This window comes from Streptococcus sp. ELY_137, from assembly GCF_058314515.1.
In genome coordinates, this window is record NZ_JBZFUL010000002.1 from 57,672 (window position 1) to 115,342 (window position 57,671).

Consider the following 57,671-nt stretch of genomic DNA (forward strand, 5'->3'; position numbering starts at 1 on the left):
GTCTAACACTAGCCCCCTCACCGAGTTGGAAGGCGTAGGCATTAGCAGGGTCGGCCGCAGGAGAAGCGAAGAAAATATTTACCAGTCCTTTTTGATATTTAACATCGGCTTCTAAGGTGTATTCAGAATAAGGTACCTGCTCCGCTGTCATAAAGGCATCGTTGGCGCTAGAATTACTATCCAATAATTCCTTATCATCAATCACCCATTGACCTGAAATAGCTTTAAGATTGTTGAGGTTTGTTTTGAAGTTATCTTCAAAAACGGAAATAGTAAAGGATTTAGTCAGACTCGGATTTTCTTTCGCCGTCGCTGTAACCGTTGCTGTTCCAGCCTTAATCGCTCTGGCAGTTAATTTAGAACCGTCTTGTGCGATGTTAAGTACTTCTGGATGATCCACTGTCCAAGTAACTTCCTGCCGAGCAGTTCCCGGTGCCAGCAGAGCGTTAAATGTAGTCGCTTGACCGACATTTAACCGTGTTTCTGCTTGACCAATACCTGATAATTTAAAAGGAGCATCTGTTTGAACTTTATCATTCCAGATGGATTTGAGCGGGTAAAAGGCAATATCAGCTTTGGTATCGCCGCCTTCTGCAAAGACACTGGCACCTAAGCTATTAGGAGATGGGAAAATTTGATTAGCCCCAGTGACTGTATCTCCCTTGGTAAAAACTTCAACACTTGCTCGATCAACAAAAATATGTAGGGAAATACTACCATCTGCATTGGTTGTGACTGTTTGTTTATTGATATCAGCAAACTTATCATTGATAATAACACCAGATTTTGTCCGATCAATAGAAAGTTCCTGAGTGGTCAAGTCATAAATGACAACAGTCTCTTCATCCTGCGATTGACGAAGTTTAAAGCCAAGTTTTGTAGTCGCAGCGCTAGGCCTAAAGGTCGATACAATTTCATAAGTATCCGACTGCACATTTTTGAGCAGATCGTTTTGGGATGTTACTGCAACATCCTTGTAGATAATCGCCTTGTCCGTATCACGCAGGCTTTCATAAGCTTCAATTGGTGTTTGCGTCAGGTAGTAGGTTCCGTTTTCCTTTGTCAGTCCAAGTTGAAGGTTTAGATTATAGGTACCATTGAAATCCTGGTCTACAGTTTTAGCGATTAGATTGCAGTAATCCCAAGTATTCATCCAGTTTAGCTCAGTCAGTTTGGGAATCGTTGGGTGGTCATCAGTTCCAAAGTCCTGAACATAATAAGTCATAGCAGCATAGGAATCTTTCCCAAAATTCATGATGCCATCGGAATTTTTATAGGCTTCATCAGCGACAAAAGTCCATTTACCGTCAACAGGCTTGAAATCACCAACTTTATAATAACGGCCACCGCGGGATAATACCCATTTTACAGTTCCGTCATCTGTTTGGATAGGGTAGAGATCAGGACACTCAGTGTGGAGATCAGGATAAGTAGACTCAACTGTCCAATCTCTTAAGTTATCTGAAGAGTAGATGCGAAGCGGACCGCCAGCTAGTACCATAAACCATTTGTTGTTCCAATGGAAGACTTTGGGATCGCGGAAGTCTTTCGTTTGCAGCGGATCATTGGACCAATCAGCAGCGACTTGATCAACCTTAGTCCAAGTTCGTCCTTCATCAGAACTATAAGCTAATTTGATACGTTGGCCATTACCATCAGCTGTTACTAAGGCAACTAATCCTCCTTGTCCCTCCTTAAAGAATCCAGAGGTATTGTGTTCGTCAACAACGATACAGCCAGAAAACATGGTTCCATTGGCATCAGGATAGAGAGCCATCGGTTGTTCTTCCCAATGAATTAGGTCAGTGCTGGTTGCATGAGCCCAATGCATCGGTCCCCAAACTTGATCATCATAAAACTGGTAGAAAAGGTGGTATTTCCCCTTATAGTAAACCAAACCGTTCGGATCGTTACCCCAACCGTCCTTGACAGAGTAGTGGTACTGATCTCGAAAGAGTTCATTGTAATAAACTTCCTTAGCTTGACGCCGGTGAACATTGATACGGTAGGTTAAGGTTGCCTGATTGCCAGCCTTATCAGTAACAGTACTTGTCACAGTCAAATAATTGGCCCCCACAGCGACAGGGATATCATCGCTGACTTGATACTCTTTACCTGAGCTATCTGTAATCGTGATTTGAGACTTATCGCTCTTAGGGCTAATGGCTAATTTGACAGTTGCAGCAGCGTTATCAACATATTGGATATGAATCGGTGCATTGGGTAAAAATTGTCCTTTAGCTTCTACCTGACCCTTGTCTGAGGTCACGCTAATATCGTTAATCTCAGGTGTGAAGCTCTCAGAAATAGGACTGTAGTAAGTGTTTTGGAAGATCATCTCGCCATTCCAGTTAAGCAGACCCAAGTAACCCTCTTTGATAACAGTATTTTGACCCTTGTCCTCTTTTTGAATGGTATAATCGCCAGTAGAAGCGACTAGATGGCCATTAATATAGCAGGAAATCCAATTGTTAATAGACACAACTGTTAAATGGTAAGTAGCATCTGCAGTAGGTTCGATAGAGCGCTCGTCGATTAATTGCTGATCTTGCCCCTTGTCCCAACGCCAGAACTTACTCTTTTTATTGCCGCCGTCGATATTTAAGGCATAACTATTTTGAACGTTGTTAGGATCCACACTCCTAAAGATTAAGGTTGCAGCCCCTTGGTCTTTTAAAAACCTAACATCTGTTGAGTAGACAAAGTCACTGGCTTTAACATCGGATAAATACCAGCTGTCTCCTTGACCAAGCGCATTGCTATAGAGCCCTTCGTCGCGCTCTTCCCAAGTACCATTAGCTGCTGTGAAATTGGTCAAATTTGTATGATAGCCAGTATCTTGAATGGCAGGAGTAGATGCTGGTTTTTCTACGGCAGCTTCAGCAGCTGGGTTTGTCACTTGGCTTGTCGACGGTTTGCTATTACCTTTTGTATCTTCTGCTGTCGCCTTGTCACCTTCTTGCTGACCATTGACAGATGCCTCAGAGTGAGCGAAAGAAGAGGCTGCTTGTGGAGCTTCAACAACAGTTTGTGAATCAGCAGGAGTGACTGTTTCTTCTGTTGTCGGTTGTTCCAAGTTTGCGCCATCCTTTATGGATTCATTAGACACTAGATTTACAGCACTATCCCCTGATACTACCTCATCAGCTAAAACTGGGGTGCAGAGAGCTAGACCACCTATAATGGTTACTAAAGCACAGCCGTAAACCCATTGTTTACCACGCTTATGCATGTACCAATGCTGGGGTTTTGTCTCTTGCGAATAGACTTTCTTCATAACACATCACCTCATTTTTAAATTTTACAAACAAATTATATTTTTAATGTAAGCGCTTTACAACTCACGCTAGTCATCTCTTGCAATGACAAATGTCATGTAAAAATAGGCAGAAACCTTCCACTATATCTTTTCTGCTTTTCAGAAAATATTAGAAGGAATTATCATTATCTGGTCAGTGGATCTTGATTGCATTATTCACTGAGAAAACAAAAATCCAAGAATTTATCGAGTACTGAAGATAAATCTGTTCAGAAGCTATGTTTTCCTTATTGCATGCAGGAGCAGTCCCAAGCCAATTAGCTACAAGGATTCAGTTTCTCTAGTATAAAAAGGCCCCTTTCTGTTCCTGATAAAAATCTAGGGCCAGACTTACTTCCCTTTATTATTCGCCATAGACTGACGACAGTGCCAGGAAGAAAAAAAGGATCGCAGTTGATCTACTGATAACAACAAAAGCTTTATTTTTTCTGGAATCTGCCTTGCTCAGGGATCAGGCATCATAGGGTGGATTTAAAAAATTAGGGAAGGTAATTCAAATGCTTGAAAACGTTTTCTGTAGTGCTATAATAAACCTGTAGGCGCAGGTGGTACTTACGCAGGTCCTCTTGGTTCTTAGTCGTTGAGTGCAGGCTTAATTTCCTTAAACAGGTCTTTTTGTCTCTCAATCTCGTTTGTTATCAAGAGCGAGCGCTTAGACAAGAAGTCTCTGCCGTGTCTTAAATATAAGGAGGAATAATTATGGCTTATAAGACGACTTATCCTTACACGAATGAGGTGCTGAACTCTTTTGATAATGCAACTGATGCAGATTTAGAACAAGCTCTAGCCAATGGGCATGCGCTTTACAAGGAATGGCGGGCAAAAGCTGATTTGCAAGAACGCAAGGAACAGCTGCACAAAGTGGCTGAGTTATTGCGTCGCGATCGTGACAAATATGCTGAAGTCATGACAAAAGATATGGGAAAGCTTTTTACTGAGGCGCAAGGAGAAGTAGAGCTCTGCGCAGAAATCGCTGATTATTTTGCAGATAAAGCTGAAGCTTTCTTACAGCCTAAGCCTCTTGAAAAGATCAATGGCGAAGGCTACTATATTAAGCAAGCCACGGGTGTCTTGTTGGCAGTAGAACCTTGGAATTTTCCTTTCTATCAGGTGATGAGGGTGTTTGCTCCTAATTTTATGGTAGGAAACCCCATGATCCTTAAGCATGCTTCTATTTGCCCAGCCTCTGCTCAAGCCTTTGAAGATTTAGTAGCTGAAGCGGGTGCACCAGCAGGTTCTTTTAAGAATCTGTTCCTAAGTTATGATCAGGTCTCCAAAGCTATTGCTGATCCACGTATTGTCGGCGTCTGTCTGACAGGTTCTGAACGTGGCGGTGCTTCTATTGCAGGTGAAGCGGGAGCAAATTTGAAGAAATCTTCAATGGAGCTAGGTGGCAATGATGCCTTTATCATTCTGGAAGATGCTGATTTTGATCTTCTGAAAGAAACCATTTTCTTTGCTCGTCTCTACAATGCAGGACAAGTCTGCACCTCATCCAAACGGTTTATTGTTGTTGGGGATCATTATGACAAATTTGTGGATATGGTAGTTGAAGCCTTCAAATCTGCCAAATGGGGCGATCCAATGGATCCAGAGACTACTCTGGCACCTTTGTCTTCTGCTGGAGCTAAAGAAGAGGTACTCGGTCAGATAAAATTAGCCGTTGACAGTGGGGCAACTGTCGTTTACGGTAATGAAGAGATTGATCATCCTGGATACTTTGTCCAGCCAACTGTGTTAACTGATATTACCAAGGACAACCCTATTTATAATCAGGAAATCTTTGGACCTGTCGCTTCTATTTACAAGGTTGATTCAGAGGAAGAAGCTATAGCGTTGGCTAATGATTCTAGCTACGGTCTAGGTGGCACTGTCTTTAGTAAAAATCTTGACCATGCCAAAGCCGTTGCTGCTCAAATTGAGACTGGCATGAGCTTTATCAATTCTGGTTGGACCTCCCATCCAGAGCTGCCATTCGGTGGTATTAAGAATTCTGGCTATGGTCGTGAACTCAGTGAGCTTGGTTTTGATGCCTTTGTTAATGAACATCTGGTCTTTGTGCCAAACAACTAATGAATTGGATTTGAGGCCAAGGGTTGAAAAATAAGTGTTAACTGGGATGGATTTATAATCACCCGTTGCCAATAAATAGGCCGAGTATCTAGACAGCGCCTTGGCCTTCAATTTAAAAAGAAGCTGAGTTTAAATTCAGCTTCTTTTCGGTTTCATAAAAAGATAAGGAAGTGTCAAGGAATAACTGTAATGATGCTATCTCTAGCGGCTTAATCACTAGGAGGAGCAGCAAATAAGCTAGGCAAGAGGATATACTTTGCTTGGTTTCTCCTAGCAATTTGCCAGGTAGGGGCCATAATTGTTCAAATGCAAAAATCGCTTCTAGTTTTTGTTATAATAAACCTATGAATGAACTGATAAAACATAAACTGGAACTGTTGCCAGCTAGTCCTGGCTGCTACATCCACAAGGACAAAAATGGTACTATCATCTATGTGGGAAAGGCTAAGAATCTGAAAAATCGGGTGCGATCTTATTTTCATGGCAGTCACGATACGAAGACGGAGATGCTGGTCTCAGAAATCGCCGATTTTGAGTATATCGTCACGGGATCCAATACCGAAGCCCTTCTCCTAGAAATCAATCTGATTCAGGAGAATATGCCCAAGTATAATATTCGGCTCAAGGATGACAAATCCTACCCTTATATTAAGATTACTAACGAGGTTTATCCTCGCCTCATGATTACCCGTCAGGTTCACCGCAAAGATGGGATTTATTTTGGTCCTTACCCCGATTCAGGAGCAGCAACCGAGATTAAGCGTCTGCTGGATCGTATTTTCCCTTTTAAAAAATGTACCAATCCAGCTAATAAGGTTTGTTTTTACTATCATTTAGGACAATGCAATGCCCACACTGTTTGCCACACTGATCAGGCTTACTGGGACGGTCTCAAAGAGGATGTCAAAAATTTCCTCAACGGCAAGGATAATAAGATTGTCGATCAAATCCGCGATAAAATGCTCAAAGCTTCAGAGCTGATGGAGTTTGAGCGAGCTGCCGAGTACCGTGATCTTTTGGAAGCTATCAGTACCCTGCGTACCAAGCAGCGAATCATGAACCAAGATATGATTGATCGCGATATCTTTGGCTATTATGTCGACAAGGGTTGGATGTGTGTACAGGTCTTTTTCGTCCGTCAGGGCAAGCTCATTCAGCGGGATGTCAATATGTTTCCCTACTACAATGAGCCTGAAGAGGATTTTCTCACCTATGTCGGTCAATTCTATCGTGAGAGCAAGCACTTTCTACCTAAAGAAGTTTTTATTCCGCAGGATATTGATGCTGAGCTTGTCAAGGCGGTCGTAGGAACCAAGGTTATTAAACCACAGCGTGGCGAGAAGAAGCAGTTAGTCAACCTAGCGACCAAGAATGCCAGAGTCAGTCTGCAGCAAAAGTTTGACCTTTTGGAAAAAGATATTAGAAAGACCAAGGGAGCTATTGAAAATCTTGGAGAATTGCTCAATATCCCAGCCCCTCGCCGTATTGAGGCCTTTGATAATTCCAATATTCAAGGAACTAGTCCAGTTGCTGCTATGGTCGTCTTCGTTGACGGTAAACCCAATAAGAAAGACTATCGTAAGTTTAAAATCAAGACGGTTGTTGGCCCAGATGACTATGCCAGTATGCGTGAGGTTATTTATCGGCGCTACAGTCGGGTCATGCGAGATGGTTTGACACCACCTGATTTAATCGTGATCGATGGTGGACAAGGTCAGGTCAATATTGCAAAAGAGGTCATCCAAGACCGTCTAGGCTTAGACATTCCTATTGCAGGTCTTCAAAAGAATGATAAACACCAGACCCATGAGTTGCTCTTCGGTGAGCCTCTGGAAGTTGTTGATTTGCCACGGAACTCCGAGGAATTCTTTCTCCTTCAGCGCGTACAAGAAGAGGTCCACCGCTTTGCTATCACCTTTCATCGTCAGGTTCGCAGCAAAAATAGCTTCAGCTCCAAATTGGACGGCATTTCTGGCCTTGGACCGAAACGCAAGCAGCTCCTGCTCAAACATTACAAGAGCCTGACTAAGATTCAAGAAGCTGATATTGAGGATATAATCAATTGTGGTGTCCCGCGCAAGGTTGCAGAGGCAGTTAAAGCAGCGCTAAGTAAGGAAGTTGTTGAGAAAAAAAATGAAACCGAGTAGACAGCCTCGGTTTTTAGCGTAGCTAAAAATTGCCTGCCTTCCCTATTTATGATACTCTAAGTCTACTGAAACGATAGAAAGGGATTCTTATGGTAAAAGAATACGATTATATTGTCCTCGGCGGCGGTTCTGGTGGAATCGCCTCAGCAAACCGCGCAGCCATTCGCGGCGCTAAGGTTCTCTTAATCGAAGCTGCGGAAACTGGCGGAACCTGTGTCAACCGCGGCTGTGTACCCAAAAAAGTCATGTGGTACGGGGCGCAGGTAGCTGAGAGTATCCACAAATATGCTGGTGAGTATGGCTTTACTGTTGGAAATGTTGACTTTGACTTCATGACCCTTAAAAATAATCGAGAAGCCTATATCGACCGGATTCACGGCTCTTATGAGCGCGGCTTTGCCGCCAATGGTGTTGAGGTTCTCAATGCCTATGCTACCTTTATCGATGCCCACACGCTGGAAGCTAATGGTGAAACCTATACAGCACCACATGTCCTTATTGCAACTGGCGGTCATGCCCTTATTCCTGAAATTCCAGGGGCTGAGTATGGTATTACTTCCGATGGCTTTTTTGAGTTGGATGAAGTACCTAAGCGCGTGGCTATTGTGGGAGCTGGCTATATCGGTGTTGAGATTGCTGGTCTCCTTCATACCCTAGGCAGTGATGCCCATCTTTTTGTTCGCAAGGATCGGCCGCTTCGCAATTGGGACAACTACCTGACCGATGCCCTCATGGAAGAGATGACAAAAGACGGTCCAACCCTGCATAAATACTGTATACCAAAGGCAGTAGTGAAAAATGAAGATGGCTCTTTAACGCTCAGCTTTGAAAATGGTGAGGAACATACGACTGACGTCATTATTTGGGCTATTGGCCGCGTTGCAAACACTAAGGGCTACGGCCTTGAAAATACAGGCGTGGTTCTCAATGATAAAGGATTTATCCAAGCTGATGAGTATGAAAACACCAATGTTTCAGGTGTCTATGCCATCGGTGATGTCAATGGTAAGATCGAGCTAACGCCGGTTGCTATCAAGGCTGGCCGCCAACTGTCGGAGCGCCTTTTCAATGGTCAAAAGGTAGCTAAGATGGACTACACTAATGTCCCAACAGTGGTCTTTAGTCATCCAGCTATGGGCAAGGTCGGCTTGACGGAAGAACAAGCCATTAAGCAGTATGGGAAAGATCAAATCAAAGTCTATACCTCATCCTTTACTTCTATGTATACAGCCTTGGCTGACAATCGCCAAGTGGCTCGCATGAAATTAGTTGTTCAAGGTGAAGATGAAAAGGTTGTCGGCCTCCACGGTATCGGCTACGGTGTTGACGAAATGATTCAAGGCTTCGCGGTTGCGATCAAGATGGGAGCTACCAAAGCTGATCTTGATAGTACAGTTGCCATCCACCCGACAGGTGCGGAAGAATTTGTGACCATGCGGTAAAGCTAAGAAATCTGCACTAAATAGCCCAAAGATAAAAGACGAAAAATCCCAGATCAATTCATGATTTGGGATTTTAGCTAGTTCTTTTAATCCAAAAGATAACGGCGGACTTCTGAAATAAAATAGAGAGAGCCTGTCACGACAAAAAGATTACCTGAATCCTTGGCTCTATCCAGCCATTCGCGAAAATCAGCAACCTTTGAGTAGATTTCAGGATAGTCTGCTAAGTCAGCTGCCTCTGGGAAAGCAAAAGTAGTGACACTGAGCTCCAGACCCTCCAGCAGCGCTAACATTTCAGAAAGATTTTTTCGCTTCAAGCCTGCAAAAAGCAGCTGTTTAGAGTAGCTTGAAAAATCTGTTTTTAAAAGGTCAATCAGGGCAGCAATTCCTTGAGGATTATGGGCTCCGTCCAGCAGAATGTTAGGTTTGATTAGTTCGCCGCGACCGGGCCAGAAAGCAGAACGTAAACCAGTCCTGATTGCATCCTCATCGATCTTAGGGAAATTTTTTTGAAGAAGGAGACTGGCCTCAATGGCCAAGGCTGCATTATTTTGCTGGTGAGACCCGAGAAGACTCAGGCTTAAATGTTGCAAACTGCCCAACGGACCTTTGAAATCAAAGCCATTGCTGGTATCTTCAATCCGAAAGTCCCGACCAGCTTGATGGAAGGGAGCTTGTAACTGCTTGGCTTCATTTTCAAAAACGATTTGAGCTTGCTGAGGGACTGGTCCAAGAATTATCGGCCGTCCAGATTTGATGGCTCCTGCCTTATGCCAGGCGATGTCTTCCAGACGATTGCCCAAAGTATCCAAATGATCATAGCCAATAGAAGTGCAGATGGTTGCTAAAGGGGTGATGATATTAGTTGAATCAAAACGCCCGCCGACACCGGCTTCGAGGATGGCCATATCAACTGGCTGTATACGCTCAAAATACAGAAAAGCAAGAACAGTGACTAATTCAAATTCTGTCAAAGTTCCCAGTTCTGTCTCAGCAAGTTTCTCTAACCAGGGGCGGACTAAATCAAAAGTTTTTACTAGATCCTGGTCGCCGATAGGCTGACCGTCAACAGCTATTCTTTCATTAAAGCGAGTGATAAAGGGCGAGGTAAAGGTTCCCGTCTTGTAGCCTGCCTGGCTAAAGACAGCTTGGAGCAGGGCAGTAGTTGAGCCTTTGCCATTAGTTCCGACAATATGAAGACTGGGAAAGCCTGTTTGGGGCCTTCCCAGCTTATCTAATATCCAACTTAATCGCCTGATATCAGGCCGGCGTCCATTAGCTTTGTGGCTGTGGATAGCCTGTAAGGTTTCTTGATAGGTTAGCATTGGTGTTATTGTTGAGGTGTTTGGCCAGCATCTCCGCCAGCTTGCCCTTGGTCAGCCGTGTTACCAGCGTCTCCACCAGTTTGCCCTTGGTCAGTCTGACCTCCTTGGTCGCTTGCAGATTCTGCCGTGCCTCCGTTTTGATCCTGTCCTTGACTTTGATCCCCTGTTTGCTGGCCATCTTGTGTTTGGCCGCTGTTAGCACCACTGGAACTTGCTTGACTATTACTATCCTCTTTTTCTTTAATAACCGTTGTTGTAGAAGTGTCAGATGATTTATCGCTATTTGAACTATTGCGGGAAATGGCAAAATAACCCAGTGCCCCCGAAATAGTTACCAGCCCTGCTGCAATGGCCACTATTTTTTGCAGTGCTGAGAAACCTTTCTTGGCACCTCGGGTAATTTTCTTAGTAGCTCTCGCCTTAGGGATAGATTTTTTGGCTTCTCGACGGATTGGAGTGTGGCTAAGTTCTGTATTTTCTTTCTTGCTGCGTTGTGAACGTGAATATTGAGACATGGCGAATTTTCTCCTTAAAAAGTTTTCTAGCTACTAGTTTACCAAAATCTGGAGAAAATTTCTTATATAAAGTAGTACATGCTTTCCTCTTTCTGTCTGAGCCTCGAATCGGTTTTCTGCCTGTCTCTTGCTTACTAAATTATGCTATAATAATGCTAATTGACTATTAAAGGAACGACTATGATTTATTTTGATAATTCAGCAACAACCCTGCCCTATCCCGAAGTTCTTCGCAGTTATCAAGAGGTGGCCACTAAGATTTTCGGTAATCCTTCCAGCCTTCATGGCCTTGGTGAGCAAGCGACCCGCTTGCTTGAGGCTTCTCGCAAGCAGATTGCTCAACTATTAGGCAAGTCAGCTGAGGAAATTTTTTTCACCTCTGGCGGGACTGAGAGCGATAACTGGGCGCTCAAAGGATTGGCTTTTGAAAAAGCCCCTTATGGTAAGCATATTATTGTTTCAGATATCGAGCACCCTGCTGTCAAGGAGTCGGCTAAGTGGTTGTCTACCCAGGGATTTGAGGTTTCTTATGCCTCTGTTGATAGCCGGGGCTTTGTAGATGTAGAACAGTTGGCTGGCCTCCTGCGACCGGATACCATCTTGGTCTCAGTCATGGCCGTTAATAACGAAATCGGATCGATTCAACCTATCCACGCTATTTCAGACATTTTAGCTGATCGGCCGACCGTCTCTTTCCATGTGGATGCTGTTCAGGCTATTGGAAAGATACCAATTGCCAGCTATCTGACTGACCGAGTTGACTTTGCTTCCTTTTCAGGACACAAGTTTCATGCCGTCCGTGGTGTCGGCTTTCTCTATAAGAAGATTGGCAAGCGTATCAATCCTCTTTTGACGGGCGGCGGTCAAGAAAAAGACCTACGATCAACTACTGAAAACTTAGCTGGCATTGCAGCTATGGCTAAGGCCTTGCGACTGACTTTAGATAAAGAGGCGGAGGCGCTTTCTCGTCTTGCCAAAATGAAGAAGATCATCTATGATGAATTAACAAATTATGACGATATTACTGTTTTCTCGGATATCAGTGATGATTTTGTGCCCAATATTTTAACCTTTGGTATCAAGGGGGTAAGGGGAGAAGTAGTGGTGCATGCTTTTGAAGAGCGTCAAATTTATATCTCCACGACCAGCGCTTGTTCCTCTAAGGCTGGTAAACCTGCTGGTACACTGATTTCGATGGGAGTACCAAGCAAGGAAGCTCAGACAGCCGTTCGAGTCAGTCTAGATGATGATAATGATATGAGTCAGGTCGAGCAATTCCTAACCATTTTCAAACAGGTTTATGCAAAGACAAAAAAGGTCCGTTAAGGATTAGTAAGAAGAAAGGGTGTCCGGCAGTTGATCGTCGGACTTTTGAAAGATTATATGCAGTATTCTGAAATTATGATTCGCTACGGTGAGCTTTCGACTAAAGGGAAAAATCGCATGCGTTTCATCAATAAACTCAAGCGCAATATTGAGGATGTCCTTGCTATCTATCCTGATGTCAAGGTAACAGCTGACCGCGACCGTGGTCACGTTTTCCTCAATGGGACTGACTACTATCCCGTTGCAGAAAGTCTCAGGCAAATTTTTGGGATCCAGGCTTTTTCGCCAGTTTATAAGTTAGAAAAGGATATGCCAACCCTGCGGAAGGCTGTTCAAGATATTATGACTGACCTCTACCATGAGGGCCTGACCTTCAAGGTTGCCAGCAAACGCAGTGATCACAAGTTTGCCTTGGACAGTCGTGAGCTCAATCAAGATCTTGGTGGAGCTGTCTTTGATGTCCTCCCTGCTATCGAGGCCCAGATGAAAAAGCCTGATATTACCCTCAAGGTAGAAATCCGTGATGAAGCGGCTTATATCTCTCACGAAGAAATCAAGGGAGCTGGGGGTCTGCCAGTTGGCACAGCTGGTAAGGGAATGCTCATGCTCTCAGGTGGTATTGATTCACCTGTAGCGGGTTATTTGTCTCTCAAGCGAGGAGTAGATATTGAAGCGGTCCATTTTGCCAGTCCTCCTTACACCAGTCCGGGCGCCCTTAAAAAAGCTCATGATTTGACACGTAAACTGACAAAGTTCGGCGGTAATATCCAGTTTATTGAAGTTCCCTTTACGGAAATTCAGGAAGAAATTAAGGAAAAAGCACCCGAAGCTTACCTCATGACCCTAACACGTCGCTTTATGATGCGAATTACCGATCGGATTCGTGAGCAACGCCATGGTTTGGTCATCATAAATGGCGAAAGTCTCGGACAGGTTGCCAGTCAAACCTTAGAGTCAATGCAGGCTATTAATGCGGTGACGACAACTCCTGTTATCCGTCCAGTGGTTACTATGGATAAGCTGGAAATTATTGACATTGCTCAGCAAATCGATACCTTTGAGATTTCTATACAGCCTTTTGAAGATTGCTGCACCATTTTTGCACCTGACCGCCCTAAAACTAATCCTAAAATCAAAAATGTTGAGCAATACGAGGCTCGCTTGGACATTGAGGGCCTCACTGAGCGTGCTGTTAAAGGCATTACGGTTTCTGAGATTACCCCAGAAGAGGAAAATGATGCTGTCGACGAACTGATCGAGGATCTGCTGTGACAAAACCAGTACAGAATAAGGTAAAGCGTCTATCTGAAGTTTCTCTTGCGTCCGATTCCAAATATCTTCAAATAGTTAAGGAGCTCTATGAATCTGCCTTCCCAGAGTGGGAACGTCTGCCACTTTCTTGGCTGATAAACTGCCTTATGGGCGGATATGCTGACTTTACAGCTTATTTTGACGGGGGTAACTTTTGCGGCTTTACTTACAGTCTGAAGTCGGACAAGGTCTATTATCTCTTATTCTTAGCTGTTCCGAAAGACCTGCGCTCAAAAGGTTATGGCAGTACTATCCTTAAGGCAGTAGCCCAAAAGGCTGGAGACTGCCCCTGTATCCTAGTGATTGAGCCTTTGGATACGAGCGCAGGCAATTACTCTCAGCGCCTGCGCCGCCTCGCCTTTTATCAAGCCAACGACTACCACTTGATCCCTTATTATTATTACGAAGACAGCCAGCAGTATCAAGTTATGGCTAGCCGTTCCAATGTGCTCATTGAAGATTTTGTTGAGCTAGCTAAGCAGATTGAAGCAGCTAGGATTAAGGTCAGAGTGGAAACTATTGATCATTAAAAAAGATAACCAACCTTTCTTAGGCATGGCTACAAGCACTGTCATTGGGAAGGTTGGTTGTTTTTATCAGTCCTTCAAAAATCATATTAACGACCTCTTTTTATGGAAGCGTAATCATGATATAATGATGGGCAAGAAGGAGGACCAAAATGAAAAAGAATTCAATCCCGAAGGCCAGCCTAATCTGTCTGACCCTGATTTTAGCCATTTTAGCTTTTGGAGCTCTTCACGATGTTATCAAGATGCAGGGGAAGTCCAAGGCCTCCTCTGTTCAAACTGCTCGTGTGGTTGCTAATGGTGATATTTTGATCCATGATATTCTCTATATGAGTGCCCGGCAGACAGATGGCTCTTATGATTTTGCCCCTTACTTTCAGTATGTCAAAGACTGGATCTCCGATGCGGATCTAGCACTAGGAGACTACGAGGGAACAATTAGCGCTGACCACCCCTTAGCTGGCTATCCCCTATTTAATGCTCCAAAAAGTATAGCTGATACTATGAAAGAAACAGGCTATGACGTTGTCGATTTAGCACACAATCATATCTTAGATTCTAATTTGGATGGCGCACTTGAAACAGCTCGAACCTTCAATGATTTAGGAATAGATACTATCGGCATTTATCAGAAAAATCGTCGCAAAGAGCCCTTTCTTATAAAAAAGGTTAATGGGATTAAAATAGCTATTTTGGGCTATTCTTACGGTTATAATGGCATGGAAGCCAATGTCAGCAAAAGTGATTATCAAAAGCACTTATCTGATCTTGACAAAAAGCAAATCAAGTCGGAACTAAAGGAAGCGGAGAAAGAGGCAGATGTCACTATTGTAATGCCGCAGATGGGAGTGGAGTATCAGCGGACTCCGACCGATGAACAAAGGAGTCTATATCATAAGATGGTTGAGTGGGGAGCAGATGTGATTTTCGGAGGACATCCCCATGTGGCAGAGCCATCAGAAGTGGTAACAAAAGATCATCAAAAAAAATTTATTATTTATTCCATGGGAAACTTTATTTCTAACCAATGTCAAGAAACGGTAGATGATATTTGGACTGAGCGAGGCCTATTGATGGATGTCACGTTCGAGAAAAAGGATAAGACGACCACGATTAAAACAGTCAAGGCCCATCCAACCATGGTTTGGCGGCAGGACACTGGTCAGACTGTCGATGAAGGCTACCAAAAGTATGCTTACAAAACTCTAGTTTTGGAAGATTTTATTAAAGGTGGGAAGTACCGAAAAGACCTTGATGATAGCATGAAAGAAAAGGTTGATGTAGCTTATCAAGAGATGAATGAACTCGTTGATTTGCATTGGAAGTGAGCTAATCACCTAAATGAGATGTTAGCAAAAACTTATTCGGGTGAAAGCTTCAAACATAAAAAATACTTTAATCTTGAAAAATCATTTCTGATGTGCTAAACTAAGAACGTTGACTATATGCACATCCTGTGCAACCGCTCGATCACTGTTTTCAAGTAGTTTCGTACTCACGGTGTTAGGCGAGTCTTCACATGAGGGAATTTCCTTCACAACAAAATCTTATAGGAGGTGCATAATGAGCACATACGCAATCATCAAAACTGGTGGAAAACAAGTTAAAGTTGAAGTCGGTCAAGCAATTTACGTTGAAAAACTTGACGCTGAAACAGGAGCAGAAGTAACTTTCAATCAAGTCGTTCTTGTTGGTGGTGATTCTACTAAGGTCGGTAGCCCACTTGTTGATGGCGCTACAGTTGTGGGTACCGTTGAAAAACAAGGTAAGCAAAAGAAAGTTGTTACCTTCAAGTACAAACCTAAAAAAGGTAGCCACCGCAAACAAGGTCACCGTCAACCTTATACTAAAGTTGTCATTAACGCTATCAACGCTTAAATGTTTTGCCTATCATGATTAAAGCAACTTTTACAAGAGACGCTGATGGCTGGTCAGAAATGAAAATTTCAGGTCATGCTGGCAGTGGTGAGTATGGCTTTGATGTGATCTGTGCTTCGGTTTCTATGCTGACGCTCAACTTTGTTAATTCAGTTGAAGAGCTGACCGGTATGGAACTAGAATTGGAATTAGCAGATAGCGGAGGCTTCTTGCGTGTGATTAAGCCGCAGGAGATGACTCCTAATCAAGATCAGGTTTGGCAGACACTCTTCGCTTCGGTTGTTATCGGCTTAGAAAATCTGGCTGAAAATTCTTCCGAATATGTGGCCAAACCCGCAATTCAATAAGTTTTCAACGAAAGGATATTATTATGCTTAAACTTAATCTTTCTAACTTGCAATACTTCGCCCACAAAAAGGGTGGAGGTTCTACATCAAACGGACGTGACTCAGAAAGCAAGCGCCTTGGTGCGAAAGCTGCTGATGGTCAAACGGTAACAGGTGGTTCAATTCTTTACCGTCAACGCGGAACTCATATCTACCCTGGTGCCAATGTAGGCCGTGGTGGAGACGATACTCTCTTTGCTAAAGTTGAAGGTGTTGTTCGTTTCGAACGCAAAGGACGCGATAAGAGACAAGTATCTGTTTACCCAATCGCAAAATAATTAATTTATTTACTCAAGACAGGCTCAATTGGGCCTGTCTTTTCTTTGTAATTTTTTACTGATACTAATACTAAAAAAGTTTTAATGACTTTGTAATAACAAGCGGAGCAGTAACTGCCCTCGAAAAACGATCTAATAGTCGCTTAAGCGGTCATAATGAAAGTAAAATAGTAGGGAAATCATTTAATGATTTATAGTAATATGGTGTTAAAAAAGAAAGCGATAACAAAAATTAATTTTTCAGAAAATTATCCTATTTTTTTGAAAAAATAAAACTAAAGCTATTATATCAATAAAAAATTTCTCATAAAAATTATAAATAACTAGAAATAATTTGTAAAAAATGTTAAAATAACTTGACGCTTGAAATTTTTTAATCTTTAAAAATTTTAGGTGCGCGATTTATTTTCAAATTAGGAGGACTCCATACATGGAGAAGAATGTACATTACAAGATGCATAAGGTTAAAAAGAGATGGGTAACTGTCTCTGTAGCCTCTGCCACAATGCTAGTCTCAGCTTTAGGTGCTTCAAGTGTCAGCGCCGATGAGACAACTGAAGAAACAGCTAATCAGGCTGTTGTTGCTAGCGATCAGGTTAATGCTGCGCAAGATGCTCAAGCCCAAGACCTGCCTGCTACAGCAACATCTGAACAGCCTCAAGCTGTTGCTGCCGATGAGGCCGCTGCTAATCAAGCGGAACAAGCAAATGAAGCTGAAACTCCTGCCAGTGCTGAAACGGTTCAATGGGATGTCGCAGCCAATGCGAATCCTGAGGTATCAGCTGATGCCCTTGCTGAATCAAAAGCAGTAGCGGCCCAAGAACAAGCTAATGCAGTTCCTGAAGCCTTAACTTCTTTGTCTAATGTTAAACAGGTGGACGGCAAATATTATTATTACGATGAAGATGGCAATGTTAAAAAGAACTTTGCTGTTAGCGTCGGTGACACTATCCTTTATTTTGATGAAAATGGTGCTTACAAAGATACATCGAAAAGCACTGCTGGAAATACCTCTGAACTCAATCGTGCGGAAACTGCTTTTACTAGCAACAACCGTGCCTACAGTACAGCAGCTGAAAACTTTGAAGCTATTGATAACTACCTGACAGCTGATTCTTGGTACCGTCCAAAATCAATCCTCAAAAATGGTCAAACTTGGACAGAATCAACTAAGGACGATTTTCGCCCGCTCTTGATGGCATGGTGGCCTGACACAGAAACTAAACGCAACTATGTCAACTACATGAACAATGTTCTGGGAATTGATAAGGCTTATTCAAATACTGCAAGTCAGGCACAGTTAGCAAGTGCAGCTGAGCTTATACAAGTGCGTATTGAACAAAAAATTACTTCAGAACAAAATACTAAGTGGCTTCGTGAAGCTATTTCTGCCTTTGTCAAGACTCAATCTCAGTGGAATGGCGAAAGTGAAAAGCCTTACGATGATCACTTGCAAAATGGTGCTCTTCGTTTTGATAATGAAAGCACTTTAACACCAGATACCCAGTCGAGCTACCGTCTGCTTAATCGCACACCAAGTTCGCAAACTGGTCAGTTAAGTTCTAAATATAAATACAATCCTAATGACCCACTCGGTGGCTATGAGTACCTCCTTGCTAATGATGTGGATAACTCAAACCCAGTTGTACAGGCAGAGCAGCTTAACTGGCTTCATTATCTGCTTAATTTTGGTAGCATCTATGCGAACGATCCAGATGCCAACTTTGATTCCATCCGTGTTGACGCAGTAGATAACGTTGACGCAGACTTATTGCAAATTTCTAGCGATTACCTTAAATCAGCTTATAAGATTCACCAAAATAATAAGAATGCCAACGATCACGTCTCTATCGTAGAAGCATGGAGTGATAACGATACACCATATCTTCATGATGAGGGCGACAACCTCATGAATATGGATAATAAGTTCCGCTTGTCAATGCTTTGGTCATTGGCTAAACCAACTAATATCCGTTCAGGTTTGAATCCATTGATCCACAACAGTGTTGTTGATCGTGAACTTGATGAACGCGAAGTTGAAGAAATTCCAAGCTACAGCTTTGCTCGTGCCCACGATAGTGAAGTACAGGACTTGATTCGCGATATCATCAAAGCTGAAATTAATCCAGATTCATTCGGATACTCATTTACGCAAGAAGAAATTGATAAAGCCTTCAAGATCTACAACGAAGACTTGAAGAAAACTGATAAGAAATATACGCATTACAATGTGCCTCTTTCTTACACCTTGCTCCTAACAAACAAGGGCTCAATCCCTCGTGTATACTATGGAGATATGTTTACTGATGATGGCCAATACATGGCTAACAAAACGGTGAACTACAATGCGATTGAATCCCTCCTGAAAGCACGTATGAAGTACGTTTCAGGTGGACAACGCATGCAAAACTACAACATTGGAAGTGGTGAAATCCTTACCTCTGTACGTTTTGGTAAAGGTGCTTTGAAAGCAACAGACAAGGGAGATGCTACAACCCGTACCTCTGGTGTTGGTGTTGTTATGGGGAACCAACCTGGATTTAAGTTGAATAAAGGTCAAGTTGTTGCCCTTAATATGGGAGCTGCCCATGCTAACCAAGAGTACCGTGCTCTCATGGTTTCAACTAAGGACGGCGTTGCGACATATGCTACCGATGCTGATGCTGCTAAAGCTGGCTTGACTCGCCGTACAGATGAGAATGGCTACTTGTACTTCCTAGAAGACGATCTTGTTGGTGTTGCTAACCCTCAAGTCTCTGGCTTCCTTCAAGTCTGGGTGCCAGTCGGAGCACCAGCTAACCAGGATATCCGTGTAGCAGCTACTGAAACAGCAAACACTGATGGTAAATCACTTCACCAAGATGCTGCTATGGATTCACGCGTTATGTTTGAAGGTTTCTCAAACTTCCAAGCTTTTGCAACTAAGGAAGAAGAGTACACTAACGTTGTCATCGCTAACAATGTTGACAAATTCGTATCATGGGGTATTACTGACTTTGAAATGGCTCCTCAGTATGTGTCATCTACAGACGGTCAGTTCCTTGATTCGGTTATCCAAAATGGTTATGCCTTCACTGATCGCTATGATCTTGGTATGTCAAAAGCCAATAAGTATGGTACAGCAGAACACCTAGTTAAAGCCATCAAGGCGCTGCATGCTAAGGGCCTCAAGGTAATGGCAGACTGGGTTCCAGACCAACTGTACACCTTCCCTAAACAGGAAGTCGTTTCTGTAACACGTACAGATAAATTTGGTCGTCCAACTGCCGGTAGCTCTATTAAGAATACACTCTATGTTACTGATACCAAAGGTAGCGGAGATGATTACCAAGCTAAATACGGTGGTGCTTTCTTGGATGAATTGCAAGCCAAATATCCTGAAATCTTTGAGAGAAAACAAATCTCAACAGGTGAGGCAATCGACCCATCAACTAAAATTACGCAATGGTCTGCTAAATACCTTAACGGAAGCAATATCCTTGGACGCGGTTCAGACTATGTTCTCAGTGATCAAGTTACCGACCGTTACTTCAATGTAGACAAAGATAAGCTCTTCTTGCCGAATGCTCTCCTTGGGAAATCAGTTGCTGCTGGTATCCGTTACGATGGTAAAGGTTATATCTATAACTCAAGTACAACTGGTGAGCAAGTCAAAGGCAGCTTTATCAACGAAGGCGGTAACCTCTATTACTTCGGTAAAGATGGTTATATGGTCTATGGTGCGCAAAACATCAACGGCGGTAACTATTTCTTCCTTGAAAATGGTGTTGCCCTGCGTAACAGTACTTACACTGATGCTGAAGGAAATACATATTATTTCGGCAATGATGGTAAACGCTATGAAAATGGCTACCAACAATTCGGTAATGGATGGCGTTACTTTAAGAATGGCGTGATGGCTATCGGATTGACAACTGTTGATGGCAACATTCAGTACTTTGAGAAGGATGGTATGCAAGTCAAGGGGCAAATCATCGTTGCTCGCGATGGTAAAGTTCGCTATTTCGATGAACATAGTGGTAATGCCCTGATGAATACTTTCATTTCAGATAAGTCAGGCCACTGGTACTATCTTGGCAAAGATGGTGCTGCTGTAACAGGTGCTCAAACTATTGGTAAACAACACCTCTATTTTGAAGCTAATGGTCAGCAAGTTAAAGGTGATTTTGTCACTGGTAATGATGGCAAACTCCGCTTCTATGATGCTGACAGCGGAGATATGTGGGTCAATACTTTTGTCGCAGATAAATCAGGTCACTGGTATTATCTTGGAAGTGATGGTACAGCTGTAACAGGTACTCATACTATTAATGGTCAGCATCTCTATTTCAAGGAAAATGGCCAACAAGTTAAGGGTGGCTTTGCAACTGATAAGAACGGTAAAACTCACTATTATGATGCTAACAGCGGCGAAGCATGGACAAATCGATTTGCTTCTGACAATGCTGGTAACTGGTACTACCTTGGAAGTGATGGTGCTGCTGTAACAGGTGCACAAACGATCAATGGTCAACGTCTCTATTTCAAAGAAAATGGTCAACAAGTTAAAGGTGACGTAGCCAGAGGCCGTGATGGTCATTATCGTTTCTACGATGCTGACTCTGGTGAACAAGTGTATAATCGTACTGTTAGAGCCGCAAATGGTCGCTGGTACTATGTTGATTACAGAGGTATTGCTTACCGCCTTTAATCGTCACTGTGCAGACTTGTACAAAAACTTATAATAGTTTTTATACAGACAAAAAAGTCCTTCCTATTTAGGGAAAGGACTTTTTTTAAGTAGTTAGGCTACTGTGCTTATCAATAATCAGTTATACAATTAGTTAGCCGGTTACTTCATGAGCAATACCTTCGCTGTCAAAATCGTAGTATTTACCATTGATTTCAACATGGGTACGGTCATGCCAAGCATCACCTGTTTCAGGGTCAAAGTAGCGCAGGCCTTGATCTGTATTAACCATTTCGCCCTTGACTTGTTCATGAGTATTAGGTCTAAAGAAGAGGGTTTGCCCATTGACAGTTACAAGTCCAGAAGCAGCAGAGCCATCTTCAGTAAGGTAGTACCAAACTCTTTGTGGGACACCATAGATTGGAGCAGCGGACGTCTTTCTATAGTGGGTGTAGCCAACAAAACGGTTGGTCCACATCTCACCAGTATCTTGATCGAAGTAGTAGAGTTTGCCATCGGTAGTTACGACTTCGCCTTTTGCCTGACGACCAGATGAATCAAAGTAAAGCTTTTGCCCATTAACAGTTTTCCAACCCTTGGCAAGAGCTCCGTTTTCATCTACATAATACCAGTTGTTGCTGCCGGGGGTGTAGAAGGTTTTTGGTGTAAACTCGACACGTGAAATAACTCCGGTATTAAGATCGGTCATCACGGGTTTTCCATTGGTATCCTCAGCCATTCCTTTTATTTGACTACCGTATTCATTGAAATAATAGTTTTTCCCTTCAATAGTCTGATAACCGGTAACAGCTACCCCATCTTCTCCAAGATAAAGCCAAGCATCAAAATCTGACGTAATATGTCTAAGATACCAATGCTTAGTCAAAAGAGCACCACTATAACGGTCAAAGTAATAAGTTTTATTTCCTTCAGTGATTGAGGATGTGACTTTTTGACCATTTCGGTAATAATAAGTTTGCCCTGTGTTTCGATCTTTAACCCAGCCGTCTTGTGTCTGGTTGGCTGTTGCACGACCAGCTTCCGTCACAATAACGTGACTGTCTTGAATCGTCGTAGTCGCCTGTGCTGAATCAGCGGCAGCCTTATTATCTTGATCGCTGTTAGTCTCTGTTTGTTCTTTATCGGCAGAAATATCACTAGCACCTTTGCTATTAGTAGCAGAAGTGTTTTCTTCTGACAAATGACCTTCTGGTAACTCTACTGTTGGGAAGTCCTTTGGTACCTGAGTTACGACTGGTGTTTCAGTGTTTTCAGTAGTCGCTGATTTTTCGGCTGGCGCAGCTTGTGCATCTTGAGAATGGTTAACAGGAACCAACTCCTGTTCTTTGGCTTGTTCTGTCGATGGTGCTTCTGGAGTTGATTCACTTGTCTGTACAGCAGTATTAACCGATTCTTCTGTCTGAGATTGAGCAGTATCAGCTTTAGTTGCAATAGCATCTGAAGCTGCTTGTGGAATAACTTGAGCTGATTCATCTGCCTGAACCTGTCCACTTTGAGCTAATAGGGCGATTGAAGCAGCTGTAACAGTACCAGCAATGGTAACCCAATGTTTCTTAACTTTATGTAATTTATAAGTTGTCTTTCGTTGCATAATTAAACCTCCTTATACAGTAATATTGTAAGACGCCAATATTGTACCATATCAAATAAAGCTTGATGCCATAGACTTTGAAACGATTACAACTTGTAATCTGGTTGATAAAAAGCTAACTTTTCTGCAAGAATGTTCATTATCAAGAAAACTAATTGAACTTTAATAATACTATGTGAAAACGCCACTAAAAGTTCATTGAAAATTTAAGGACAAAAGAGTAGAATAGAGCTAAGTGGTTATAGCAGATAGGTTACGTAATTCCGGTGATAGATAGGAGGACTTAATGACAGAATCAGCTCGAAAATTAGCTGTTATGCCACAAGATACTCGTGTAATGGCATTCTTTCTGGGATCGGTAGGAGGCTGTTTGGATGTCTTTTCGCATATGGAATTTGGTACTCTAATTGCAACGCAGACGGGTAACATTATTTTGCTGATTGCAAATTGGGGTCAGGGGAGGCCTGAAAAGACAATTGCGAGTATCCTTTCTCTAACTTTCTTCACACTTGGCTTCTTGCTAGGTATCTTGCTTAAAGAACATGCCAAAAATGCTTATTGGCGCAGTTTTGGCGTTCTCCCTCTGCTGTTTAGCAGTCTTCTATACCCCCTCTTTCCTGTTGATAAATTGGTGTGGATTTCCTTATTGGCAGCAAGTACAGGGATAATGATTTTGACCTTTAGAGGAACGAAAATTGAGCATCATGCTTATGTAATTATGATGACATCTGGGAATTACCATAAAATGATTGCTGCTTGGTTTGATTTTTTGCGGAATAAGGGAGAACAAGAAATAATTAGGCGCCAAGCGATTAATTATAGTATCGTGGTAGGAAGCTTTGTTGGCGGTGCTGTCATAACAGGTTTACTGACACATATATTTCATATCTACGCTATTTGGTGTGTTACTGTCGTACTCTTGGCTATTGTTGTAGTTTATACAACTTTGGTTAAGGCTTACCAATTGGAGAAGGATAATATCTAGCCTGCAGTAAGATGATTTTCTCATATGCAACAGATCGGAGGGGACCCTAGGTTCCCTCTTTTTTGCTTGCTCTAGGAATCAATTTTCTAAACGAGAAAAGTAGCATGGAAGAAAAACTATATTGTAAACTTCTCAATGCCGACAAACACTAGATAGCCATTGCGCCCCCTCAACTGCACTAGCAATATTTGGAAGCAAGATCAGCTGTTAAGACGGTCTAAGCCATAGAAGCAGCGACAGCTAGGTTAGTTAAAATTGTTCCAATAGGGACGCTTGCTGCCTAGCTTACAGACGCTAGTTCCTTGTTTAGGAAAGTGTCTAATATTTTTGAAAGAAGCATTGAACAGGGACAGAACTCGCTTTTATATTTTTAGGTTCGTGAAAAAACAGTCCGCTGGACAGAACTCGCTTTTATATTTTTAGGCTCGTGAAAAAACAGTCCACTGGACTGTTTTTTTCTGCTATAATAAAGGGAGTGATATTAGAAGGAAGATATTATGAATATTCAACAATTGCGCTATGTTGTTGCTATTGCCAACAGTGGAACATTTCGTGAAGCTGCCTCTAAACTTTTCGTTAGTCAGCCCAGTCTATCCGTGGCTGTTAAAGATTTGGAATCTGAGTTAGGCTTTCAGATTTTTACACGAACGACAACTGGAGCTGTTCTTACTAGCCGAGGGCTGTCCTTTTACGAACGAGCCCTTGATGTTGTTCGCAGTTTTGATTCATTTGAAAAACAATACACGAAACCTGATAATAGTAATCCGCAATTCTCTATTGCTAGTCAACACTATGATTTTTTGCCACCTCTAATCACTACGTTTTCTGAACGGTACCCAGATTATAAGGATTTTCGAATTTTTGAGTCTACTACCGTGCAGATCTTGGATGAGGTGGCTCAGGGACACAGTGATATTGGCATCATTTACATGAATCGTCAAAACAGCAAAGGCATTCAGCAAAAAATGGATAAGCTAGGTTTGGAGTTAGTCGATTTAATTCCATTTCAGACTCATATTTATCTGCGTAAGAATCATCCTTTGGCTAAGAAAGAGCGATTGACAATGACAGATTTGGTAGATTTGCCGACAGTGCGCTTTACCCAAGAGAAGGATGAATATCCTTATTACTCTGAAAATTTTATTGATACAACAGAGAGCTCCCTGATGTTTAACGTAACTGACCGCGCTACCCTAAATGGTATACTTGAGCGAACAGATGCGTATGCGACTGGATCAGGCTTTCTCGACAGCCGCAGTGTTAATGGCATTACTGTGATACCGCTGGAAGACGATTTAGATAATAAAATGGTCTACGTCAAGCGTGTTGATAAGGTCTTATCAGCTTGTGCCCTCAAATTTATTAATGTTATGTTTGAGTATTTTGAAACCTTTAAACCCTAAGGAGTCTCTAGTGTTGAAACGAAGGATTTTGGTTCCCTTAAGTATGATTAGCTTAATCATTTTCGATCAGGTGAGTAAATGGTGGATTGTTGGTCATCTCAGTCAAGGAGAGAGGCACCCTTTTTTATCGCCTATTTTTAGTTTGGTCTATGTCCGCAATTATGGGGCAGCTTTTTCTATTTTGCAGAATCAGCAGTGGCTTTTTGCTTTGATTACGATTCTTGTTATCGGTGGGGCAGGTTATTATTTGTACCGTCATTTTTATGATTCTCTTTGGCTGGTATCCGCCTTGGTTTTCATTATTGCTGGCGGTCTTGCTAATTTTATTGATCGCTTGCGTTTAGGCTATGTTGTTGATATGATTCATTTAGATTTTATTGATTTTGCTGTTTTTAATCTAGCGGATTCCTGCCTCAGCCTAGGCGTGTTCTTGCTAATGATTGCAGTTTGGAAGGAAGAAAAAGATGGAAGTGATCGTTAAAGAAGCGGAGGGCTTGCGTCTGGATAAGGCACTGGCAGAAATGACAGCTTTATCGCGAAGCCAAGCCAGTGAGGTGATTAAAAACGGCTTTGTTACTGTTAATGGTTGCCCACAAAAGGCCAAATATGCCGTCAAACGAGGTGACATCATCAGCTATGAAGAACCACAGGCAGTTGAGCTTACTTATGAGGCTGAGGAACTGCCACTTGATATTGTTTATGAAGATAACGATGTCGCTGTTGTCAATAAGCCGCAAGGTATGGTTGTTCATCCATCTGTCGGTCACACCTCTGGGACTTTAGTCAATGCTCTTCTCTACCACATCAAAGATTTATCCACTATTAATGGCGTGGTGAGACCTGGCATTGTTCATCGTATTGATAAAGATACGTCAGGCTTGCTGATGATTGCTAAAAACGATCAGGCTCATCAGGCTTTGGCAGATGAACTCAAGGATAAGAAGTCTTTGAGAAAGTATCTGGCTATTGTCCATGGCAATCTGCCTAATGATCGCGGAGTGATCGAGGCTCCTATTGGACGTTCAGACAAGGATCGTAAGAAGCAGGCTGTGACAGCCAAGGGAAAGCCAGCTGTGACGCATTTCCAAGTTATGGAGCGTTTTGGTGACTACAGCTTGGTCGAATTGCGCCTAGAGACTGGGCGAACACACCAGATACGGGTTCACATGGCCTACATTGGTCATCCTGTAGCTGGTGATCCTCTCTATGCTCCCCGTAAAACGCTTAAGGGGGAGGGACAGTTCTTGCATGCTGAGACAATCGGTTTTACCCATCCGACGACAGGGGAGCTTCTTAAGTTTTCTATTCAACCCCCGCAGCTTTTCCAAGAGACCTTAGAAGCCTTGCAGCAGGGGCGTTTGCGATAGGGCGTGTTACCTAATATCTATTACAGGAGTGACAATGGACCAAAAATCTATGGTGCCTTTGCCATCCCTCAGGTGTAGAGGACAAACCGTCACTTTCAAAAGTTTAGTTTTACCAATTTAACTTCAAAAACTAGGCGCTAATTAGACAGTAAAAGACTTACGGTTAATTCTTGCCTTAGCTGATAGTTTTTGCTATAATGAGCCCAATGAATAAAATCCTTTAAAACTGTCCAGAGAGGCAGGTAAGGAGACATGCTCAGAAAAAATGATAGGGTAGGCTATACCTATATCTCTTATTTTGTGTCATCTCCTTGCAAGGGCAGGGAGATTTTTTGTTCAAAAAATATATACAAGGAAGGATTTCTTATGAAAACAAAAGAAGTCGTTGATGACGTCACCATGAAACGGGCAATCACCCGTATCACCTATGAGATTATCGAGCGCAATAAACATTTAGATAATCTTGTTTTGGCTGGAATCAAGACCAGAGGAGTCTATATCGCTCGTCGGATTCAAGACCGTCTCAAACAGATTGAAGCTATTGATGTTCCAACTGGAGAGTTGGATATCAGACCCTTCCGCGATGACATTAAAGCAAGTCAGGATACAACGACTATGCCGGTTGATGTAACCGGTCGAGATGTTATTCTTGTTGATGATGTTCTCTATACTGGCCGTACTATTCGAGCAGCCATCGATAATCTTGTCAGTCTTGGACGCCCAGCTCGTGTTAGTTTAGCCGTTTTGGTTGATCGCGGCCATCGTGAACTGCCTATTCGTGCAGACTATGTTGGCAAAAATATCCCAACGAGTTCTGAAGAAGCGATTACTGTCGAGATGGTTGAGGTAGACGGTAGCGACCGGGTTACTATCAGTGAGTCTAATTAACTCTCTGGACTGCCTAATGGAATTAGTAAGGAAGTCGTAAATGGAAGAAATTAAATACGATATTGGTGACAGACCGAAGACCGGACTCTTGCTGGGCTTATCTTTTCAGCATCTCTTTGCTATGTTTGGCTCAACGGTGCTGGTTCCTATTCTGGTTGGTATTGACCCTGCTATTGCCCTTTTTTCTAGCGGCTTAGGAACCTTAGCACATCTGTCTGTTACCAAGTATAAGATCCCTGCTTATATGGGGTCAAGCTTTGCTTATATTGCAACCATGCAGACCCTTCTCAAAACAGACGGTATGCCCGCTGTAGCTCAAGGCGCTATTTCTGGCGGTTTGGTCTACCTTTTGGTAGCAATACTGGTCAGATTTGTTGGAAAAAACTGGATTGATAAGGTTCTGCCGCCTATCGTTGTCGGACCGATTATCATGGTGATCGGCCTTAGCTTAGCGACGTCAGCCGTCAACGATGCGATGACCATTGATGGGCATTACAGTCTTACTAGTTTGGCTATTTCAATGGTCACCTTATTTGCCGTTATCACCTTTAGTATCTATGGTAAAGGGATTGTTGCTGTTATTCCTATTCTATTAGGGTTGGTTGTCGGTTACTTCTTTGCGCTGGGCTTAGGAGTTATAAGCGGACAAACAATTATTGATTTTTCAGGAGTAGCCCAGGCCTCATGGTTAGATATTCCAGATTTTCACATTCTTTTGAGCGATGGTCAGTTTAGGTTGTATCCCAGCGCCATCCTAACCATGGCTCCGATTGCTTTTGTTACCATGACGGAACACTTCGGTCATGTCATGGTCTTAAACAGTTTGACAGGCCGTGATTTCTTTAAGGATCCTGGTTTAGATCGCACTTTGACTGGTGATGGTCTAGCTCAGATTATAGCTGGCCTGTTTGGAGCTCCCCCTGTAACCTCCTATGGGGAAAATATTGGGGTTATGGCTCTCAATAAAATCTTTTCGGTTTATGTTATTGCTGGTGCGGCCGTGATTGCGGTTATTATGAGTTTTGTTGGAAAAGTCTCAGCCTTGCTCCAATCTATTCCGCCTGCCGTACTTGGTGGTGTGTCTATCTCCCTGTTTGGAGTCATTGCTTCAAGCGGTTTAAAAATTTTGGTAGAAAATCAAGTAGACTTTGATAAGAAAAAGAACCTCTTCATTGCTAGTGTCATCTTGATTTCAGGGATTGGTGGACTTATGCTGCAAGTAGCTGGTTTGCAGATTACCAGCGTCGCCTTCTCAACTCTTTTAGGGATTATTCTCTATCAAATTCTTCCAGAAAAGGATTGAAGCTTATGGTAGTAACAAATGGTATGGTTTCTCTCAAACATTTGGTATCAATGGAAATCTTATCCAATGAAGAAGTTATGGGGTTAATTAGACGAGGGATAGCCTTCAAGCAAGGAGAAGCGGTATTTAAATTGGATCGTCAGTATTTTGCAGCTAATCTCTTTTTTGAAAGCTCTACCCGGACTCATAAATCATTTGAAGTAGCAGAGAAGAAGCTAGGATTAGACGTTATCGATTTTGATGCTAAAACGAGCTCAGTCAACAAGGGGGAGACCCTTTATGATACTATTCTTACCATGTCTGCTCTAGGAGTTGATATCTGTGTGGTACGTCATTCTCAGGATGATTACTACAAAGAATTGATCGACAGTCGAACTATCCAGACCTCGATCGTTAACGGTGGGGATGGCTCTGGACAACACCCTAGTCAAAGCTTATTGGATCTTATGACGATTTATCAGGAGTTTGGGACTTTTGAAAATTTAAAAATTGCCATTGCCGGAGATCTGACTCATTCTCGGGTTGCTAAATCCAATATGCAAGTGTTGAAGCGCTTGGGAGCTCAGCTCTATTTCTGTGGGCCTAAAGAGTGGTACTCTCGTGAATTTGATGTTTATGGGAAGTATGATGCTATTGATAATATTATCGATAATGTTGATGTTATGATGTTGCTTAGAGTCCAGCATGAACGTCATGATGGCTCAGAAAGTTTTTCTAAAGAGGAATACCACCGCCTTTATGGTCTGACACAGGAGCGCTATGATCAATTGAAAAATACGGCTATTATCATGCATCCAGCACCGGTCAATCGCGATGTGGAAATTAAAGACGATTTGGTAGAAGCACCTAAATCTCGGATTGTAGCTCAAATGCAAAATGGGGTTTTTGTCCGTATGGCTATTGTTGAGGCCATTCTAAATGGTAAAGTGTAGCCAACTGGCTGGGCAAAAAGAGTTTAATTCTTAGGATTGAAGTGAGTGTCTCTTTCGCTTTATCACGCTTACTTCATCTAGATATAGTAAAGAAAGGAAGCAAAAGGGTAGTAGGCTCTCTTTGAATGGCGAAGCAAGACTAGCTTTCCGATGAGCCGAGTAGCCTTTGGGTATCTAACCTATGACAAAAAGATTGTTAATTTTAGAAGACGGTACTATATTTGAAGGTCAGGCCTTTGGTGCTGGCGGTGATGTCACTGGAGAAATCGTCTTTAACACAGGTATGACTGGTTATCAGGAATCCATCACTGATCAATCCTATAATGGTCAAATCTTGACCTTTACTTATCCCCTTGTAGGGAATTATGGCATCAATCGTGATGACTATGAGTCTATCACACCGACCTGCAAGGGCGTTGTCGTAGCTGAGAATGCCCGTTTGGCTAGCAATTGGCGCAATCAAATGTCACTGGATGAATTTTTGAAATCCAAGAACATTCCTGGTATTTCCGGCATTGATACCCGTGCTTTGACTAAGATTATACGGCAGCATGGAACCATGAAAGCAACCTTGGCCAATGATGGAGATAGTATTGAGCACCTGCAAGATCAGCTGCGAGCAACAGTCCTGCCTACTAATAACATTGAGCAGGTATCCACCAAGGCTGCTTATCCCGCTCCTGGTGTTGGCAAAAATATCGTTTTGGTCGATTTTGGCCTCAAGCACTCTATCCTGCGCGAATTTTCCAAGCGCAATTGTAATGTGACGGTTGTACCTTATAGCACAACGGCTGATGAGATCCTTCATCTTAACCCAGATGGTGTCATGCTGTCCAATGGTCCCGGTAATCCAACAGATGTACCAGAAGCTCTTGATATGATTCGTGGTATACAGGGGAAAATTCCGATTTTTGGAATTTGTATGGGCCATCAACTCTTCAGTCTAGCTAACGGTGCCAGCACCTACAAAATGAAATTTGGGCATCGCGGATTCAATCATGCGGTACGTGAAATTGCGACTGGGCGGATTGATTTTACCAGCCAGAATCACGGCTATGCGGTTGATCGCGAGACCCTCCCCGACAGTCTGATTGTAACGCATGAAGAGATTAATGATAAGTCTGTTGAAGGGGTTCGCCATCGCTACTACCCAGCATTTTCAGTTCAGTATCATCCGGATGCAGCTCCGGGTCCTCATGATGCCAGCTATCTATTTGATGAATTCCTTGAGCTGATTGATGCTTTTAAGCTAGAACAAGCACGAGGGTAACATTTTTCTCTGGACCATAATAGTTAATCGAATTGAGGATAAGGAACTTTAGCAAAATAGAGATTTTCTTAGAGCCTACGGTTCTTCGTCAAATCTCCTATTTTGTTTGTCCTCTTTACAGGTCCAGAACTTATTTGAACAGGCTCTAATTGTTGTGTGAAAAGGATGAATCTTACTTAGATATTGTCGTCTGAATCACGTTAGCTATTTTTTACTTCGCAATTGACGAGCCTTGGTATCATGCTTTATTGGAGCACGTTGAATAGAAAGGAGAAGGGGCTCTAATTCCGTATTTGGTTCAACTGAATACGGCCCTGCAGATCTTGCAAAAAGGATAGACCACTCCCTAGACCTAGTGTCGTGGATTCGGTTCCTTTTCGCTATATCTGCTTTATGCCCTTAATATCTTATAAATGCCAAAACGTACTGACATTGGAAAAATTATGGTGATTGGATCTGGACCGATTATTATCGGGCAGGCTGCGGAATTTGACTATGCAGGGACTCAGGCCTGTTTAGCTTTGCGAGAGGAAGGTTACGAAGTTGTCCTTGTCAATTCCAATCCGGCGACCATCATGACCGATAAAGAAATCGCCGACAAGGTCTATATTGAACCTATCACGACCGAATTTGTGACCCGCATTTTGCGCAAGGAAAGGCCAGACGCCCTATTGCCAACTCTTGGTGGCCAGACCGGGCTCAATATGGCTATGGAACTGTCTAAAGCGGGAATCTTAGATGAATTAGGTGTTGAGCTCTTGGGAACTAAGCTTTCAGCTATTGATCAGGCTGAAGACCGTGACCTCTTCAAGCAGCTCATGGAAGATTTGGAGCAACCGATTCCTGAATCACAGATTGTTAATACTGTTCAGGAGGCCTTAGATTTTGCTGCCGAGATAGGCTACCCTGTTATTGTCCGCCCCGCCTTCACTCTGGGGGGGACCGGTGGCGGTATGTGTAGTAATGAGGAGGAATTACGTGAAATTGCCGAAAATGGCCTGAAGCTCTCGCCTGTTACGCAATGCTTGATTGAGAGATCCATCGCTGGTTTCAAGGAAATTGAATACGAAGTTATGAGGGATAGTGCTGATAATGCCCTTGTAGTATGTAACATGGAAAATTTTGATCCTGTTGGTATCCACACAGGGGATTCCATTGTTTTTGCACCAACTCAGACCTTGTCCGATATTGAAAATCAGATGCTGCGGGATGCCAGTCTAAAAATCATTCGTGCCCTTAAGATCGAAGGGGGCTGTAATGTTCAGTTGGCTCTGGATCCTCACAGTTTTAAATACTATGTCATCGAGGTTAATCCGCGGGTATCGCGTTCTTCAGCACTGGCTTCTAAGGCAACAGGTTACCCTATTGCTAAATTGGCTGCTAAAATTGCAGTTGGATTGACACTTGATGAGATGATCAATCCAGTAACTGGCACGACATATGCCATGTTTGAACCGGCCCTTGACTACGTTGTGGCAAAGATTCCGCGTTTTCCATTTGACAAGTTTGAAAATGGAGAACGTCGTTTGGGCACCCAGATGAAGGCGACAGGTGAAGTCATGGCTATTGGCCGCAATATTGAAGAAAGTCTGCTCAAGGCTTGCCGTTCGCTGGAAATCGGTGTTCATCACAATGAGATGCCAGAATTAACGGCAGCTAGTGATGATCAGCTCTTTGAGAAAATTGTCAAAGCTCAGGATGATCGGCTGTTCTATATTTCAGAAGCAATTCGCCGTGGTTTTAGCATTGAAGAAATTGCAGACCTGACCAAGATTGATATCTTCTTTTTGGATAAGTTGCTCCATATTTTTGAATTGGAGCAAGAGCTACAAGAGAATGTTGGCAATCTTGGTATCTTGAAAGAAGCTAAACGTTTTGGCTTCGGCGACAGAAAAATTGGTCAACTTTGGGAAATGGATGCTACAGCCATTCGCCAGCTGCGCTTAGATAATAATATTATCCCTGTCTACAAAATGGTGGATACCTGTGCGGCAGAATTTGAATCTGCAACCCCGTATTTCTACTCAACTTATGCTTTTGAAAATGAATCAATCAAATCGAATAAGGAATCAGTTATCGTGCTTGGTTCTGGTCCGATTCGCATCGGTCAAGGGGTGGAATTTGACTATGCAACCGTTCATTCAGTTAAAGCATTGCAGGCAGCTGGGTATGAAGCCATCATCATGAATTCCAATCCAGAGACCGTCTCGACTGACTTTTCCGTATCCGATAAGCTCTATTTTGAGCCTCTGACTTTTGAAGATGTCATGAATGTCATTGATCTAGAGCAGCCTAAGGGCGTTATCGTGCAGTTTGGTGGTCAGACAGCCATTAATTTAGCTGAGCCATTGTCTAAGGCCGGTGTTAAAATCTTAGGAACCCAAGTGGCTGATTTAGACCGAGCAGAAGACCGCGATCTCTTTGAACAAGCTCTGCAAGACCTTGATATTCCTCAGCCACCAGGACATACAGCTACTAACGAAGAAGAAGCACTTGCGGCTGCTCGACAAATTGGTTTTCCGGTCTTGGTTCGTCCTTCCTACGTACTTGGCGGTCGTGCTATGGAAATTGTTGAAAATGAAAACGATCTTCGTTCCTATATGAGAACAGCAGTCAAAGCCAGTCCGGACCATCCAGTCCTTGTCGATTCTTATTTGGTTGGTCGTGAGTGTGAAGTCGATGCCATATCAGATGGCAATAATGTTCTCATTCCAGGTATCATGGAACATATCGAGCGGGCTGGTGTCCACTCAGGGGACTCTATGGCTGTTTATCCACCGCAAACCTTCTCTCAAGAGATTATTGATACCATTGCTGATTACACTAAGCGTTTAGCTATTGGTCTCAATTGTATCGGCATGATGAACATCCAATTTGTTATCCACGATGAAACAGTTTATGTCATTGAGGTTAATCCACGTGCCAGTCGGACCGTGCCATTTTTATCCAAGGTAACAGATATCCCAATGGCTCAGGTTGCAACCAAACTAATCTTGGGGCAAAGCCTAGCTGATTTAGGCTATCAGGACGGTCTCTATCCTAAGAGTGATCGGGTTCATGTTAAGGCCCCTGTCTTCTCCTTCACCAAATTGGCTAAAGTAGATAGTCTCTTAGGGCCTGAAATGAAATCAACTGGTGAAGTTATGGGTTCGGATAAAACCCTAGAAAAAGCCCTCTATAAAGCCTTCGAAGCCAGCTATCTCCACCTGCCCACCTTCGGTAATGTCATCTTCACCATTGCAGATGATACCAAGGAAGAAGCCTTAGAGCTGGCACGTCGCTTTGATGCCATTGGCTATGGTATCTATGCAACAGCTGGAACCGCACGCTATTTCAAAAAACATGGCCTAAATTCAGTCATTGTTGATAAGCTGGGTGATAACGATGACAATGATATTCCAGCCCTGGTTCGGACCGGTGTTGTCCAAGCCATTATCAACACGGTTGGTACTAAGCGGACAGCCGATGAGGACGGACAAGCTATTCGCAGTGCGGCTATTGAAGCTGGTGTACCGCTATTTACAGCCTTAGATACTGCAGATGCCATGGTGCGTGTTTTGGAAAGCAGGAGCTTTACGACAAACGCTATCTAACCGCAGTCATCATAAAAATAGCCATGAACCGAAAATTGGGCAGTAAGGGTTGATTCTTTGAACTCTTAGCCTATTTCCAATGTCAAGCTTAAAGGCTTTACCTATTTTTCAGAAAGGAAGGAGTTATGTGAAACTCTCTTCCTTTTTGTTTGCGTGAAAATAATTTCAGTCTAACATTTTAGATTAACATGGTTGTTCTCATTCTAGTGGGTTTTCTTAAAAAGTTTCAGTCCGAATTATCAGAATTTAATAGATATTTTTAATTTTTTACCATTCACGACAAAATAACGACCGTTCACGACATAGATGCTCACTAAGAGTCAAAATAGTCTATACTATCTAGCGAAAGCAAATTCTTGTAATGACAAGTCAATCCGCTTTCAAACTGCAAAATGGTTGTTTGAAAAATTATGACAATATAATGTCCCTACTTTTTTGTAAGGGGATAGCTACAATGGAGAAAAGTCATACAGGCTTGTTATTTTGCAGATAGTACTTGACAGAGAGCGATAAAAGTTTTATATTTGTATTGTTAAAACGATACAAAATTTCCTACCTTACAAATCTGTAAGAGTAGAAGTTAATTTTTATTGCTACTATATCATTAATAAAGGCTAAAGGAGATTTTATATGGCACGTCAACGTAAGAGAAAAACAATGTCAAAGCGTAAAAAATGGATTATTATTGGAGCGACAGGACTTGTCCTCTTAGGCGGTGGGTACATGGTAACGCATGCTATCCTTAATTCGACCGCTCAGACAAGCCCTTATACCGTAGCTAGGGTCACAAAAGGAAATTTAGCCTCATCAACGATTCTAACGGGAAAAGCAAAATCAATCTCTGAGCAATATGTTTACTACGATCCTGCAAAGGGAACTGACCCTACTATTAACGTTTCTGTCGGTGATCAGGTCACTGCGGGTCAGGCTCTAGTGCAATACGATAGTGCTTCGGCTCAGGCTGACTATGACGCTGCTGTTCGAGGCTTGAATCAAGCTGCGCGTGACCTTGAAGCTTTCAGGCGTGATAATGCAGCTATTGCAGGAACGGCGGAGTATAATAGCCAATTGCAATCTCTAAATGATGCTTACGCTAATGCTCAAGGCGTTGTCACTAAAGCTCAGCAGGCTCTCAATGCAACGACTGTTACCAGCGATGTTGCCGGAACAGTTGTAGAGGTAGCTGAAAGTGTCAATCCCTCAACCCAAAACAGCCAAACTCTGGTTCACGTCGCCAGTGAGGGGCAGATGCAGATTCAGGGGACGTTAACAGAATATGATTTAGCCAATGTCAAAGTGGGCCAAACTGTTACCATCAAATCTAAGGTTTATCCAGATAAAAAGTGGACCGGTACTATCAGTTATATTTCAAATTACCCTAATGAAAAATCTGATGACAGTGGTTCTTCTGGCTCAGATAATTCTGACTCTTCAAGCTCTTCTAGCGCTACCTATGACTATAAAGTTGATATCAACAGTGACCTTGGCGATTTGAAGCAAGGTTTCACGACATCTGTAGAAGTTGATAATAGCAGTGAGGGTATCCTAGTGCCGGTCAAGGCTGTTGTCACTCAAAATGACAATTCTTATGTCTGGATTTATGATAAAAAATCTGGAAAGGTCACTAAACGCAAGGTAAGTCTTGGCAGCGCCGATGCCAAGCAGCAGCAAATCCTATCTGGTATTGATGAGGGGCAAGAAGTCATCAGTAACCCTAACAACAATCTGAAGAACGGGCAAAATGTTTCAGATTCTGTCAGCAAGAACTAATGAGGTGATGACCATGAATGAGGCAAACGTTTTAATAGAATTGCAGGGCATTACCAAATCGTATCGCAACGGAGAACAAGAATTGCAGGTTCTTAAAGGCATTGATTTAACAGTAGCTAAAGGTGAATTTCTTGCTGTCATGGGGCCATCAGGATCAGGAAAGTCTACGCTTATGAATATCATCGGCCTGCTCGACCGTCCCACTTCAGGTTATTATACCTTATCAGGAGAAGCGGTAGAAGAACTCAGTCCAACTGAGCAGGCTCATGTTCGCAATGAGGAACTAGGCTTTGTCTTCCAACAGTTCTTCCTCCTATCTAAGCTTAATGCTCAGGATAATGTGGAGTTGCCCCTGATTTATGCTGGGATGAGCGGCTCCAAGCGTCGTCAACTTTCCCAACAGTTTCTGGAGAAGGTTGAGCTGGCGGATCGAAGAAAACACCTGCCATCAGAATTATCAGGTGGGCAAAAACAGCGGGTAGCTATCGCTCGCGCCTTGGTCAACAACCCTTCTATTATCCTAGCGGATGAACCAACTGGAGCGCTGGATACTAAAACCAGCAACCAGATTATGGAATTGCTAACCCAGCTCAATCGTGAAGGTAAGACCATTATCATGGTAACCCATGAACCTGAAATTGCTGATTATGCAAGGCGTAAGATTGTGATCCGAGATGGTGAAATCACCTTGGATACAACGGACAGTGTCCGTATTGAATAAGGGAGGTTATGATGCAAAATTGGAAATTTGCCCTCGGCTCGATCATGGGGCATAAAATGCGCTCCTTTTTGACTATGTTGGGAATTATTATTGGGGTAGCAGCTGTATCTCTGGTTTTAGCTCTGGGTGCAGGATTTAAGGATAAAATGTCCGAGAATATCGCAAAGGCACAGCATGATGTTCAAGTCTACTATACTTCAAATTCAGATGACAACCAAGAAGATGATATTATTACGGATAAATTACCTAAAAATGCTCCCAAAGTACAGGAGTCATGGCTCCAAACCATTGTTAATAATGTTGATGGTATAAGTGGCTATTATATTACCAATACGACTTCGGCTAATGTTTCTTACAACCAAAAGAAGTCTAAGCAGGTCAATATAACAGGGGTAAGTCAAAGTTATTTTGATGTTAAAAAATACAAAATATTAGCCGGACGCAGATTTAATACCGGTGATTATAAGCAGTCTTCTCGCTACATTATGATTGATCGAAAAGTATCCCAAAAACTATTTTCTGATTATAATAGTGCTTTAAATAACATTATTGATGTCGGTGGTAAGAAATTTAGAGTTGTTGGTGTTTATAAAGATCCTGATGAGAGTACAAATTATTCAATGTATCCCAACGGGACAGCCATTTTAACCAATACCGTATTAGCATCGGAGTTTAATGTAGATGAAATCGGTGGTATCTATATTCATGTACCTGATGTCAATCAGTCTCTAAAATCAGGGAAAGCTGCAGCCAAGCAGTTAACCAAGCTCTCAGGTGCTTCCGGAGGTCATTTTGAAACGTATGACCTGACTGAAGCTATCAAGCAATATCAAGCTCAGATTTCAACCATTACAACTTTTATTGGTATTATGGGGATTACTACTCTCTTAGTCGGTGGTATTGGTGTTATGAATATTATGCTGGTGTCTGTAACCGAACGAACAAGAGAAATTGGTTTGCGAAAAGCTTTGGGAGCCACTCGCCGTAATATCTTGATGCAGTTTTTGATTGAATCCATTGTTTTGACTCTGATAGGTGGTATGATTGGACTATTATTAGCTTCAGGTTTAGTTGGCATGCTTAGAAGTGCCGGTGATTCAATTGGTTTAGGTAAACCAGTCGTTTCATTCAACACGATTGTCAACAGTCTGCTGGTTTCTGTTATTATTGGAGCGGTATTTGGTCTCTTACCAGCAAATCGAGCAAGCAAGTTAGATCCTATTGAGGCTTTGAGATATGAGTAACAATTTACCCACATCGCATGAAGATGTGATTGGAAAGAAGATGTGATTGGAAATTGGAAGAAAGTTTAACGAGGGAAGCTATATAAAGCTGTGACTGTCCATATTAGGTGGTTTATTCTGCTTATTTCAAATTATCTTTTCAGTTTTATCAAACGATATTTGGAATTTCTTTCCAAATATGATCTATAATCGTATTTAGGAAGTATTTGGATAGTCTTTCTTTTCAACGGCATTTTTAAACATAGCGCTATTAATTATCGGAAGGATCGATAATTAATAGATATCATATTAGGAATGAAAAAGAACAGCGATTGAGTGTGTAGTTTATTCTGGACACTTTATTGCACACAAGTTTATTAAGAGGCACAGGGAAAATACTCAATTATTAATATGGTAGTGATTTATCAATTTTGTTTGAATAATTGGGTTATAATAAGCAGATGTTTAACGATAATTCATTTAATGCATTTGCTGGTACGTATTACTGTAAAGAACTGTCAAGTTTTTTTCTTGACAGTCTTATTATTTGTGCTATACTAGTTACAGTAGAGGGCGTGGGACTAGCTCGTACGGCCTTGATAAACAAAAAATAGAAAAGAGACTTTACAAAATGGCAGTAAAAATCCGTTTGACTCGTATGGGTTCTAAAAAGAAACCTTTCTACCGTATTAACGTTGCAGATTCACGCGCACCACGTGATGGTCGTTTTATTGAAACCGTAGGCACTTACAATCCATTGGTTGCTGAAAACCAAGTGACTCTTAAAGAAGACCGTGTTCTTGATTGGTTAGCTAAAGGTGCGCAACCTTCTGATACCGTTCGTAATATCCTTTCTCGCCAAGGGGTTATGAAGAAATTCCACGATTCTAAATACTCAAAATAAGAAGGCTTAGCCTATGGATACCATTGAAAATCTTATTATCGCTATCGTCAAACCCTTGATTTCGAAACCTGATAGCTTCAATATTAAAGTAGAAGACGGCTCTGAGTTTATGGAGTACCACCTAGATTTAGCTCCGCAGGACATCGGTCGGATTATCGGGAAAAAAGGCCGGACCATCACAGCGATAAGGTCGATTGTCTATTCGGTACCCGTTGAAACTAAAAAGGTTAGAATCGTTATTGATGAAAAGTAGCAGCTGTGGCTGTTGCTTTTTTAGTGAAAAAACAACAGTCTAAATTTGACAATAGCACCTGCTTTTTAACTGAGTGAAGTAGTTGGGGGTTATGTATACTCATGAAACAGAACGGGAGCTGATAGGCGTTTTTTCACACTTACTATTGACAAGCCGTATTTTTTTAAGTAAAATAAAGAAGCATTGGGGTATAGCCAAGCGGTAAGGCAAGGGACTTTGACTCCCTCATGCGTTGGTTCGAATCCAGCTACCCCAGTTTTTTTATGCTTCTATGCCAAGCCGGTGTGGCGGAATTGGCAGACGCGCTGGACTCAAAATCCAGTGTCCTCACGGACGTGCCGGTTCGACCCCGGCCACCGGTATAGAAATGCACCCTTGGCTCAACTGGATAGAGTACCTGACTACGAATCAGGCGGTTAGAGGTTCGAATCCTCTAGGGTGCATAGCGAGGTCCTCTTCTTGAGAGGGCTTTTTTACTTTACGTTGCTAGTGTTCTCTGTACAATAGACTTTTATTTCAAACATGGACATGGTAAAATAGTGAGGAAACTCTAAGGAAAAGGAATTGTTATGAATTATTATAACGTTGGTAAAATCGTCAATACGCAAGGGCTCCAAGGAGAGATGCGCATCTTATCAGTGACGGACTTCGCAGAAGAGCGATTCAAAAAAGGGGCGAAATTAGCCCTTTTTGATGCCAAGGATGATTTTGTGATGGAAGTTGAAATTGCCAGCCATCGTCAGCATAAGAACTTTGACATCATTAAATTCAAAGGAATGTACCATATCAATGACATTGAAAAATTTAAGGGGTACAGTCTTAAGGTGGCTCAGGACAATTTATCTGATCTAGCTGATGGCGAATTTTATTACCATGAGATTATTGGTCTTAATGTTTATGAGAATAATGAAAAAATCGGTGTTGTAAGAGAAATTCTTCAGCCAGGAGCCAATGATGTCTGGGTCATCAAACGTTCAGGCAAGCGTGATTTGCTTTTGCCTTATATCCCTTCAGTTATTTTAAATGTGGATATTGAGGCTAATCGTATTGACGTTGAGGTACTAGAAGGACTTGACGATGAAAATTGATATTTTAACTCTTTTCCCCGATATGTTTGCTCCTCTGGAACAGTCTATTGTCGGTAAAGCACAAGAGAAGGGGCTGGTAGATATCACCTATCATAATTTTAGAGACAAGGCTGATAAAGCTCGACATGTTGATGATGAACCGTATGGTGGTGGACAGGGGATGCTGCTGCGTGCTCAACCGATTTTTGATACCATGGATAAATTATCCGCTAAAAATCCTAGAGTTATCTTGCTGGATCCAGCAGGGCGACGTTTTAATCAGACTTACGCGGAAGAATTGGCGCAAGAGGAAGAGTTGATTTTTATCTGCGGACACTATGAGGGCTATGATGAACGAATTAAGAGTCTAGTTACTGATGAAATTTCACTGGGCGACTTTGTGCTGACAGGAGGTGAGCTGGCAGCGATGGCAATAGTAGATGCGACTGTTCGACTAATTCCAGACGTTATCGGCAAGAAAGTCAGCCACCAAGATGATAGTTTCTCATCAGGACTATTAGAATATCCTCAGTATACACGACCTTATGATTATCGCGGCATGACGGTACCTGATGTTTTGATGAGTGGGCATCACGACAATATTCGTCTCTGGCGGATGGAGCAGAGCTTACGCAAAACTTTGGAGCGACGGCCAGATCTTTTGGAAACATATGAACTGAGCGAAGATGAGCAAAAGATTCTAAATAAGATCAAACAAGAAATAAATAAGTAAGAAAGGGAGATCTATGCTTGAGCAAAAGATAACAGATATTACTATCATTGGCGGGGGACCGGTTGGTCTTTTTGCGGCTTTTTACGCAGGTTTGCGTGGTATGAATGTTAAGATTATCGAATCTCTATCGGAACTGGGAGGACAGCCGGCCGTTCTCTATCCGGAGAAAGTCATTTACGATATACCAGCTATGCCGGCTGTCAATGGTTTAGAGTTGACACAAAATCTGCTGAAGCAGCTTGAACGCTTTAAAGAAACAACTGATATTTGCCTGAAAGAAGAAGTTTTGACCTTTGAGAAGACAGATGATTATTTTACTATAAAGACGACAAAGAACAAGCACTTTAGCCGTGCCATCCTCATTGCCTGTGGGAATGGTGCTTTTGCTCCTCGAAGACTGGGACTGGAATCAGAAGAGCAGTATGCTGATCGCAATCTATTTTACAATGTCCGCAACCTAGAAGATTTTTCCGATAAGAAGGTTGTAATCTGCGGGGGTGGTGATTCGGCAGTGGATTGGGCTTTGCACTTGGAACCTATAGCTGAGAGTGTAACGATTGTACACCGTCGGGATGCCTTCCGTGCACATGAGCATAGCGTGGAGCTGCTGAAAAATTCTTCTGTAAAATTAATGACCCCTTATGTTCCTTTAGCTTTAAAAGGTGATGGCCAAGAGGTCACTAGTTTAACCGTTCAGAAGGTCAAAGGTGAGGAAGAGGCGGAAATAGATCTGGATGCTCTGATTGTTAGTTTTGGATTTTCAACCAACAATAAAAATCTCAGAAACTGGGGACTTGATTACAAACGCTCCAATATCCAAGTTTCACCTGTTTTTCAGACCAGTCAAGAAGGCGTCTATGCGATCGGCGATGCTGCAGACTATGCCGGTAAGGTTGATTTGATTGCTACTGGCTTTGGTGAAGCACCCACCGCTATCAATCATGCTATCAACTATATCTACCCAGAACGCGATAATCGTGCTGTTCATTCTACGTCACTTATCAAAGAATAATCAATACTTCAGCCAAGCATAAAATCAGCTTGGCTTTTATTATGAAAGTTTTTGGTAGAAAATGCTTGACATTGAATGAAATTAGCCTATAATGGAGATTGTAAACGATTGCAAAGGAGGTGCTGGTATTCTCAAGTCAGAACGTAAAAATCTGATTATGGCTAAGATTCATGATCAGAACTTCGTTACTTTAGATAGTTTAGTGAGCCTTTTACAGACTTCTGAATCAACGGTGCGTCGGGATTTGGACGAGTTGGAGGCTGAACGTAAGCTCCATCGGATCCATGGCGGTGCTGAAAAACTGCATAGCCTACAAGAAGAGCTCAGTGTTCAGCAAAAGTCTATCAAGAATGTTCAAGAAAAAAGGCTGATTGCCCACAAGGCTCAGAGTTTGATTGATGAAAATGAAGTCATTTTTATTGAGGCTGGAACAACAAATGAACTCTTGGTTGATGAATTGACTAGGACGGATATAACGGTTGTGACCAATTCTCCCCACCACGCTATTAAGCTGGCGGATAAGAAGATCCCCACCATTATTATTGGAGGGGAGCTCAAGTGGGCCACGGATGCCAATATCGGTCCCATCGCTTTTAATCAGATCAGTCAGTTCAACTTTGATAAGGCTTTTTTGGGAACTAACGGGATAGATAATGAAAATCTTACAACCCCTGATATCTATGAAGCTACTATCAAACAGGCTGTTATTGCTAGCAGTGAGGAGACCTTCGTGCTGACAGACAGTACCAAATTAGATCAGATAGCCTTTGCTAAATTTGCTAAGCTGTCTGATGTAACTGTGATTATTAACCAGTCTTCAAAGGCAATCGTCGATACTTTAAAAGAAAAAACGAAGGTGATAGAAGTATGATTTACACAGTAACCCTCAACCCTTCCATCGACTATATCGTTCGTCTAAATCATGTCGTTATAGGTAATGTTAACCGCATGGATAGCGATGATAAATTTGCAGGGGGAAAGGGTATTAATGTCAGCCGTATCCTGCAGCGTTTAGGTATTGATAACACAGCAACAGGTTTTATCGGTGGTTTCACAGGCAAGTTCGTTGAAGATGGCTTACTTGCTGAAAGCATTAGGACTAAATTTATAGCCGTTGATCAGGATACGCGGATCAATGTTAAGATTAAAGCAGACGCTGAAACAGAAATCAACGGCCCTGGTCCTCAGGTAACACCTCATCAGCTGGCCCAGCTAGAGGAATTTCTTAGTAAGCTAACGTCTGATGATACCGTTGTCTTTGCAGGTTCAGCTCCGGCCAACCTTGGTAATCAGGTTTACAAACGCTTGATTCCTACTGCCAGAGAGACAGGAGCTCAGGTCGTCTGTGATTTTGAAGGTCAAACCTTGCTGGATGCTTTGGAATACCAGCCCCTTTTGGTCAAGCCCAATAATCACGAGTTGGAGGCGATCTTTGATGTTAAACTAAATGGCCTCGCTGATGTTGAAAAGTATGCACGAGAAATCCTAGCTAAAGGAGCTCAAAATGTTATCATTTCTATGGCAGGGGATGGTGCTCTTTTGGTAACACCAGAGGCCGCCTACTTTGCTAAACCGATCAAAGGAGAGGTGAAAAACTCTGTTGGTGCGGGTGATTCTATGGTAGCAGGTTTCACAGGTCAATTTGTCCGAACCAAGGATGCGGTTGAGGCGCTTAAGTGGGGAGTTGCCTGCGGAACATCAACAGCTTTCTCAGACGATCTAGCTAGCATTGAGTTTATAGAGGAAACATATCAAAAAGTAGAGGTAGAAAAACTATGAAAATTCAAGATCTCCTAAGAAAAGAGGTCATGTTGCTTGATTTGCAGGCGACTACCAAAGAAGCTGCTATTGATGAAATGATCAATAGCTTGGTGGATAAAGGAATCGTAACGGATTTTAGCACCTTCAAAGAAGGTATTATGAACCGTGAAGCACAGACATCGACTGGCTTAGGCGATGGAGTTGCTATGCCACACAGCAAAAATGCAGCTGTTAAGGAAGCAACGGTTCTCTTTGCTAAATCAGCAAACGGTGTCGACTATGAAGCACTTGATGGTCAGCCAACAGATTTATTCTTCATGATTGCAGCGCCGGATGGCGCCAATGATACGCACTTGGCCGCCCTAGCTGAGTTATCTAAGTATTTGCTGAAGGATGGCTTCGCTGATAAGTTGCGTCAGGTAACAACCCCAGAGGAAGTCATTGCGACTTTTGATCAGGCGGAAGAAGAAAATAAGGAAGAAGCCGCTGCACAGCCAGCTCAGGCTGCATCTGATGATAAGCCATTGGTTGTCGCTGTTACAGCGTGCACCACCGGTATTGCCCATACCTATATGGCCGAAGAAGCCCTTATCAAACAAGGTGAAGAGATGGGAGTTACCGTTCGTGTTGAAACGAATGGCGCGTCCGGTGTCGGTAATGCCTTAACTGCAGATGAAATCAAGCGTGCCAAGGGTGTCATTGTAGCAGCCGATAAAGCTGTTGAAATGGCTCGTTTTGATGGCAAGCAACTGATTTCTCGACCTGTTGCCGAAGGTATTAAGAAACCTGAAGAACTGATTAACACCATTTTGGACGGTAAGGCTGAAACATATACAGCAGCTCAAGGCGAGGCAACTGCTTCAGCTGATGAGGGCGAAAAGCAAGGGCTAGGTTCGGCTTTCTATAAACACCTTATGAGTGGAGTATCACAAATGCTGCCATTCGTTATTGGCGGTGGTATCATGATTGCTTTGGCTTTCTTAATTGATAACATCCTTGGTGTCCCTCAAGACCAGCTTGGTAATCTTGGTGTTTACCACCAATCGGCCGCCATCTTCAAGCAGATTGGTAATGCCGCTTTTGGGTTTATGTTGCCAGTGCTAGCAGGTTATATTGCCTATTCGATTGCTGAAAAGCCTGGTTTGGCCTCAGGATTTGCAGCTGGCTTCATCGCTTCTAATGGGTATGCGATCAATACGGTTGCTTATTTCTCAGGTAGCAAAGCTGCTCAAAATCCTAACTTAATTCCATCTGGTTTCCTAGGTGCCCTAGTTGGTGGTTTCATTGCTGGTGGGGTAGCACTTTTACTTAAAAAGTACGTCAAGGTTCCTCGTTCTTTAGAAGGTATTAAGTCTATCTTGCTTTTACCCTTGCTTGGTGTTGCTATTACAGGATTCTTGATGCTTCTAGTCAACATCCCAATGGGAGCCATTAATACTGCTCTCAATAACTTCCTAGAAGGCCTGTCAGGTAGTTCTGCCGTCTTGCTGGGCCTTATCGTTGGAGCTATGATGGCTATTGATATGGGTGGACCATTTAATAAGGCAGCTTATATTTTTGGGACAGGGACTTTAACTGCAGATGCTCTGTCCAATGGTGGTTCAGTAGTTATGGCGGCTGTTATGGCTGCAGGTATGGTTCCACCACTTGCCGTTTTTGTGGCAACTCGTATCTTCCCTAATAAATTTAGCCAAGAAGAACGCGATTCTGGTTTAACTAATATTGTGATGGGACTCTCCTTTATCACTGAAGGTGCCATTCCATTTGGCGCAGCTGATCCAGGACGTGCTATCCCAAGCTTTATGGTTGGTTCTGCCCTTACAGGTGCTCTAGTTGGTCTTTCTGGTATCAAACTGATGGCTCCCCATGGTGGTATATTTGTCGTTGCCCTAACGACTAACTGGTGGCTCTACCTTGTTTACGTTGCTCTTGGTGCAGTAGTGTCCGGTATCATCTTTGGCGCTCTTCGTAAAGAACAAGGAGCCTGAGACTTTCCTTATAAAAATCCTCGTTGAAAGGCGAGGATTTTTTCTTTAAGTTAATTAAGGCTCTCAGTGAGAATGATTATGTGGGTCCTATTTTTATGGAATCAACTATGCTAAAATTCTCTCTTCTTTTTTTATCTTACGAATTAAAAGGTAGGAGGAACTTTATGTATACTATTGAAATTCATCAGGATACTTTACGTCCCCGAGAGCGTCTATTAGCTCAAGGGGCAGAACAGTTGAGCAATCAAGAATTATTAGCAATTTTATTGAGAACTGGGACTAAGCAGCAGCATGTTTTATCCTTAGCCAATAATATTTTAGAAGCTTTAGATAACCTAGCAGATTTTCGGTTGCTATCTTTGGAAGAATTACAGGCAATTTCTGGTATTGGTCGTGTGAAATCCATTGAAATTAAGGCTATGTTAGAATTTGCTAAAAGAGTTAACCAAGCTGCGAACACTTCGGGCGAACGTATTATTTCCAGTGAGCAGCTAGCAAAGAAAATGATTGCTGATTTAAGGGATAAACGTCAAGAACATCTTGTTGCTCTTTATTTAGATACACAAAATCGTCTGATTAAGCAACAAACAATTTTTATTGGCAGTGTCCGTCATTCAATTGCTGAGCCAAGGGAGATTTTGCACTATGCCTGCAAGGTTATGGCAACTTCAGTTATCATTGCCCATAACCATCCGTCTGGACAGTCTAACCCTAGTCAGCATGATATCACCTTTACGAAAAAAATAAAACGATGCTGTGATGATCTGGGGGTAGAACTCCTAGATCACATCATCGTTGGTTCAGGTAGTTATTATAGCTTTCGAGAAGAAACGGACCTTATTATTTAAAGTTCATTGACAAAATAGTTGAAGAGTTCCTGATCGGCTTTTCGGTTACCAATAAGCAATTCCGGGTGCCATTGCACACCCATGAAGTGGATGTCGGGGTGATTAGATTCAACGGCCTCGATCGTTTGATCGTTTGGATCTTCAGCAATAACATCTAAAAAAGGAGAAAGTTCCTTGATACTTTGGTGATGAAAAGAATTGATAGAGCTTTGAGTACCATAAATCTCAGCTAACCTAGTATGATCTTTAACCGCCATATCATGATAGAGGTAGTCTGACGGTTTATCTTGCCAGTGATTCTCTATTGCTTGATTGAGACTGCCTCCCAATGCAACATTCATCAGCTGGGTGCCGCGACAGACAGAAAAAATAGGTTTTTCTTGACGAATTGCCTCATCAATAATCGCAAATTCAAAATCATCTCGACGCCGCAAAAAATCATTATCGCTAGCTTGATTCACTTCGTGATAAAAGTCGGGATCCACATTTTGACCGCCGATTAAGAGGACTTTATCAACCATAGAGACATAGGGCTTGGCATCTTCTATTTTTCCAATAGGGAATAAAAGCGGGAGACCGCCGGCTTTTTTGACACCCTCAACAAAGCCTGTTGGAGCGTAGCTCCAAGGAATATCATCATTGGGATTGGGTCTTTCATTAGTAGTAATGCCGATAATAGGCTTTGATTTCATAGGCAACCTCCTAGATAAGAATTGGGTAACATAAGTCGAAAATAGGATCGGGGTTCTGGAACAGTCATGTCAATGTTAGGTAATTATTGGCTCTGATTCATAAAATACAGGAGGGTTTGTAACTCACTAGTTAAATCAACATACTGGACAAATACGCCCTTAGGAAGACTAAGGTTAACAGGTGAAAAGCTAAGAATACCTTTGATACCAGATTGGACTAATTGCTCTGAGACCTCCTGCGCCTTAACACTGGGAACTGTTAGAATGGCGGTATGGCAGTCAGCACCATCCAAGCGATCTTTTATAGTCGAGATACCATAAATAGGAATATCGTCATCGGTTTTTGTGCCTACAAGTACATTATCATCGGTATCAAAAGCCATAATAATCTTCATTTTATTGCGTTCATGGAAGCGGTAGTGGAGCAAGGCTCGCCCCATATTCCCGCAGCCTACCAAAGCTACATTTGTGATAGAGTGATCGTGAAGAATATCGGCAAAAAAATTCATTAATTTTCTAACATCATAGCCAAATCCTCGGCGCCCTAATTCTCCAAAATAAGAGAAGTCTCGACGAACGGTGGCAGAGTCAATCCCAATCGCTTCAGCAATCTGCTTAGAGCTAGCTTTTTCAATATTTTCAGCATAAAAACGTTTGAAAGTTCTATAGTAAAGCGACAAACGTTTGGCCGTAGCCTTAGGAATAGATTTATCAATAGCCATAGAAACTATATCTCCAATCCTTTAGAGTTCAATACTACCTTAATTGTAGAATAAGTTTGTGAAAACTGCAACAAATTAGTGATAAAAAAATCCTATGGTTATCATCGAATTCTTTTATCGATTCACAAAAAGACTAAATCTCCGTTTTAGTGAACACATCGCGCTCAACCAAGCTATCCATTAAGAAATAGAATTTATCTTGAATAATACGCGTTTTATCCGTCTTAAAAATGTTAACCTGCCGCAAGCCAGACTGATCCGTAATAATAAGTTTGAAAGATTGTAAGTCCTTATTGATCGTAATTTTAAGTGGGAAGCCGTTACCAGAATTTGGAATTTCCTCCAAAAGGCGATTCAGTTCGTAGTGGCCTAGCTTGTTCTGGGTAAAGGTCATATCACCCAAGGTGTACTTCTTAAGATTAGGGTTAATAGAGTAGCTGTAGTGACAATCAGGAAGATAGATCGTTTTTTCAAAAGCCATAATTATTTGATAAGCTCCTTTATTTGATGGGCTAAAAGCTGTAGGTCTTCAGCTGTATTTAATTCTGAAAGACTAATGCGAATAGATTCTTGTAATCTTGGTGAATCAGCTCCGTACAGAGCTGTTAGAACATGGCTAGGATCGACTGTACCTGCAGTGCAGGCAGAACCAGTCGAAACTGCAAATCCAGCCAAGTCCAGCTGTGTTAGTAACAGTCCATTATTGACATTAGGAAAGCCAATATTGATGACATGGGGCATAGCAGTATTCCCACCGTTTAGGTAATAATCAAGGCCTTCTATCTTGGATAAGAAGATTTGACGCAGTTGACTGACCTTTTGGAAATTTTGTTCTAAATACTCTTGGGTTTCTCTAAGTGCTTGAGCCATACCAGCGATACCAATTATATTTTCAGTGCTGGCCCGCTTCTTATTTTCTTGTTCGCCACCATGCAGTAGGCTATCTATATAATGAGGCTGTGCGTAAAGGAACCCCACCCCTTTGGGACCATGAAATTTATGGGCAGAAGCAGAAAGAAAATCGATACCCAGCTGTTCTGGAATAATTTTCACCTTGCCTATAGCTTGAACAGCATCAACATGAAAAACAGCTTGGTGATCTACTAAAATTTTACCGAACTCAGCGATGGGCAAAAGAGTGCCAGTTTCATTATTAGCAAACATGGCACTGACTAATATAGTGTCCTCGCGCAAGGCCTTAGATAGGGAATTTGGTGTAATCTGACCGTTTTCATCTGGCTGTAAGTAAGTAACTTCAAAACCAAAGCGCTTCTCAAGATATTGCATGACATGCAAGACAGAATGGTGCTCAACAGCGGTTGTAATAAGGTGTTTCCCTTTATCTTGGTTGGCCAGAGCATAGCCCTGAATCGCCATATTGTTACTCTCAGTACCGCCAGATGTAAAGATAATTTTATTAGCCTGACTACCTAAATACTGTGCAATGACATGACGGCTATCCCTCAGTAATTGGTTGGCCTGCCGCCCGTAGGTATGAATGCTGGAAGGATTTCCAAAGGTTTCGGTCATCACTTTTGTCATAGATTCGATAACACCTGGGGTTAGTGGAGTTGTCGCAGCATTATCGAGATAAATCATTTGTTAAACCTCACTGTCTGCAGTGTAAGTAAAGAGTGGACTGAGTGGTTGGTGGTTATGGATACGGGTGATGGCATCTCCAATCAGTTTGCTAGCTGAAATATAGGTGACGTTACTGCTGATTCTCTCTTTAGTTACAACAGAATCAGTAACAAGAATTTCTTTGATCGGAGCAGCCTCTAAGATATCAGCTGCTCCACTAGCAAAAAGACCGTGGCTGGCTACAGCATAGATTTCAGAAGCTCCCTCACGTTCAACGATTTTAGCCGCCTCGGCAAAAGTTTTACCGGTATTTAGGATATCATCAATAAGAATAGCTTTCTTACCGATAACTTCACCAATGATGTAGCCTTCTTCACGCTGGGCATCATCCTGAGCATAGTCAATAATAGCAATAGGAGCATTTAAATATTCTGCTAAACTGCGCGCTCGTTTAATACCAGAGTTTTTCGGACTAACCACAACGACATCAGAACCCGTAAGCCCTTTATGAGCATAACGATCCGCAAATAAGGGAACAGTGAAAAGATTGTCAACAGGAATGTCAAAGAATCCCTGAACTTGAACCGCATGCAGATCAAGTGTTAGAATACGATCGGCTCCTGCCTTGACTAACATATTAGCAACTAGCTTGGCTGTGATTGGCTCACGACGTTGAGCGATGCGATCTTGGCGAGCGTAGCCAAAGTAGGGCATGATAACATTAACCGAGTTTGCGCTAGCTCGTTTGCAGGCATCAATCATAATCAATAGTTCCCAGAGGTTATCATTGACAGGAAGACTGGTAGATTGGATAACGTAGATATCAAAACCACGTACACTTTCTTCAATATTGATCATAATTTCGCCATCTGAAAACTGCTTAGATGACAATTTGCTGAGAGGAATACCAGATGCCTTGGAAATTTTTTCAGCAATTGCGGTATTAGACGTTAACGAAAATAATTTGGGGGTGCTCGCTGCTGCCATAGTAAAAATAGCTCTCCTTGTTCTAACTGCAAAGCTCTCGGTTCTTTTAGATTGTCTAGATGAGATTATAATAGTCCCATAATAAAAAATCAGACTGATAAAGCGCCAAGAGCCATATGTTAAAAGTTTACCTTCTTCATTGTATCAAAAAAGGCTGATTTTTTCAGCCTGTCTTTACTATTTTAGTGTAAGATTAGTTAGTTTTTAAGGTTGAGCAAAAGCGTGCCACCTTGCTTTTAGCATATTTGAGATCAATACCATGTTCAGCTAGAAAAGTTTCGAAATCTGCTTTCCCTTGTTGGGCCTCTTTGACTTCTAATTCCAACTCGTAGTCAATTCGGCCGGAATAGTTATTTTTATCGAGAGCCATGAGACCGATTGGCGTTTCTTTCTCACGTCGAATAGTTGTTAAATGACCTAAATTTTTGAGCTGGCCACAGTCAATACCGCGTTGAATCAGCAAATCTTTTATGGCATTGTCAGGAAAATCACAGGATTCAATAATCGTACGTGCTTGTTCGCGTGATAAATCGAGGTTATGCTCCAAAGTTCCCACTGGCTCAGGGATCTTTAGGGTCATTTCAGCCCTCTTATCAAAAGTGCGAATCCGAAGGGACAGGCGCTTTTGACGCATAGTAAAATTATCAGTGTCAAAGTAGTAGTTGGTTTGGGTAATTGGAAGGATGTGCGAAAAGAGAGCTTCCATGCGCTGAAACTCTGCCTTATTGAGCATAGTCTTATATTCTATTTCCAAGTGGTTCATGTCATGATTTTCCTTTGCAGACCTATTTATGGTATAATACTGATTAAAATAATTCTATAAAAAAGTGGGGGTTTTTACAAGATTTGACTGTAAATGCCCCTTGTAAAAACAGGAGTTTAACAAAAAATAATTATGGAATGGGAAGCCTTTTTAGACCCCTATATTCAGACTGTTGGCGAATTAAAAATTAAATTTCGTGGTATTCGTAAGCAGTTTCGTAAACAAAACCGCCATTCGCCAATTGAGTTTGTCACAGGCCGCGTTAAACCTATTGAAAGCATCAAAGAAAAAATGGCTCTCCGTGCGATTAAAGAGAAGCACCTAGCAGAAGATATGCAGGACATTGCTGGTATTCGTATCATGGTGCAGTTTGTAGATGACGTTCAGGAAGTGTTGGAACTGATTCGTCGGCGTCATGATATGCGTATTGTACAAGAGCGCGACTACATTAATAATCGTAAGGCCAGCGGATATCGCTCTTACCATGTGATTATTGAGTACCCTGTTGATACCATTGAAGGGCAGAGGAAGGTTTTAGCCGAGATTCAGATACGGACTTTGGCCATGAATTTTTGGGCTACGATTGAGCATTCTCTCAATTATAAATATCAGGGCGACTTTCCAGAGGAGATTAAACAACGTTTAGAGGTCACCTCTCGTATTGCTCGCGAATTAGATGAAGAGATGCGCAAAATCCGAGATGACATCAAGGAAGCTCAGCTTCTATTCGACCCAGTAAGCAGAAAATTAAGTGACGGTGTGGGAAACAGTGATGACACAGATGAATTATACAGGTAAGCCTCAAGCTAGGGTCGCCATTATCGCTAATGGGAAATATCAGAGTAAGCGAGTGGCGTCAAAGGTTTTTAGTGCCCTCAAGCATGATCATGATTTTTATCTAAGTAAGGAAAATCCTGATATTGTAATTTCTGTTGGGGGAGACGGAATGCTTTTATCCGCCTTTCATATGTATGAAAAATCTTTAGACAAAGTGCGATTTGTCGGTATTCATACAGGACATCTAGGTTTCTATACCGATTATCGTGATTTTGAAGTGGACGAGTTTTTGAAAAACTTACGTACTGATCGAGGTGAGAAAATCTCCTACCCTCTTTTGCGCGTGACAGTTACCATGGCAGACGGACGGGTGGTGACAGCTAGAGCTTTAAATGAGGCTAGCCTGCGACGATTAGAAAAAACCATGGTGGCTGATATCGCTATCAACGGGACTCAGCTGGAACGTTTTCGTGGGGATGGACTAACTGTATCAACACCGACAGGCAGTACAGCCTATAATAAATCTATCGGAGGTGCAGTGCTCCACCCTACTGTTGAAGCTTTTCAGATAACGGAAATTGCTAGCCTTAATAATCGTGTTTACCGGACTTTGGGAAGCTCTGCTATCATACCTAAAGGTCAAGTCGTTACTGTTGAACCTAAGCGAGTCGGTTCCTATACCGTTTCTATTGACAATAAATCTTTCAACTATCGCAATGTTTCCAAGATGGAATTCTCCCTTGATGATAAAAAAATTAGTTTTCTGTCCTCACCTAACCATATAGGTTTTTGGGAGCGTGTGAAGGATGCCTTTATCGGCGAGGTAGAAACGTGATATTTGAATTCGTGGCAGACAGGCGCTGCAAAATCAAAACCTTACTGCATGGGCACGACATTTCTAAAGCTCTTCTAGCCAAGATTAAGTTCAAAGGTGGGAATATCTGGGTAAATGGCATTGAACAAAATGCCATTTATTTATTAGATATAGGAGATAAGGTCACTATCGATATTCCTAATGAGATTGACCAAAATAACAGCCTAGAGCCAATTCAGCATGACTTGAATATTGTCTATGAAGATAAGCATTTCTTGGTGCTGGATAAACCAGCAGGTTATGCAAGTATCCCGAGCAGTCTGCATTCTAATACGATGGCAAATTTTGTTAAAGCCTACTATTTGGATAAAGGGTACCCCAACCAGCAAATTCACATTGTTACGCGATTAGATAAAGATACCAGCGGTCTTATGCTGTTTGCTAAGCACGGCTACGCTCATGCTCGTATGGATAAACAGCTTCAAGCCAAGACCATTGAGAAGCGCTATTATGCTCTGGTGATGGGTGGTGGTAGACATTTACCTGAACAAGGAGAAATTATAGCGCCGATTGCTCGCGATGAGGATAGTATTATTACGCGTCATGTTCATCCTTCTGGTAAGTATGCTCATACGAGTTACCGCCTTATTGGATGTTTTGGTGATGTTGACTTAGTTGATATCAAGTTGCACACAGGACGTACACATCAGATTAGGGTCCATTTTAGACACATTGGGTATCCCTTGCTGGGGGATGATCTCTATGGAGGAGCGATGACCTATGGTATTCAGCGTCAAGCTCTGCATTGTCATACCCTGAGGTTTTGGGATCCCTTCACTGAGCAGGAGCGCTTTTTCGAATCCGGCTTGACAGATGATTTTGAAAACGTTATCATGAACCTACAAACTGATTTAGAATAGAGGAGTTATTCATGTTACGAAGTTTATTTGGCGACTTGAGGACGAAAATTGCCGGTAAGGGGATTAGAATTGTTTTTCCTGAAGGAAATGACGAAAGAGTTGTCAGAGCTGCGGCTCGTCTCAAGTTTGAAGGGCTGGTTGAACCGATTATTCTGGGAAATGATGCAGAGGTCCGTGGCCTCCTTCATGAGTTAGGATTCGTTAACCAAGACTATATTGTTATTGACCCCTATAACTTTCCCTATTTTGAGGATATGAAGTCCTTGTTCCTGGATATTCGAAAAGGGAAGGTTAGCCCAGAAGAAGCAGATAGGCTCCTTCGCGATGTTAATTATTTCGGTGTTATGTTGGTCAAAATGGAAGTGGCTGATGGTATGGTTTCGGGTGCGATTCACTCAACGGCAGACACCGTGCGGCCAGCTTTGCAAATTATTAAAACGAAGCCAGGTATCTCACGGACATCAGGTGTTTTCTTAATGAATCGGGACAATACTGATGAGCGCCTGATCTTTGCGGACTGCGCTATCAATATCGATCCCAACGCTCAGGAATTAGCTGAAATAGCTGTGAATACAGCGGATACTGCGAAAATTTTTGATCTTGACCCCAAGATTGCTCTGCTTAGTTTTTCTACTAAAGGAAGTGCTAAGGCTCCTCAGGCTGAAAAAGTTCAGGAGGCTACCAGACTGGCCAAAGAGATGGCGCCCGATTTAGCCCTTGATGGTGAACTCCAGTTTGATGCTGCTTTCGTTCCTACAACAGCAGCAATCAAAGCACCGGATAGTGATGTAGCAGGACAAGCTAATGTTTTTATATTCCCTGATCTCCAGTCGGGCAATATCGGTTACAAGATCGCACAGCGACTAGGTATATTTGAGGCGATCGGGCCTATTCTACAGGGATTAAATATGCCTGTTAACGATTTATCCCGTGGCTCTAGTGCAGAAGATATATATAAGTTGGCTATTATCACAGCGGCGCAGTCTGTCGAATAAAAATTTATTGTGATAAGGACTGTTATAAAGGTATATCAAGGTCAGGATTTTTATCCCGACCTCTTCTAGTTTTGTGATACTCAAGGAAAACAAAAATCAGATGAATGACGGATCGCAGACAGTTTAACTTCCCTATAGTTTGGGATTAGGAGTTAGGCACATACCAGCTTGTATCGCTAAAACAGAGTAAGGAGGCATTGCTGATGTCTCGTTTTGACTCTTACTGGGTTTATGTAGTAAATGCTGAATAAAGTCATCTGCGGCCTTTAGCTGTTTCTAAAATTAAATTAGTGGTACTATTTCCATCCATAGCCAGTCAAGCTCGGTTGTTAGAGCACCCCCTTGTTTTAAGCATGAACATTATGGCAGAAGGGTAAAACTTGGAACATTTATACGCCAGTTTTAAAAATAAAAAGATTGGGAGCTGTGGAGCTAAAATATTTACAAAAATGATTCTGAGAGGACCAAAAGACTTGCGATGAGAGGAATTATCAAAATTTTATGAGGAGAAAAAGATATGACAAAAATAATAATGGTTACAGGAGCCACTGCAGGGTTTGGTCAGGCTATCGCTCAGCTCTTTGTCTCTAAGGGTTATCGTGTTATCGGCACAGGGCGACGCCTAGAAAAATTAGAGGAGCTGTCCCAAAAATTAGGGGAGCATTTTTACCCTCTCCAGATGGATATGATGTCAGTAGATAACATTTCAGCGGCTCTTGGCAGCTTACCGGCGGAATGGTTCTCTATTGATATTTTAGTTAACAATGCTGGTCTGGCTCTAGGATTAGATAAAGCCTATGAAGCTAATTTTGATGACTGGCAGACTATGATTCAGACCAATATTATAGGTTTAACCTACTTAACACGGCAAGTTCTTCCCCAGATGGTAGAGCGTCAGTCGGGTTATATCATTAATATTGGATCAACAGCTGGTACAGTTCCCTATCCTGGAGCTAATATTTATGGTGCCAGCAAAGCTTTTGTCAAGCAGTTTTCGTTAAATTTACGAGCCGACTTAGCAGGAACGAAAGTACGAGTTAGTAATATAGAACCAGGTTTATGCGAGGGTACTGAATTTTCAAATGTCCGTTTTAAAGGGGACAATCAGCGTGCTGCCGATCTTTATAAAGGCGCTAATGCGATACGCCCAGAAGATATTGCTAATACGGTTTCCTGGTTGGTTGAGCAACCAGAACATGTGAATGTCAATCGTATTGAGATTATGCCAACATCGCAAAGTTTTGGGCCACAGCCAGTCTATCGCGAGAAAAAATAGGTGCAGGGCACCTATCATTAAAAAAGACTGGGCAAAAACTTGTCCAGTATCCTATTTTAAAACAAACTCTTAACGCAGTGGTTGGGAGTAAGACTTGTTGGCTAGACCAAGAAGTCTTACTACTGCACAGTTCATTAGGTGCTTTAGCACCGAACCACTGCTGGCGGGATTTCTTTTTCCCGCAAAGCCAAAGCGGAATATCTAAACAAATGTGATGAACGCTGTTCATCCTATCTCCAAACTCCAAAGGTCCCCCGGACCTTTGGAGTTGTGCGTGGGTGGATTAAAAAGGTCTGGGAGACTTTTTAATCGGGAAATAAAGCTTGCAAAGCAAGTGTCAAAAACGGTCTGGGGAGAGACCGTTTCAGGTCACCACTCCCTTTGTTTGAAATAAACTAGCATAGCAGTGAGTAAAGTGACCCGCTCAACGCTCTCCTTGTCAACAAGCTTCAACTCTTTTCCAGATAGTTGATTCATTTGTACAAGGTAAAATTCAAATTGTCGGTGGGTTGTCTGAGGTGTGGGCCCTAAGCCAGGAGAGTAAGCAGATGTTTTGGATAAAGGCCCTTTCAGGAAGAGTGACAAGCAGCATTAAAAAATGTGATGGTTTCGCACTCTTTTGTTTACAACGATTCACGGTTAAAACTAGTCATCGTCAAATTGATGATCACTGATAGAGGCACCGGAGGTCGTATCAGACCAGCTAACAATAGCTTGTCCGCTCTCCTTCAGATAGCTGGTCAATAGTGGTTTAAGATCTTGAATATAAGAGCATACACCTAAGCAGATACCCTTTTCATCGTGTAGTAACTGGTAGGATTGTATCAAAACACGGTCAAAGGACTCGATAGGTAACTGTGTATGCAGGCTGTGGTCAGAAGAATTTTGAAGTGCTTCCCAAACCCATTCTGGTAAAACTGAAGGCTCCTCGCTTAAAAATAAATTATCGCCAGAGTAATTATTTGAATAAACAAGTTGCAAGTCTTTATTATAAAAGCTCAGATGATAAGGCAAGTGATTCAAAAATTTTAGTGCATCGTGGTTTAACATAACCTTTATCATAGTGGTTTTATGTAAAAAATGCAAGAAATCAAGTTTGTAAAGCCTATCTATCTGCTATGATTGTTGAACTCTTCTAGCATAAAGCCCATTAATTTGCGGCTGTTCTTTTTAAAAATGTAGTATCGTATTTAATGGATTTTTGACTTGTTTGGAAAGAGAAGTCTAAGGATCATAGGATAGTATCAGTTTTTAAAAGAAAGAGCCTATCTTTGCTGCTGGATCTCCATTATAATAGGTGTGGTGGAGCAGAATT

General features: G+C 42.2%; 48 protein-coding genes, 3 tRNA genes and 1 other annotated feature (1 of these 52 only partly in view). Of the genes, 40 read left to right on the top strand and 11 right to left on the bottom strand.

Going from position 1 to position 57,671, the window contains the following annotated elements:
* Positions 1-3,277, bottom strand: the 5' portion of a protein-coding gene (locus tag AC4HAO_RS02365) for a GH32 C-terminal domain-containing protein (protein WP_491134469.1). 956 nt of this gene lie to the left of the window's left edge; the window shows 3,277 of its 4,233 coding nt (coding positions 1-3,277); the start codon lies at positions 3,275-3,277; the stop codon falls past the left edge of the window.
* Between the two features lie 741 nt (positions 3,278-4,018).
* On the opposite strand from AC4HAO_RS02365, the gene AC4HAO_RS02370 reads away from it, so the two are divergent.
* The 3 genes from AC4HAO_RS02370 to gorA all read left to right on the top strand — a co-directional run bounded on the left by AC4HAO_RS02370 (position 4,019) and on the right by gorA (position 8,981).
* Entirely contained in the window at positions 4,019-5,392 is a 1,374-nt protein-coding gene (locus AC4HAO_RS02370) for an NAD-dependent succinate-semialdehyde dehydrogenase (protein WP_491134470.1), read from the top strand.
* Between the two features lie 344 nt (positions 5,393-5,736).
* On the top strand, positions 5,737-7,539 hold the full coding sequence (gene uvrC, locus AC4HAO_RS02375) for an excinuclease ABC subunit UvrC (RefSeq protein ID WP_491134471.1): 1,803 nt from the start codon (positions 5,737-5,739) through the stop codon (positions 7,537-7,539).
* Positions 7,540-7,628: 89 nt separating this feature from the next.
* Positions 7,629-8,981, top strand: a complete 1,353-nt coding sequence (gorA, locus tag AC4HAO_RS02380; protein ID WP_491134472.1) for a glutathione-disulfide reductase — start codon at positions 7,629-7,631, stop codon at positions 8,979-8,981.
* 86 nt (positions 8,982-9,067) lie between these two features.
* On the opposite strand, the gene AC4HAO_RS02385 is transcribed toward gorA, so the two are convergent.
* Together AC4HAO_RS02385 and AC4HAO_RS02390 are read right to left on the bottom strand one after the other, a co-directional pair.
* Entirely contained in the window at positions 9,068-10,306 is a 1,239-nt protein-coding gene (locus AC4HAO_RS02385) for a bifunctional folylpolyglutamate synthase/dihydrofolate synthase (protein ID WP_491134473.1), read from the bottom strand.
* A 5-nt stretch (positions 10,307-10,311) separates the two neighbouring features.
* Positions 10,312-10,821 carry a hypothetical protein gene (locus AC4HAO_RS02390; protein WP_491093170.1) on the bottom strand — a complete coding sequence of 170 codons (510 nt, stop codon included), beginning with the start codon at positions 10,819-10,821 and terminating at the stop codon, positions 10,312-10,314.
* Positions 10,822-11,001: 180 nt separating this feature from the next.
* On the opposite strand from AC4HAO_RS02390, the gene AC4HAO_RS02395 reads away from it, so the two are divergent.
* From AC4HAO_RS02395 to AC4HAO_RS02430, 8 genes are all read left to right on the top strand, one after another.
* Positions 11,002-12,147, top strand: a complete 1,146-nt coding sequence (locus AC4HAO_RS02395; protein ID WP_491134474.1) for a cysteine desulfurase family protein — start codon at positions 11,002-11,004, stop codon at positions 12,145-12,147.
* Positions 12,148-12,204: 57 nt separating this feature from the next.
* Complete coding sequence (thiI, locus tag AC4HAO_RS02400; protein ID WP_491134475.1) at positions 12,205-13,419, top strand: tRNA uracil 4-sulfurtransferase ThiI; 1,215 nt, start codon at positions 12,205-12,207, stop codon at positions 13,417-13,419.
* A complete protein-coding gene (locus tag AC4HAO_RS02405) occupies positions 13,416-13,988 on the top strand; it encodes a GNAT family N-acetyltransferase (protein ID WP_491134476.1) in 573 nt (190 codons plus the stop codon). Before thiI ends, AC4HAO_RS02405 begins: the two co-directional genes overlap by 4 nt.
* A gap of 149 nt (positions 13,989-14,137) precedes the next feature.
* Complete coding sequence (locus tag AC4HAO_RS02410; protein ID WP_491093173.1) at positions 14,138-15,313, top strand: CapA family protein; 1,176 nt, start codon at positions 14,138-14,140, stop codon at positions 15,311-15,313.
* Positions 15,314-15,435: 122 nt separating this feature from the next.
* Positions 15,436-15,510, top strand: a sequence feature (ribosomal protein L21 leader region).
* Between the two features lie 38 nt (positions 15,511-15,548).
* A complete protein-coding gene (gene rplU / locus AC4HAO_RS02415; protein ID WP_491093174.1) occupies positions 15,549-15,863 on the top strand; it encodes a 50S ribosomal protein L21 in 315 nt (104 codons plus the stop codon).
* Between the two features lie 14 nt (positions 15,864-15,877).
* Positions 15,878-16,210, top strand: a complete 333-nt coding sequence (locus tag AC4HAO_RS02420; protein WP_491093175.1) for a ribosomal-processing cysteine protease Prp — start codon at positions 15,878-15,880, stop codon at positions 16,208-16,210.
* 23 nt (positions 16,211-16,233) lie between these two features.
* Positions 16,234-16,527, top strand: a complete 294-nt coding sequence (gene rpmA / locus AC4HAO_RS02425; protein ID WP_447452327.1) for a 50S ribosomal protein L27 — start codon at positions 16,234-16,236, stop codon at positions 16,525-16,527.
* Between the two features lie 430 nt (positions 16,528-16,957).
* A complete protein-coding gene (locus tag AC4HAO_RS02430; RefSeq protein ID WP_491134477.1) occupies positions 16,958-21,217 on the top strand; it encodes a glycoside hydrolase family 70 protein in 4,260 nt (1,419 codons plus the stop codon).
* 133 nt (positions 21,218-21,350) lie between these two features.
* Here AC4HAO_RS02430 and AC4HAO_RS02435 read toward each other — a convergent pair whose 3' ends face one another.
* Positions 21,351-22,808, bottom strand: a complete 1,458-nt coding sequence (locus AC4HAO_RS02435; RefSeq protein ID WP_491134478.1) for a KxYKxGKxW signal peptide domain-containing protein — start codon at positions 22,806-22,808, stop codon at positions 21,351-21,353.
* Positions 22,809-23,094: 286 nt separating this feature from the next.
* On the opposite strand from AC4HAO_RS02435, the gene AC4HAO_RS02440 reads away from it, so the two are divergent.
* The 24 genes from AC4HAO_RS02440 to radC all read left to right on the top strand — a co-directional run bounded on the left by AC4HAO_RS02440 (position 23,095) and on the right by radC (position 46,829).
* On the top strand, positions 23,095-23,793 hold the full coding sequence (locus tag AC4HAO_RS02440; protein ID WP_491093178.1) for a YoaK family protein: 699 nt from the start codon (positions 23,095-23,097) through the stop codon (positions 23,791-23,793).
* Between the two features lie 497 nt (positions 23,794-24,290).
* On the top strand, positions 24,291-25,196 hold the full coding sequence (locus AC4HAO_RS02445; RefSeq protein WP_491093179.1) for a LysR family transcriptional regulator: 906 nt from the start codon (positions 24,291-24,293) through the stop codon (positions 25,194-25,196).
* A gap of 13 nt (positions 25,197-25,209) precedes the next feature.
* Positions 25,210-25,677, top strand: coding sequence for a signal peptidase II (gene lspA / locus AC4HAO_RS02450; RefSeq protein WP_447452332.1), 468 nt, complete (start codon positions 25,210-25,212; stop codon positions 25,675-25,677).
* Positions 25,661-26,563, top strand: a complete 903-nt coding sequence (locus tag AC4HAO_RS02455; RefSeq protein WP_491093180.1) for an RluA family pseudouridine synthase — start codon at positions 25,661-25,663, stop codon at positions 26,561-26,563. Before lspA ends, AC4HAO_RS02455 begins: the two co-directional genes overlap by 17 nt.
* 366 nt (positions 26,564-26,929) lie before the next feature.
* Positions 26,930-27,451 (top strand): bifunctional pyr operon transcriptional regulator/uracil phosphoribosyltransferase PyrR, encoded by a 522-nt coding sequence (gene pyrR, locus AC4HAO_RS02460; protein ID WP_447452334.1) that lies wholly within the window; start codon positions 26,930-26,932, stop codon positions 27,449-27,451.
* Positions 27,452-27,491: 40 nt separating this feature from the next.
* Positions 27,492-28,754 (top strand): uracil-xanthine permease family protein, encoded by a 1,263-nt coding sequence (locus tag AC4HAO_RS02465; protein WP_491134479.1) that lies wholly within the window; start codon positions 27,492-27,494, stop codon positions 28,752-28,754.
* Positions 28,755-28,759: 5 nt separating this feature from the next.
* Complete coding sequence (locus AC4HAO_RS02470; RefSeq protein WP_491093183.1) at positions 28,760-29,686, top strand: aspartate carbamoyltransferase catalytic subunit; 927 nt, start codon at positions 28,760-28,762, stop codon at positions 29,684-29,686.
* A gap of 181 nt (positions 29,687-29,867) precedes the next feature.
* Positions 29,868-30,956, top strand: a complete 1,089-nt coding sequence (locus AC4HAO_RS02475) for a carbamoyl phosphate synthase small subunit (protein WP_447452337.1) — start codon at positions 29,868-29,870, stop codon at positions 30,954-30,956.
* Positions 30,957-31,369: 413 nt separating this feature from the next.
* Positions 31,370-34,549 carry a carbamoyl-phosphate synthase large subunit gene (gene carB / locus AC4HAO_RS02480; protein WP_491134480.1) on the top strand — a complete coding sequence of 1,060 codons (3,180 nt, stop codon included), beginning with the start codon at positions 31,370-31,372 and terminating at the stop codon, positions 34,547-34,549.
* A gap of 630 nt (positions 34,550-35,179) precedes the next feature.
* Positions 35,180-36,319 carry an efflux RND transporter periplasmic adaptor subunit gene (locus AC4HAO_RS02485; protein WP_447452339.1) on the top strand — a complete coding sequence of 380 codons (1,140 nt, stop codon included), beginning with the start codon at positions 35,180-35,182 and terminating at the stop codon, positions 36,317-36,319.
* A gap of 13 nt (positions 36,320-36,332) precedes the next feature.
* Positions 36,333-37,040: an ABC transporter ATP-binding protein gene (locus AC4HAO_RS02490; protein ID WP_447452346.1), complete on the top strand. Its 708-nt coding sequence runs from the start codon at positions 36,333-36,335 to the stop codon at positions 37,038-37,040.
* 11 nt (positions 37,041-37,051) lie between these two features.
* Complete coding sequence (locus AC4HAO_RS02495; protein ID WP_491093185.1) at positions 37,052-38,284, top strand: ABC transporter permease; 1,233 nt, start codon at positions 37,052-37,054, stop codon at positions 38,282-38,284.
* 610 nt (positions 38,285-38,894) lie between these two features.
* Entirely contained in the window at positions 38,895-39,167 is a 273-nt protein-coding gene (gene rpsP, locus AC4HAO_RS02500) for a 30S ribosomal protein S16 (RefSeq protein ID WP_447452340.1), read from the top strand.
* A 13-nt stretch (positions 39,168-39,180) separates the two neighbouring features.
* Positions 39,181-39,420 (top strand): KH domain-containing protein, encoded by a 240-nt coding sequence (locus AC4HAO_RS02505; protein ID WP_491093186.1) that lies wholly within the window; start codon positions 39,181-39,183, stop codon positions 39,418-39,420.
* 184 nt (positions 39,421-39,604) lie between these two features.
* A tRNA-Gln gene (locus AC4HAO_RS02510) sits at positions 39,605-39,676 on the top strand.
* 22 nt (positions 39,677-39,698) lie between these two features.
* A tRNA-Leu gene (locus AC4HAO_RS02515) sits at positions 39,699-39,782 on the top strand.
* 7 nt (positions 39,783-39,789) lie between these two features.
* A tRNA-Arg gene (locus tag AC4HAO_RS02520) sits at positions 39,790-39,863 on the top strand.
* A gap of 126 nt (positions 39,864-39,989) precedes the next feature.
* Positions 39,990-40,508: a ribosome maturation factor RimM gene (rimM, locus tag AC4HAO_RS02525; protein ID WP_491134481.1), complete on the top strand. Its 519-nt coding sequence runs from the start codon at positions 39,990-39,992 to the stop codon at positions 40,506-40,508.
* Complete coding sequence (gene trmD / locus AC4HAO_RS02530; RefSeq protein ID WP_491093188.1) at positions 40,498-41,220, top strand: tRNA (guanosine(37)-N1)-methyltransferase TrmD; 723 nt, start codon at positions 40,498-40,500, stop codon at positions 41,218-41,220. The genes rimM and trmD overlap by 11 nt, the downstream gene beginning before the upstream one ends.
* 13 nt (positions 41,221-41,233) lie before the next feature.
* The gene (locus AC4HAO_RS02535; RefSeq protein ID WP_491093189.1) at positions 41,234-42,232 is read left to right on the top strand and encodes an NAD(P)/FAD-dependent oxidoreductase; all 999 of its coding nucleotides are present in this window, start codon (positions 41,234-41,236) and stop codon (positions 42,230-42,232) included.
* Positions 42,233-42,359: 127 nt separating this feature from the next.
* Positions 42,360-43,103: a DeoR/GlpR family DNA-binding transcription regulator gene (locus AC4HAO_RS02540; protein ID WP_447451456.1), complete on the top strand. Its 744-nt coding sequence runs from the start codon at positions 42,360-42,362 to the stop codon at positions 43,101-43,103.
* Positions 43,100-44,011: a 1-phosphofructokinase gene (gene pfkB, locus AC4HAO_RS02545; RefSeq protein ID WP_491134482.1), complete on the top strand. Its 912-nt coding sequence runs from the start codon at positions 43,100-43,102 to the stop codon at positions 44,009-44,011. The genes AC4HAO_RS02540 and pfkB overlap by 4 nt, the downstream gene beginning before the upstream one ends.
* The gene (locus AC4HAO_RS02550) at positions 44,008-45,981 is read left to right on the top strand and encodes a PTS fructose transporter subunit IIABC (protein ID WP_491093191.1); all 1,974 of its coding nucleotides are present in this window, start codon (positions 44,008-44,010) and stop codon (positions 45,979-45,981) included. The genes pfkB and AC4HAO_RS02550 overlap by 4 nt, the downstream gene beginning before the upstream one ends.
* A 164-nt stretch (positions 45,982-46,145) precedes the next feature.
* Positions 46,146-46,829 carry a RadC family protein gene (gene radC, locus AC4HAO_RS02555; protein WP_491093192.1) on the top strand — a complete coding sequence of 228 codons (684 nt, stop codon included), beginning with the start codon at positions 46,146-46,148 and terminating at the stop codon, positions 46,827-46,829.
* On the opposite strand, the gene AC4HAO_RS02560 is transcribed toward radC, so the two are convergent.
* From AC4HAO_RS02560 to AC4HAO_RS02585, 6 genes are all read right to left on the bottom strand, one after another.
* Positions 46,826-47,521, bottom strand: coding sequence for a gamma-glutamyl-gamma-aminobutyrate hydrolase family protein (locus AC4HAO_RS02560; protein ID WP_491093193.1), 696 nt, complete (start codon positions 47,519-47,521; stop codon positions 46,826-46,828). The genes radC and AC4HAO_RS02560 overlap by 4 nt on opposite strands.
* Positions 47,522-47,604: 83 nt before the next feature.
* Entirely contained in the window at positions 47,605-48,243 is a 639-nt protein-coding gene (locus AC4HAO_RS02565; protein ID WP_491093194.1) for a redox-sensing transcriptional repressor Rex, read from the bottom strand.
* Between the two features lie 133 nt (positions 48,244-48,376).
* Positions 48,377-48,724 (bottom strand): DUF1831 domain-containing protein, encoded by a 348-nt coding sequence (locus AC4HAO_RS02570; RefSeq protein ID WP_447451438.1) that lies wholly within the window; start codon positions 48,722-48,724, stop codon positions 48,377-48,379.
* 2 nt (positions 48,725-48,726) lie between these two features.
* Positions 48,727-49,842 (bottom strand): cysteine desulfurase family protein, encoded by a 1,116-nt coding sequence (locus tag AC4HAO_RS02575; RefSeq protein ID WP_491093196.1) that lies wholly within the window; start codon positions 49,840-49,842, stop codon positions 48,727-48,729.
* A 3-nt stretch (positions 49,843-49,845) separates the two neighbouring features.
* The gene (locus tag AC4HAO_RS02580) at positions 49,846-50,811 is read right to left on the bottom strand and encodes a ribose-phosphate diphosphokinase (protein ID WP_491093197.1); all 966 of its coding nucleotides are present in this window, start codon (positions 50,809-50,811) and stop codon (positions 49,846-49,848) included.
* Between the two features lie 193 nt (positions 50,812-51,004).
* Complete coding sequence (locus AC4HAO_RS02585; protein ID WP_491093198.1) at positions 51,005-51,574, bottom strand: CYTH domain-containing protein; 570 nt, start codon at positions 51,572-51,574, stop codon at positions 51,005-51,007.
* A gap of 132 nt (positions 51,575-51,706) precedes the next feature.
* On the opposite strand from AC4HAO_RS02585, the gene yjbM reads away from it, so the two are divergent.
* The 5 genes from yjbM (at position 51,707) to AC4HAO_RS02610 (ending at position 56,356) form a co-directional block, all read left to right on the top strand.
* Positions 51,707-52,372 carry a GTP diphosphokinase gene (gene yjbM / locus AC4HAO_RS02590; protein WP_447451434.1) on the top strand — a complete coding sequence of 222 codons (666 nt, stop codon included), beginning with the start codon at positions 51,707-51,709 and terminating at the stop codon, positions 52,370-52,372.
* Positions 52,347-53,186: an NAD kinase gene (locus AC4HAO_RS02595; protein ID WP_491134483.1), complete on the top strand. Its 840-nt coding sequence runs from the start codon at positions 52,347-52,349 to the stop codon at positions 53,184-53,186. The genes yjbM and AC4HAO_RS02595 overlap by 26 nt, the downstream gene beginning before the upstream one ends.
* Positions 53,183-54,085, top strand: coding sequence for an RluA family pseudouridine synthase (locus AC4HAO_RS02600; protein WP_491093199.1), 903 nt, complete (start codon positions 53,183-53,185; stop codon positions 54,083-54,085). The genes AC4HAO_RS02595 and AC4HAO_RS02600 overlap by 4 nt, the downstream gene beginning before the upstream one ends.
* Before the next feature lie 11 nt (positions 54,086-54,096).
* Positions 54,097-55,080: a phosphate acetyltransferase gene (pta, locus tag AC4HAO_RS02605; RefSeq protein WP_491093200.1), complete on the top strand. Its 984-nt coding sequence runs from the start codon at positions 54,097-54,099 to the stop codon at positions 55,078-55,080.
* Positions 55,081-55,597: 517 nt separating this feature from the next.
* Positions 55,598-56,356, top strand: coding sequence for an SDR family oxidoreductase (locus tag AC4HAO_RS02610; protein ID WP_491134484.1), 759 nt, complete (start codon positions 55,598-55,600; stop codon positions 56,354-56,356).
* Positions 56,357-57,001: 645 nt separating this feature from the next.
* On the opposite strand, the gene AC4HAO_RS02615 is transcribed toward AC4HAO_RS02610, so the two are convergent.
* The gene (locus AC4HAO_RS02615; protein ID WP_491093202.1) at positions 57,002-57,406 is read right to left on the bottom strand and encodes a sodium transporter; all 405 of its coding nucleotides are present in this window, start codon (positions 57,404-57,406) and stop codon (positions 57,002-57,004) included.
* Positions 57,407-57,671: the final 265 nt, after the last annotated feature.

What these genes read in the sequence shown, in the direction of transcription:
- AC4HAO_RS02390 (WP_491093170.1), bottom strand. Translation starts at nt 10,821, where the DNA reads ATGTCTCAATATTCACGTTCACAACGCAGCAAGAAAGAAAATACAGAA.
- pta (WP_491093200.1), top strand. Translation starts at nt 54,097, where the DNA reads ATGTTACGAAGTTTATTTGGCGACTTGAGGACGAAAATTGCCGGTAAG.
- AC4HAO_RS02610 (WP_491134484.1), top strand. Translation starts at nt 55,598, where the DNA reads ATGACAAAAATAATAATGGTTACAGGAGCCACTGCAGGGTTTGGTCAG.
- AC4HAO_RS02595 (WP_491134483.1), top strand. Translation starts at nt 52,347, where the DNA reads ATGACACAGATGAATTATACAGGTAAGCCTCAAGCTAGGGTCGCCATT.
- AC4HAO_RS02410 (WP_491093173.1), top strand. Translation starts at nt 14,138, where the DNA reads ATGAAAAAGAATTCAATCCCGAAGGCCAGCCTAATCTGTCTGACCCTG.
- rplU (WP_491093174.1), top strand. Translation starts at nt 15,549, where the DNA reads ATGAGCACATACGCAATCATCAAAACTGGTGGAAAACAAGTTAAAGTT.
- AC4HAO_RS02495 (WP_491093185.1), top strand. Translation starts at nt 37,052, where the DNA reads ATGCAAAATTGGAAATTTGCCCTCGGCTCGATCATGGGGCATAAAATG.
- AC4HAO_RS02465 (WP_491134479.1), top strand. Translation starts at nt 27,492, where the DNA reads ATGGAAGAAATTAAATACGATATTGGTGACAGACCGAAGACCGGACTC.
- uvrC (WP_491134471.1), top strand. Translation starts at nt 5,737, where the DNA reads ATGAATGAACTGATAAAACATAAACTGGAACTGTTGCCAGCTAGTCCT.
- AC4HAO_RS02420 (WP_491093175.1), top strand. Translation starts at nt 15,878, where the DNA reads ATGATTAAAGCAACTTTTACAAGAGACGCTGATGGCTGGTCAGAAATG.
- AC4HAO_RS02385 (WP_491134473.1), bottom strand. Translation starts at nt 10,306, where the DNA reads ATGCTAACCTATCAAGAAACCTTACAGGCTATCCACAGCCACAAAGCT.
- rpsP (WP_447452340.1), top strand. Translation starts at nt 38,895, where the DNA reads ATGGCAGTAAAAATCCGTTTGACTCGTATGGGTTCTAAAAAGAAACCT.
- rpmA (WP_447452327.1), top strand. Translation starts at nt 16,234, where the DNA reads ATGCTTAAACTTAATCTTTCTAACTTGCAATACTTCGCCCACAAAAAG.
- radC (WP_491093192.1), top strand. Translation starts at nt 46,146, where the DNA reads ATGTATACTATTGAAATTCATCAGGATACTTTACGTCCCCGAGAGCGT.
- AC4HAO_RS02565 (WP_491093194.1), bottom strand. Translation starts at nt 48,243, where the DNA reads ATGGCTATTGATAAATCTATTCCTAAGGCTACGGCCAAACGTTTGTCG.
- AC4HAO_RS02440 (WP_491093178.1), top strand. Translation starts at nt 23,095, where the DNA reads ATGACAGAATCAGCTCGAAAATTAGCTGTTATGCCACAAGATACTCGT.
- AC4HAO_RS02585 (WP_491093198.1), bottom strand. Translation starts at nt 51,574, where the DNA reads ATGAACCACTTGGAAATAGAATATAAGACTATGCTCAATAAGGCAGAG.
- AC4HAO_RS02490 (WP_447452346.1), top strand. Translation starts at nt 36,333, where the DNA reads ATGAATGAGGCAAACGTTTTAATAGAATTGCAGGGCATTACCAAATCG.
- AC4HAO_RS02580 (WP_491093197.1), bottom strand. Translation starts at nt 50,811, where the DNA reads ATGGCAGCAGCGAGCACCCCCAAATTATTTTCGTTAACGTCTAATACC.
- AC4HAO_RS02475 (WP_447452337.1), top strand. Translation starts at nt 29,868, where the DNA reads ATGACAAAAAGATTGTTAATTTTAGAAGACGGTACTATATTTGAAGGT.
- AC4HAO_RS02560 (WP_491093193.1), bottom strand. Translation starts at nt 47,521, where the DNA reads ATGAAATCAAAGCCTATTATCGGCATTACTACTAATGAAAGACCCAAT.
- AC4HAO_RS02550 (WP_491093191.1), top strand. Translation starts at nt 44,008, where the DNA reads ATGAAAATTCAAGATCTCCTAAGAAAAGAGGTCATGTTGCTTGATTTG.
- AC4HAO_RS02430 (WP_491134477.1), top strand. Translation starts at nt 16,958, where the DNA reads ATGGAGAAGAATGTACATTACAAGATGCATAAGGTTAAAAAGAGATGG.
- AC4HAO_RS02535 (WP_491093189.1), top strand. Translation starts at nt 41,234, where the DNA reads ATGCTTGAGCAAAAGATAACAGATATTACTATCATTGGCGGGGGACCG.
- carB (WP_491134480.1), top strand. Translation starts at nt 31,370, where the DNA reads ATGCCAAAACGTACTGACATTGGAAAAATTATGGTGATTGGATCTGGA.
- yjbM (WP_447451434.1), top strand. Translation starts at nt 51,707, where the DNA reads ATGGAATGGGAAGCCTTTTTAGACCCCTATATTCAGACTGTTGGCGAA.
- rimM (WP_491134481.1), top strand. Translation starts at nt 39,990, where the DNA reads ATGAATTATTATAACGTTGGTAAAATCGTCAATACGCAAGGGCTCCAA.
- AC4HAO_RS02455 (WP_491093180.1), top strand. Translation starts at nt 25,661, where the DNA reads ATGGAAGTGATCGTTAAAGAAGCGGAGGGCTTGCGTCTGGATAAGGCA.
- AC4HAO_RS02370 (WP_491134470.1), top strand. Translation starts at nt 4,019, where the DNA reads ATGGCTTATAAGACGACTTATCCTTACACGAATGAGGTGCTGAACTCT.
- AC4HAO_RS02575 (WP_491093196.1), bottom strand. Translation starts at nt 49,842, where the DNA reads ATGATTTATCTCGATAATGCTGCGACAACTCCACTAACCCCAGGTGTT.
- gorA (WP_491134472.1), top strand. Translation starts at nt 7,629, where the DNA reads ATGGTAAAAGAATACGATTATATTGTCCTCGGCGGCGGTTCTGGTGGA.
- pyrR (WP_447452334.1), top strand. Translation starts at nt 26,930, where the DNA reads ATGAAAACAAAAGAAGTCGTTGATGACGTCACCATGAAACGGGCAATC.
- pfkB (WP_491134482.1), top strand. Translation starts at nt 43,100, where the DNA reads ATGATTTACACAGTAACCCTCAACCCTTCCATCGACTATATCGTTCGT.
- AC4HAO_RS02505 (WP_491093186.1), top strand. Translation starts at nt 39,181, where the DNA reads ATGGATACCATTGAAAATCTTATTATCGCTATCGTCAAACCCTTGATT.
- AC4HAO_RS02615 (WP_491093202.1), bottom strand. Translation starts at nt 57,406, where the DNA reads ATGTTAAACCACGATGCACTAAAATTTTTGAATCACTTGCCTTATCAT.
- AC4HAO_RS02435 (WP_491134478.1), bottom strand. Translation starts at nt 22,808, where the DNA reads ATGCAACGAAAGACAACTTATAAATTACATAAAGTTAAGAAACATTGG.
- AC4HAO_RS02445 (WP_491093179.1), top strand. Translation starts at nt 24,291, where the DNA reads ATGAATATTCAACAATTGCGCTATGTTGTTGCTATTGCCAACAGTGGA.
- AC4HAO_RS02570 (WP_447451438.1), bottom strand. Translation starts at nt 48,724, where the DNA reads ATGGCTTTTGAAAAAACGATCTATCTTCCTGATTGTCACTACAGCTAC.
- AC4HAO_RS02395 (WP_491134474.1), top strand. Translation starts at nt 11,002, where the DNA reads ATGATTTATTTTGATAATTCAGCAACAACCCTGCCCTATCCCGAAGTT.
- AC4HAO_RS02485 (WP_447452339.1), top strand. Translation starts at nt 35,180, where the DNA reads ATGGCACGTCAACGTAAGAGAAAAACAATGTCAAAGCGTAAAAAATGG.
- AC4HAO_RS02470 (WP_491093183.1), top strand. Translation starts at nt 28,760, where the DNA reads ATGGTAGTAACAAATGGTATGGTTTCTCTCAAACATTTGGTATCAATG.
- trmD (WP_491093188.1), top strand. Translation starts at nt 40,498, where the DNA reads ATGAAAATTGATATTTTAACTCTTTTCCCCGATATGTTTGCTCCTCTG.
- thiI (WP_491134475.1), top strand. Translation starts at nt 12,205, where the DNA reads ATGCAGTATTCTGAAATTATGATTCGCTACGGTGAGCTTTCGACTAAA.